At 67.6% G+C, this 55,555-nt stretch carries 53 protein-coding genes, 1 tRNA gene and 1 pseudogene (2 of these 55 only partly in view); 27 read left to right on the top strand and 28 right to left on the bottom strand.

Annotated elements, in window-relative coordinates:
- From D9R14_RS08745 to D9R14_RS08730, 4 genes are all read left to right on the top strand, one after another.
- Positions 1-578: the 3' portion of a nitroreductase gene (locus D9R14_RS08745; protein WP_121622933.1), read on the top strand. The gene continues 178 nt to the left of window position 1, outside the view; only the last 578 of its 756 coding nucleotides appear in the window; its start codon lies off the left edge, out of view; it ends in the stop codon at positions 576-578.
- Positions 565-2,106, top strand: a complete 1,542-nt coding sequence (locus D9R14_RS08740; RefSeq protein WP_121622932.1) for a class I adenylate-forming enzyme family protein — start codon at positions 565-567, stop codon at positions 2,104-2,106. Before D9R14_RS08745 ends, D9R14_RS08740 begins: the two co-directional genes overlap by 14 nt.
- Before the next feature lie 73 nt (positions 2,107-2,179).
- A complete protein-coding gene (locus D9R14_RS08735; protein ID WP_121622931.1) occupies positions 2,180-2,569 on the top strand; it encodes a nuclear transport factor 2 family protein in 390 nt (129 codons plus the stop codon).
- A 16-nt stretch (positions 2,570-2,585) separates the two neighbouring features.
- A complete protein-coding gene (locus D9R14_RS08730) occupies positions 2,586-3,155 on the top strand; it encodes a gamma carbonic anhydrase family protein (protein ID WP_210210824.1) in 570 nt (189 codons plus the stop codon).
- Positions 3,156-3,395: 240 nt separating this feature from the next.
- Here the strand turns inward: D9R14_RS08730 and D9R14_RS08725 are convergent.
- From D9R14_RS08725 to D9R14_RS08710, 3 genes and pseudogenes are all read right to left on the bottom strand, one after another.
- Positions 3,396-3,770, bottom strand: a pseudogene (locus D9R14_RS08725) (hypothetical protein); the annotation flags it as partial.
- A gap of 564 nt (positions 3,771-4,334) precedes the next feature.
- On the bottom strand, positions 4,335-6,227 hold the full coding sequence (locus D9R14_RS08715; RefSeq protein ID WP_170168557.1) for a thiamine pyrophosphate-binding protein: 1,893 nt from the start codon (positions 6,225-6,227) through the stop codon (positions 4,335-4,337).
- Between the two features lie 370 nt (positions 6,228-6,597).
- On the bottom strand, positions 6,598-7,263 hold the full coding sequence (locus tag D9R14_RS08710) for a TetR/AcrR family transcriptional regulator (protein ID WP_121622929.1): 666 nt from the start codon (positions 7,261-7,263) through the stop codon (positions 6,598-6,600).
- A 169-nt stretch (positions 7,264-7,432) separates the two neighbouring features.
- Here D9R14_RS08710 and D9R14_RS08705 point away from each other — a divergent pair, with 169 nt between their 5' ends.
- The 10 genes from D9R14_RS08705 to D9R14_RS08660 all read left to right on the top strand — a co-directional run bounded on the left by D9R14_RS08705 (position 7,433) and on the right by D9R14_RS08660 (position 18,693).
- Positions 7,433-9,466 carry an AMP-binding protein gene (locus D9R14_RS08705; RefSeq protein ID WP_121622928.1) on the top strand — a complete coding sequence of 678 codons (2,034 nt, stop codon included), beginning with the start codon at positions 7,433-7,435 and terminating at the stop codon, positions 9,464-9,466.
- Positions 9,463-10,269 carry an ABC transporter ATP-binding protein gene (locus tag D9R14_RS08700; protein WP_121622927.1) on the top strand — a complete coding sequence of 269 codons (807 nt, stop codon included), beginning with the start codon at positions 9,463-9,465 and terminating at the stop codon, positions 10,267-10,269. Before D9R14_RS08705 ends, D9R14_RS08700 begins: the two co-directional genes overlap by 4 nt.
- A complete protein-coding gene (locus D9R14_RS08695) occupies positions 10,269-11,180 on the top strand; it encodes a branched-chain amino acid ABC transporter permease (protein ID WP_121622926.1) in 912 nt (303 codons plus the stop codon). Before D9R14_RS08700 ends, D9R14_RS08695 begins: the two co-directional genes overlap by 1 nt.
- 1 nt (position 11,181) lies before the next feature.
- On the top strand, positions 11,182-12,243 hold the full coding sequence (locus tag D9R14_RS08690; RefSeq protein WP_121622925.1) for a branched-chain amino acid ABC transporter permease: 1,062 nt from the start codon (positions 11,182-11,184) through the stop codon (positions 12,241-12,243).
- 43 nt (positions 12,244-12,286) lie between these two features.
- The gene (locus D9R14_RS08685; protein ID WP_121622924.1) at positions 12,287-13,603 is read left to right on the top strand and encodes an ABC transporter substrate-binding protein; all 1,317 of its coding nucleotides are present in this window, start codon (positions 12,287-12,289) and stop codon (positions 13,601-13,603) included.
- Positions 13,604-13,676: 73 nt separating this feature from the next.
- On the top strand, positions 13,677-14,537 hold the full coding sequence (locus D9R14_RS08680; protein WP_121622923.1) for an ABC transporter ATP-binding protein: 861 nt from the start codon (positions 13,677-13,679) through the stop codon (positions 14,535-14,537).
- A 65-nt stretch (positions 14,538-14,602) separates the two neighbouring features.
- Entirely contained in the window at positions 14,603-15,826 is a 1,224-nt protein-coding gene (locus D9R14_RS08675; protein WP_170168556.1) for a phenylacetate--CoA ligase family protein, read from the top strand.
- Positions 15,827-15,905: 79 nt separating this feature from the next.
- A complete protein-coding gene (locus tag D9R14_RS08670; RefSeq protein WP_121622921.1) occupies positions 15,906-16,667 on the top strand; it encodes an SDR family NAD(P)-dependent oxidoreductase in 762 nt (253 codons plus the stop codon).
- The gene (locus D9R14_RS08665) at positions 16,664-17,488 is read left to right on the top strand and encodes an enoyl-CoA hydratase/isomerase family protein (RefSeq protein WP_121622920.1); all 825 of its coding nucleotides are present in this window, start codon (positions 16,664-16,666) and stop codon (positions 17,486-17,488) included. Before D9R14_RS08670 ends, D9R14_RS08665 begins: the two co-directional genes overlap by 4 nt.
- A complete protein-coding gene (locus D9R14_RS08660; protein WP_121622919.1) occupies positions 17,488-18,693 on the top strand; it encodes an acetyl-CoA C-acyltransferase family protein in 1,206 nt (401 codons plus the stop codon). The genes D9R14_RS08665 and D9R14_RS08660 overlap by 1 nt, the downstream gene beginning before the upstream one ends.
- 274 nt (positions 18,694-18,967) lie before the next feature.
- On the opposite strand, the gene D9R14_RS08655 is transcribed toward D9R14_RS08660, so the two are convergent.
- From D9R14_RS08655 to D9R14_RS22885, 3 genes are all read right to left on the bottom strand, one after another.
- A complete protein-coding gene (locus D9R14_RS08655) occupies positions 18,968-19,357 on the bottom strand; it encodes a hypothetical protein (protein ID WP_121622918.1) in 390 nt (129 codons plus the stop codon).
- 44 nt (positions 19,358-19,401) lie between these two features.
- Positions 19,402-19,635 (bottom strand): hypothetical protein, encoded by a 234-nt coding sequence (locus tag D9R14_RS08650; RefSeq protein WP_170168555.1) that lies wholly within the window; start codon positions 19,633-19,635, stop codon positions 19,402-19,404.
- 76 nt (positions 19,636-19,711) lie between these two features.
- Positions 19,712-20,185 (bottom strand): hypothetical protein, encoded by a 474-nt coding sequence (locus D9R14_RS22885; RefSeq protein ID WP_147452990.1) that lies wholly within the window; start codon positions 20,183-20,185, stop codon positions 19,712-19,714.
- Between the two features lie 15 nt (positions 20,186-20,200).
- On the opposite strand from D9R14_RS22885, the gene D9R14_RS08645 reads away from it, so the two are divergent.
- Positions 20,201-20,419, top strand: a complete 219-nt coding sequence (locus tag D9R14_RS08645; RefSeq protein WP_342634778.1) for a helix-turn-helix domain-containing protein — start codon at positions 20,201-20,203, stop codon at positions 20,417-20,419.
- 38 nt (positions 20,420-20,457) lie between these two features.
- Here the strand turns inward: D9R14_RS08645 and D9R14_RS08640 are convergent.
- A tRNA-Ser gene (locus D9R14_RS08640) sits at positions 20,458-20,547 on the bottom strand.
- Between the two features lie 356 nt (positions 20,548-20,903).
- Positions 20,904-23,312 (bottom strand): thiamine pyrophosphate-binding protein, encoded by a 2,409-nt coding sequence (locus tag D9R14_RS08635; RefSeq protein WP_121622916.1) that lies wholly within the window; start codon positions 23,310-23,312, stop codon positions 20,904-20,906.
- Between the two features lie 169 nt (positions 23,313-23,481).
- Here D9R14_RS08635 and D9R14_RS08630 point away from each other — a divergent pair, with 169 nt between their 5' ends.
- Both D9R14_RS08630 and D9R14_RS08625 read left to right on the top strand, forming a co-directional pair.
- Positions 23,482-23,943: an Lrp/AsnC family transcriptional regulator gene (locus D9R14_RS08630; protein ID WP_121622915.1), complete on the top strand. Its 462-nt coding sequence runs from the start codon at positions 23,482-23,484 to the stop codon at positions 23,941-23,943.
- 20 nt (positions 23,944-23,963) lie between these two features.
- The gene (locus tag D9R14_RS08625) at positions 23,964-24,800 is read left to right on the top strand and encodes a DUF72 domain-containing protein (RefSeq protein WP_184759462.1); all 837 of its coding nucleotides are present in this window, start codon (positions 23,964-23,966) and stop codon (positions 24,798-24,800) included.
- 25 nt (positions 24,801-24,825) lie between these two features.
- On the opposite strand, the gene D9R14_RS08620 is transcribed toward D9R14_RS08625, so the two are convergent.
- Positions 24,826-25,752, bottom strand: coding sequence for a polyprenyl synthetase family protein (locus D9R14_RS08620; RefSeq protein ID WP_184759460.1), 927 nt, complete (start codon positions 25,750-25,752; stop codon positions 24,826-24,828).
- Between the two features lie 195 nt (positions 25,753-25,947).
- Here D9R14_RS08620 and mtgA point away from each other — a divergent pair, with 195 nt between their 5' ends.
- The 4 genes from mtgA (at position 25,948) to D9R14_RS08600 (ending at position 28,820) form a co-directional block, all read left to right on the top strand.
- Positions 25,948-26,619, top strand: coding sequence for a monofunctional biosynthetic peptidoglycan transglycosylase (gene mtgA / locus D9R14_RS08615; RefSeq protein WP_121622913.1), 672 nt, complete (start codon positions 25,948-25,950; stop codon positions 26,617-26,619).
- Positions 26,620-26,790: 171 nt separating this feature from the next.
- Positions 26,791-27,411: a septation protein A gene (locus D9R14_RS08610; RefSeq protein WP_121622912.1), complete on the top strand. Its 621-nt coding sequence runs from the start codon at positions 26,791-26,793 to the stop codon at positions 27,409-27,411.
- Positions 27,412-27,484: 73 nt separating this feature from the next.
- On the top strand, positions 27,485-27,931 hold the full coding sequence (locus D9R14_RS08605; RefSeq protein WP_121622911.1) for an RrF2 family transcriptional regulator: 447 nt from the start codon (positions 27,485-27,487) through the stop codon (positions 27,929-27,931).
- A gap of 142 nt (positions 27,932-28,073) precedes the next feature.
- Positions 28,074-28,820 (top strand): SDR family oxidoreductase, encoded by a 747-nt coding sequence (locus D9R14_RS08600; protein WP_121622910.1) that lies wholly within the window; start codon positions 28,074-28,076, stop codon positions 28,818-28,820.
- Between the two features lie 9 nt (positions 28,821-28,829).
- Here D9R14_RS08600 and D9R14_RS08595 read toward each other — a convergent pair whose 3' ends face one another.
- Together D9R14_RS08595 and D9R14_RS08590 are read right to left on the bottom strand one after the other, a co-directional pair.
- Positions 28,830-29,627, bottom strand: coding sequence for an SDR family NAD(P)-dependent oxidoreductase (locus tag D9R14_RS08595; RefSeq protein ID WP_121622909.1), 798 nt, complete (start codon positions 29,625-29,627; stop codon positions 28,830-28,832).
- A 19-nt stretch (positions 29,628-29,646) separates the two neighbouring features.
- On the bottom strand, positions 29,647-30,348 hold the full coding sequence (locus D9R14_RS08590; RefSeq protein WP_121622908.1) for a glutathione S-transferase family protein: 702 nt from the start codon (positions 30,346-30,348) through the stop codon (positions 29,647-29,649).
- A gap of 266 nt (positions 30,349-30,614) precedes the next feature.
- Between D9R14_RS08590 and D9R14_RS08585 the strand changes: the two genes are divergently transcribed.
- Positions 30,615-31,226, top strand: coding sequence for a TetR/AcrR family transcriptional regulator (locus D9R14_RS08585; RefSeq protein WP_121622907.1), 612 nt, complete (start codon positions 30,615-30,617; stop codon positions 31,224-31,226).
- Between the two features lie 10 nt (positions 31,227-31,236).
- Here the strand turns inward: D9R14_RS08585 and D9R14_RS08580 are convergent, their stop codons facing one another.
- Complete coding sequence (locus tag D9R14_RS08580; RefSeq protein WP_245420650.1) at positions 31,237-31,626, bottom strand: gamma-butyrobetaine hydroxylase family protein; 390 nt, start codon at positions 31,624-31,626, stop codon at positions 31,237-31,239.
- A gap of 212 nt (positions 31,627-31,838) precedes the next feature.
- On the opposite strand from D9R14_RS08580, the gene moaA reads away from it, so the two are divergent.
- Complete coding sequence (gene moaA, locus D9R14_RS08575; protein ID WP_121622948.1) at positions 31,839-32,879, top strand: GTP 3',8-cyclase MoaA; 1,041 nt, start codon at positions 31,839-31,841, stop codon at positions 32,877-32,879.
- Between the two features lie 340 nt (positions 32,880-33,219).
- Entirely contained in the window at positions 33,220-34,155 is a 936-nt protein-coding gene (locus tag D9R14_RS08570; protein WP_170168554.1) for a DMT family transporter, read from the top strand.
- Between the two features lie 21 nt (positions 34,156-34,176).
- Here the strand turns inward: D9R14_RS08570 and D9R14_RS08565 are convergent, their stop codons facing one another.
- The 11 genes from D9R14_RS08565 to D9R14_RS08515 all read right to left on the bottom strand — a co-directional run bounded on the left by D9R14_RS08565 (position 34,177) and on the right by D9R14_RS08515 (position 45,339).
- Positions 34,177-36,165, bottom strand: a complete 1,989-nt coding sequence (locus D9R14_RS08565; RefSeq protein ID WP_121622904.1) for a MacB family efflux pump subunit — start codon at positions 36,163-36,165, stop codon at positions 34,177-34,179.
- On the bottom strand, positions 36,162-37,295 hold the full coding sequence (locus D9R14_RS08560; RefSeq protein WP_245420648.1) for an efflux RND transporter periplasmic adaptor subunit: 1,134 nt from the start codon (positions 37,293-37,295) through the stop codon (positions 36,162-36,164). The genes D9R14_RS08565 and D9R14_RS08560 overlap by 4 nt, the downstream gene beginning before the upstream one ends.
- A gap of 364 nt (positions 37,296-37,659) precedes the next feature.
- Positions 37,660-37,851 carry a hypothetical protein gene (locus D9R14_RS08555; RefSeq protein ID WP_121622902.1) on the bottom strand — a complete coding sequence of 64 codons (192 nt, stop codon included), beginning with the start codon at positions 37,849-37,851 and terminating at the stop codon, positions 37,660-37,662.
- 102 nt (positions 37,852-37,953) lie between these two features.
- Positions 37,954-39,003, bottom strand: a complete 1,050-nt coding sequence (locus D9R14_RS08550; protein ID WP_121622901.1) for a sulfate/molybdate ABC transporter ATP-binding protein — start codon at positions 39,001-39,003, stop codon at positions 37,954-37,956.
- Positions 39,000-39,914 (bottom strand): sulfate ABC transporter permease subunit CysW, encoded by a 915-nt coding sequence (cysW, locus tag D9R14_RS08545; protein ID WP_121622900.1) that lies wholly within the window; start codon positions 39,912-39,914, stop codon positions 39,000-39,002. The genes D9R14_RS08550 and cysW overlap by 4 nt, the downstream gene beginning before the upstream one ends.
- Positions 39,911-40,768 (bottom strand): sulfate ABC transporter permease subunit CysT, encoded by an 858-nt coding sequence (gene cysT / locus D9R14_RS08540; protein WP_121622899.1) that lies wholly within the window; start codon positions 40,766-40,768, stop codon positions 39,911-39,913. Before cysT ends, cysW begins: the two co-directional genes overlap by 4 nt.
- A 160-nt stretch (positions 40,769-40,928) precedes the next feature.
- Positions 40,929-41,942 carry a sulfate ABC transporter substrate-binding protein gene (locus D9R14_RS08535; protein WP_121622898.1) on the bottom strand — a complete coding sequence of 338 codons (1,014 nt, stop codon included), beginning with the start codon at positions 41,940-41,942 and terminating at the stop codon, positions 40,929-40,931.
- Between the two features lie 184 nt (positions 41,943-42,126).
- On the bottom strand, positions 42,127-42,837 hold the full coding sequence (locus tag D9R14_RS08530) for a phosphoadenylyl-sulfate reductase (RefSeq protein ID WP_121622897.1): 711 nt from the start codon (positions 42,835-42,837) through the stop codon (positions 42,127-42,129).
- Positions 42,834-43,349: a DUF934 domain-containing protein gene (locus D9R14_RS08525; protein WP_121622896.1), complete on the bottom strand. Its 516-nt coding sequence runs from the start codon at positions 43,347-43,349 to the stop codon at positions 42,834-42,836. The genes D9R14_RS08530 and D9R14_RS08525 overlap by 4 nt, the downstream gene beginning before the upstream one ends.
- Complete coding sequence (locus tag D9R14_RS08520; RefSeq protein ID WP_121622895.1) at positions 43,336-44,988, bottom strand: nitrite/sulfite reductase; 1,653 nt, start codon at positions 44,986-44,988, stop codon at positions 43,336-43,338. Before D9R14_RS08520 ends, D9R14_RS08525 begins: the two co-directional genes overlap by 14 nt.
- A 27-nt stretch (positions 44,989-45,015) precedes the next feature.
- On the bottom strand, positions 45,016-45,339 hold the full coding sequence (locus D9R14_RS08515) for a DUF2849 domain-containing protein (protein WP_121622894.1): 324 nt from the start codon (positions 45,337-45,339) through the stop codon (positions 45,016-45,018).
- A 235-nt stretch (positions 45,340-45,574) separates the two neighbouring features.
- Here D9R14_RS08515 and D9R14_RS08510 point away from each other — a divergent pair, with 235 nt between their 5' ends.
- The 3 genes from D9R14_RS08510 to D9R14_RS08500 all read left to right on the top strand — a co-directional run bounded on the left by D9R14_RS08510 (position 45,575) and on the right by D9R14_RS08500 (position 50,247).
- Positions 45,575-46,381, top strand: a complete 807-nt coding sequence (locus D9R14_RS08510; RefSeq protein ID WP_121622893.1) for an enoyl-CoA hydratase/isomerase family protein — start codon at positions 45,575-45,577, stop codon at positions 46,379-46,381.
- A gap of 421 nt (positions 46,382-46,802) precedes the next feature.
- Positions 46,803-49,355 (top strand): circularly permuted type 2 ATP-grasp protein, encoded by a 2,553-nt coding sequence (locus tag D9R14_RS08505; RefSeq protein WP_121622892.1) that lies wholly within the window; start codon positions 46,803-46,805, stop codon positions 49,353-49,355.
- A gap of 7 nt (positions 49,356-49,362) precedes the next feature.
- Positions 49,363-50,247 carry a transglutaminase family protein gene (locus tag D9R14_RS08500; protein WP_121622891.1) on the top strand — a complete coding sequence of 295 codons (885 nt, stop codon included), beginning with the start codon at positions 49,363-49,365 and terminating at the stop codon, positions 50,245-50,247.
- A 504-nt stretch (positions 50,248-50,751) separates the two neighbouring features.
- Here the strand turns inward: D9R14_RS08500 and D9R14_RS08495 are convergent.
- The 5 genes from D9R14_RS08495 to D9R14_RS08475 all read right to left on the bottom strand — a co-directional run.
- The gene (locus D9R14_RS08495; protein WP_121622890.1) at positions 50,752-52,077 is read right to left on the bottom strand and encodes a TRAP transporter large permease; all 1,326 of its coding nucleotides are present in this window, start codon (positions 52,075-52,077) and stop codon (positions 50,752-50,754) included.
- Positions 52,074-52,580 carry a TRAP transporter small permease subunit gene (locus D9R14_RS08490; RefSeq protein WP_121622889.1) on the bottom strand — a complete coding sequence of 169 codons (507 nt, stop codon included), beginning with the start codon at positions 52,578-52,580 and terminating at the stop codon, positions 52,074-52,076. Before D9R14_RS08490 ends, D9R14_RS08495 begins: the two co-directional genes overlap by 4 nt.
- 278 nt (positions 52,581-52,858) lie before the next feature.
- Positions 52,859-53,878: a TRAP transporter substrate-binding protein gene (locus D9R14_RS08485; protein WP_121622888.1), complete on the bottom strand. Its 1,020-nt coding sequence runs from the start codon at positions 53,876-53,878 to the stop codon at positions 52,859-52,861.
- A gap of 134 nt (positions 53,879-54,012) precedes the next feature.
- Positions 54,013-55,536 carry a malonate--CoA ligase gene (locus D9R14_RS08480; protein ID WP_121622887.1) on the bottom strand — a complete coding sequence of 508 codons (1,524 nt, stop codon included), beginning with the start codon at positions 55,534-55,536 and terminating at the stop codon, positions 54,013-54,015.
- Between the two features lie 12 nt (positions 55,537-55,548).
- Positions 55,549-55,555 carry the end of a malonyl-CoA decarboxylase gene (locus D9R14_RS08475; protein ID WP_121622886.1) on the bottom strand. 1,364 nt of this gene lie beyond the right edge of the window, so 7 of the gene's 1,371 nt are visible here — the last part of the coding sequence; its start codon lies off the right edge, out of view; it ends in the stop codon at positions 55,549-55,551.

Here is a 55,555-nt window from a genome sequence, read left to right as displayed (position 1 = left end):
GGGACGCTTTGGTGGAGCGAGTAAGGGCCATGCGGGCGGCCGAGCCCGAGCGCGAACGTGGGCCCCAGCCGTTCGGCGAGTATGTCTACAATCCGGAGCCTCTGGAGGAGCCCTATCGCGGACGCCGCAAGGCGGTAGGCTGGAGCCTTTACAGCCTGCTCGGCGTCGCGCAGGGCGATCGTGCTGCGAGCTGGGTCGCGGCGGGGCGCAATTTCGAATTCTTTGGTGCGCCAGTGGGACTGATGTTCACGCTCGACCGCACCCTCGGCATGGGCAGCTGGCTCGACCTCGGCATCTTCCTGCAGTCGGTCATGCTGGCGGCGCGCGGGGAAGGCCTCGACACCTGCTGCCAGGCGGCGTGGCGCCACTATCACGACGTCGTCCGGCAGATCGCGCCCATTTCGGACCAGGAGATCGTCGTCTGCGGCATGTCGCTCGGCTATGCCGACGCGGCCGCGGTCGCCAACACCCTGCGCTCGGAGCGCGAGCCGGTGGCGGCGTTCGCCCGCTTCATCACCACCGCACCTTCAGCGCAACCCCACGTGACACCCGCGGAGCAATGCGATGCGACTTCCTGACTTTCTGGACAAGACCGCGCTCGCCACGCCCACTGCTCCTGCAATCTGGTTCGAGGGGAAGACGTTTGACTATGCCTGGCTGCGCAGCATGAGCCTGCGACTCGCGAAGGCGCTGGCCCACAAGAGGCTTGCGCAGGGTGCCTGCGTCGCAAGTTGGCTGCCGAACCATCCGATGTCCCTCGTTGTGCAGTTCGGCGTGCACCGCTTGCCGCTGCGGTCCCTGCCGCTCAATCCGCGCGCCACGGCCCGCGAATGCATCGACATCATGACGACGTTCGAGCCGGAGTGGCTGTTCATCCACCCGTCCTTCGCCGCCGCGTTGGGCGATATCCGTGCTAGCGTTCCGAGCCTGAGAGGCATCGTCGTGGTGGATGGGGCGCCCGACGACGATCACACGATGGAAGCCTTCCTGAAGGATGTCGGCGATACGCCCATCGACACCAATATTGGCGGCGAGGACGTGGTCACCCTGCTCACCACCGGCGGCTCGACTGGCGTGCCAAAGGGCGTAATGCGGGTCAGCCGCAACTGGTCCACCCTGATCACCAATTATCGCCTCGCCCTGTCCATGGATGCCCCACCGGTGAATCTCGCGGTCACGCCCCTGACCCATGTCGCTGGCGATGTCGCGCTCGCGGTGGTCGCACAGGGTGGACTGAATGTCATCCTGTCCAAGCCGAGGCCGAGAGACATCCTGAAGGCCATCGGTGAGCATCAGGTGACGCACATGTTCGTGCCGCCGACGCTTCTCTACATGATGCTCGCAGAACCGGACGTGCACACGTTCGACTTCGGTTCGCTGCATTATCTCATGTACGGCGCAGCCCCCATTTCGGTGGACAAGCTACAGGAGGCTTGGTCGGTCTTCGGTCCGGTCATGACGCAGCTTTACGGCCTCATGGAAGCCACCAGCACGGTTTCCATCATGACTCCGCGGGAGCATGCTGCCGCCCTGTCGGCGGCGCCGGGACGGTTCGGCAGCATCGGCCGCGGGAGCGCGATGACACTCGTCGATGTGGTGAACGACGCCGGCGAGCCGGTTGGTCCGGGCGAAACCGGGGAGGTGGTGTGCCGGGGGCCGAATCTGTTCAAGGGCTATGTCGCCAATGAGGAGGCAACCACGAAGGTGCTGCGCGACGGCTGGTTCCGGACCGGTGATCTCGGCGTGAAGGATGAGGGGGGCTATGTCCGCCTCGTCGATCGCAGCAAGGACATCATCATCACCGGCGGCATCAACGTCTTCCCCGGCGAAATCGAGCAGGTGATCTGGCGCCATCCGGCCGTCCAGGACTGTGCCGTCATCGGCGTGCCGGACGACAAGTGGGGCGAAGCTGTCACCGCCGTGCTGGAGCTCAAGCCGGGCGAAAGCATCCAGGAGGATGAGGTGATCGCCATGTGTAAGGAGAGCCTCGGCAGCATCAAGGCGCCAAAGGCAGTGGTCGTCTGGCCTGAGCTTCCGCGGAGCACGGTCGGAAAAGTATTGAAGAAAGACATTCGTGCTTATTATTGGGGCGATCGGAGCATATGATCTGAAATTGTTGCTTCAGAACGCGAGGTGGCCCCCGCGTAGATAAGATCAGCTGCAAGACAGGAGAAGAAAGATGAGCGCTCCCCATCCGGAGGCACAGGTTGATGCCGTGCGCAAGGTCATTGAGCGTTATCTCGATGCCGTGCGGACCTGGAACGAAGGCGAGTTTCGTGCGACCTTCGATCCGCATGCGAACATCGCTCACTATTATGTCAAAGGCGATGAAATCCGCACCATCACGCTGGATGAATTCGTCAAGGTTATCGGCTCCCTGCACCAAAAATACGACAATGCCGAGGAGAAAGCGAAGGAAATCGATGTCCGGATCGTAGACCACATCGCCAGCGTTCGTGTTCCCTTCGCTTTCGTGATGGGTGACAAGGCAATGGAAGGGCAGGATCTTTTCAATCTCGCCTGCTGCAAGGGCGAGTGGAAAATCATGCACAAGTCGTATTATCTCTGAGCGGGTGGACAGAGCGATGACCCGTGAAACTGCTGCCTCGCCCTTCTACCGGCTGGGTTCGCTCGTTCCCCGTGCCGCGCCGTCGGCCTGGGTGGCGCCCTCGGCAAGTGTGATCGGAGATGTGGACATCGGCGCGCACTCTGGCATCTGGTTCAACTGCGTTCTCCGCGGTGACGCCAATAAGATCCGGATCGGGGAACGCACCAACATACAGGATGGCACCGTCATCCATGTGGACCCGGGCCCCTTCGCCGCGCTGGTTGGCGATGACGTGACCATCGGCCATTCATGCCTGATACATGGCTGCACACTTGAGGACGGCGCGTTCGTCGGCATGGCTTCGACCATCCTCAATGGCGCGGTGGTGGAAGGCGGTGGGGTTCTCGGCGCCGGCTCGCTTCTCACTTCGGGCAAGCGCGTGAAGCGGGGTGAACTCTGGACCGGCGCCCCGGCCCAGCTCCGCCGGACGTTGAGTGAGGAGGATATCCAAGAATTTATGTCGGTAGCTGCTCATTACTGCCGGAATGCGAAGCGATTTCTGGATGAAATCGAGCCTGTGGCGCACGAAATTTTAATAAGCGGGTAAAACAAGAAAATTCGCGGTATCGGGCAAGCGTTCAACTATTTCAAAGCCAAGGAGGCAGCAAGGGCAACTCCCGTGCTTTGCGCCTCTCGTTCTGAGGTCCGCTTCGCGGCCACTGGCCGCATAGAGTATCTTAAAGCTCTCCTATGTGGGTGGTATAAGAAGCGAACCTTCTGTGGGCACGTTTCGCCGACGACTAAAGCTGCCATATGTATAAAACTTCCATCCCTGTCTCGAAAATCAAAATACCGATGGCGAGAGTGAGCGCGCGGCGAACTGAGCGCGACCGGAAATGCGTCCGTCTTCGTTCAAAAGTCCTTGTTCGATGATCCCCGCCGCATCGGCGAAGGGCACCGCGTTGGGAAAATCGAGGTAGCTGCCGGGCACGATCAGCGCGAGAAACAGGCCAGGAGCGGTTGGGTCTGGCACTACCTCCGCGACCTTGGCGATAGCGAAGTAGCCACGCGTCTCCACCAACTTTCCAGGTTCGCAATAGACGATCCAATCGCCGACGCAGGCCTCCACGCGGCCCAGATAATTGCGCGGGAACTGATACCGCTCCGCCGGGCTGTCGTCGTAGATCGAATCGGTTCTGTGGATGAAGACGCCGAATCCCATGGCCTTACCTTAACGCTTCCCCCTGCCCGGAGGCAGGGGACGTGCCGGAATGGGAGCGAGCCCAGCCGTGTGCCCGTATGGCTCGCGCAACGAGGATCAGCTGAGTTTGGCCGGAGGCTGTCGCGGTCGTTTCCGAGTATGGTGCCGGCCTGCGTCATTCTCAGCGCTATCCGCAACAGCGTGACGCCTATGAAGTTCTTTCAAGCCGCAGCCGCCTGACAAGCGCGAGAACGCCGCCGATGACGAGGGCGTGCACGGCGACAACCAGGCCCAGCGCCGCATAATGAAAGCTGGCGCCGACGGGCCCAATCGCGAAAATCGTCGATAGACTGAGCGGCAGGAATACGAACAGCGCCGTTCCTAGTCCGGGATTGTAGCAGCGCAAGCGCAGGGGCAGCGCCGATGTGGGTGCGCGAATTGCGTCTGGGGGATGCTTTGCTGAATGCAGGAAGCCGACACTCAGTCGTTCGGCATAAAACGAGATAGCTGGCAGCTGCTTTCAAAAGGTCGAATGTGGGGGCGACCGGACTTTCCCGGCCGCCTCCGCCAACGACAGCGCTTGGCTCATTCCGGTACGATGTAACTCGACTGCTCAGCCAGATCGCGGAGCTTTGCCTCGTCATTTCCCGTCAACTCGGCGATGAAAGACAGAGGAATATGCGTCCCATTGTCTTCCGCAGCCTTTCGGATGCGCAAGGCGTTGAGCGCCGACACGGCGAAGTGCTGACGTATTTCGGGGCCGATCTCGCTGAGGCCGCGAGAATACATATCTCCGGACTTCAGCCGCAGCCAGGCTTGCGAATACTCCACGCCGTCGCAGTCGGCGATCACATTGACCACCGCCGGCTTGCCGGAGGCGAAGGCTCGCCTGAGGGCCGGTTCGAGATCTTCCGAGCGCTCGACAAACTCGCCATGGGCCCCGAGCGCCTGGAACGCGAGGTCCCAGCGGTTGTTCTTGCCCACCGACCAGTCGATGTTGGGGTGGATGTCCTCTCCCATCAGCGAATTGCCGCCCCAGGAACTGTTGTTGAGGACGATGACCACACATGGAAAGCCGTAGTGGATCATGGTCTCGATATCGGGCGCGGCAATGCCCATTCCGCCGTCGCCCACCAGCGTGACGACCTGCTTGCCGGGGCGCGCGACCGCCGCGCCTATGGACATGCCGATACCCTGGCCGAGCGCCACGCGCGGGCCCGCATCGAGGATCTGGCCAGCAAATCGCGCGCGCAAAGCGTCCGTGAGGTAGAGCGAGCCCGAATAGCTATCGTAAATCACGGTCGCGTCGTCGTCGATCATTTTGGCGATGACATCCGTCAGCTCGTAGGTGTGGATCGGCGTGTGGTTGGCGAATTTCTTCCTCAGCTCGGCCCGTTTCTCGATGCTGCGGCGCTGAGCGCCATGCAGCTTCGCGATCCAGTCCGTCCGATCGACGGTACGGCTGCCCAGTTCCTCGGCGCAGATGGCGAGCAGCGATTGAAGGACGAGCTTGCTCGACCCCGCAATCATGACCTCCGACGGCAGCGGGTACCACAGCTCGCCCGCCACCTCGTTGACCTGGGCATACTTGACCGCTTTGCGTGGCCAGTCGGGAGCCTCGAACCAGGACTCCAATTCGCCCGCCCGCATGCCCACCAGCAGGATCAGATCAGCCTCGCGCAAGAGTGCTCCTCTGGTGGAGCTCGGCAAGGCGAGGGGGCTGAGCTCCGAGACGGCACCGCGCGCGGTACGTCGCGTATTGGTCGGAACCTGCAACAGCGTGGCGAGAGCAAGGAGCTCGTCGGCCGCGTCCGACCAATAGACGCCGTCGCCGGCGACGATGACTGGGCGCTTTGACGCCAGCAGCAGCTCTGCCAGCTTCTCGATCTCTTTGGGATCGCCGCTGCTGAGCGGCAGCCGGGGCTGACCGTGCTCCGGGATGTATTTGCGCTGCCCCTCCGGGCCAAAGCGCCACTGGTTGTTGACGGGGATCTCGAGGCAGATCGGGCCGGGCGGATACCCGCAGGTCTCGCGCAGGGCCTTCTGGGTCCAGAAGGAATTGAGCTCCCAGTCCACCAGGCGCTTGGTCCATTTCGTTACCGGACGGAAGCACTCGGCGGCATATCCCTCCTGCAGAATATCGAGGTGATCGCCGGCGGTGCCGTGCTGCCCCACCAGCAGCAGCATGGGGCTGAGGGCGCCGATGCCCTGGGACAGCGGCGCCAGATAGTTCGACATCCCGCCCGAGGAAGAGGCATAGCAAACGCCGGTCTTTCTCTTGATCCGGCCATAGGCGTCAGCAGCAAATCCTGCCGACTGCTCATGGCGGAAATGGATGTTCTTGATTCCGAGGCGAAACGCCTCCTCCAGGACGTTGTTGATATAGCCGTGGATGCCGAACATGTGCTCGACTCCATTCTCGACCAGCGTCCGGGCAACCGCACGTCCACCCGTCAGCCTGGGCTCGTTTTCGGCCATTCGATCCTCCCTCATAAGTTCGCAGTCCGGCGAACGGCCCGCACAGAACGGGAGCGCCGAAAATAACGACTGTTATGCGATAATTAGGCGAGAGGCTGAAGTCAAGCGCGTTCGACCCGGCCGAGCCGGCATGCCCCGCGAGGAGTAAGGCCTTATGTCGGCGCCTCGAATGAGGGAATGGCATGCCAGCATGCGCCTTTGTAGGTCCTCATGCGTGCCCGGTGGAGATGCCGATAGCGCAAAACGCCTGTTAGGCCCCGGTGGGACCTGCGTGAATGCCGGCAAGGTCGTCACATGATGCAAGACAATATGTTGAAATATATGCTTTATTTCGATGTAGGCGTCAGAAATAGCATCGACAGCCCGGTTCCTACGCCTTGGCAGCAACCGAACGGACACTCCGGACTTTGCTTGGGGTGCGCTCACCATCCTGCCGCGCCCCGACCTTGGGCCCGCGCAACACAAGCAAGACGAGGTTATCGGCAATGCTCTCGATGCCATGCCGTCCCGGCTTATACCATTCCAACGTCCAATTCATCGCTCCGAACAACAATAACGACAGGGTATGCGGATTGATATCCGGATGAATGGCCCCCCGCTTCTGGCAACTCTTCAATATATCGGTCCAATAAAGTTCATACTTGTGGCGCTCACCGAGCGTGGGCGCGCGCACCTCCACGGGAACGTGCGCAAAAATACGGGTGTTGGCGGAGGGAAAGCTGTCTTCGCCCAGGAGGCATTCGATGTGTTTTTGAATTCCTGCCTTCAGGATCGCTTCGCAAGGCGCATTCTCGCCCAAAGCCTCGATGGCTCCGCGAACTTCCGAGAACACCCTTTTGTGCCCTTGATCGAGAATCTCGCGAACAATGTCCTCCTTGGATGAAAAGTGGTAATATAAACTTCCGGTTGTCATGCCAATCGCTTTTGCAATTCCACGCAGTGTTACGGCTGCGTAGCCCTCAGTTCGAAATAGACGGGCGGCACAACTTAGTATCTGCTCTCTCGTTCCCGTTTCATCGTTATGTATACGTGCCAAGCTCGAACCTCACTCCAGTCACCGATCCAAATGCAGGCCGCAATGGTGTTTTGGGATCATGGAGCACTTGACGTCGGATTTCCAGCCCACTAAGTTTGAAAATAACGGTTGTTAGGTATGTCGAAAAATCGAACGTCGGGCCAACTGGCGATTTGGGGGATGGAGCGCAATGCCAGCAGTGACTGAGGAGGCTCGCCTCCCGGATCTTTCGGTGCGCGGCGCGGCCTCGGATGCCCGCGCCGCGCCGCGGGATCAGGCGACCGGGAGCGAGTCTGACGATACCTTTCCAAAGGTTCTTCTGCGCAGGGCCAAGGGTCACGCAAGTGATCCCGCCGTGCGCGAGAAGGAATTCGGCATCTGGCAGTCCTACAGCTGGAGCGAGGTCGCCGAGGAGGCGGAACTGCTCGCCTGCGGGCTCGCGAGCCTGGGTCTGGAGCGCGGCGATCGGGTCGCCCTGCTCGGCGCGAACCGCCCCCAGTTCTACTGGGCGACATATGCCATCCAGTCAGTCGGGGCGATTCCCGTTCCCATCTACCAGGATTCCATCGCCGAGGAGGCTGTGCACATCCTTGATCATTCCGGGGCCAGCTTCGTGCTCGCGGAGGACCAGGAACAGATCGACAAGGTTCTCTCCGTCCGGGATCACCTTCCTCGCCTCAGCGGCCTAATCTTCAAGGATCCGCGCGGGCTTCGCAGCTATGCCGAGCCGGGCCTCAGAAGCATGGAGGAAGTACGCGCGCTGGGGATCGCAAAGCGTGCCGCGGATCCCTCATTCTTCGCGCGCGCCGTCGCCGAGGGGAGCGGCGGCGACGTAGCGATCATCTGCTACACCTCCGGCACCACCGGGAAGCCGAAGGGAGTCGTCCTGACCTTCGACAACCTTATCGCCACGGCGAGCACCATGGCCGCGTTCGAGGGCCTGACGGGCAGCGACAGCGTACTTGCTTATCTGCCGATGGCGTGGATCGGGGACCACTTCTTTTCCTACGCCCAGTCCGCGCTCGTCGGCTTCCCCGTCAACTGTCCGGAGAGTGGGGCAACCCTGATGACCGATCTGCGCGAGGTCGGACCGACCTATTTTTTCGCCCCGCCGCGGATATTCGAATCCATCCTCACCGATGTGACTATCCGCATGGAGAATGCCGGCTGGATCAAGCGCAGGCTGTTCGCCTTCTTCATGGCGGTGGCCCGGAGCACCGGCGTGCGGCTGCTGGAGGGCCGGCCCGTGTCGGCGGGCCAGCGGCTGCTCTACGGGATCGGACGGCTCGTCGTTTATGCACCGCTTCTCAACACGCTGGGGCTTCGTCGCCTGCGCGTGGCCTATACCGCGGGCGAGGCCCTGGGCCCGGAGATATTCGACTTTTACCGCTCGCTCGGCGTCAACCTCAAGCAGGTCTACGGCCAGACGGAATCGAGCGTCTATGTCTGCGTTCACGCCAACGACGACGTGCGTTCGGACACCGTCGGCCGTCCTGCCCCCGGAGTCGAAGTTCGATTTTCCGAGCAGGGAGAGCTGCTCTATCGCAGCCCCGGCGTGTTCAAGGAATATTACCGCACCGAAGATGCGACCGGCGACGCGAAGGATGAAGGAGGCTGGGTACGCTCGGGCGATGCCGGCATCGTCACCGACGACGGCCACATCAAGATCATCGATCGCGCCAAGGACGTGGGGCGGCTGTTGTCGGGCAGCTTGTTCGCGCCGAAATACATCGAGAACAAGCTGAAGTTTTTCCCGTCCATCAAGGAGGCCGTGGCCTTCGGTGACGGGCGGCAGAACGTGTGTGCCTTCATTAACATCGAACTGGAAGCGGTCGGCAATTGGGCCGAGAGGCGGGGCATCAGCTTCACCAGCTATGCCGATCTTGCCGGCAGGATGGAAGTGTACGATCTCGTTTCCGGACAGATAGAGGAGGCGAATCGCAGCCTCGCGCGCGAGCTGCAGCTCGCCGGCGCTCAGATCCACCGCTTCCTGATCTTGCCAAAGGAACTGGACGCTGACGATGGCGAGCTTACGCGCACGCGAAAGGTCCGCCGCCGCGTCATCGCCGAGCGCTATGGGGCACTGATCGAGGCGATGTACGGGGATGACGACAGCGTAGACTTCGAGACGCGTGCCACCTTCGAAGACGGTCGGGTCGGGATCGTGCGGGCGCATGTTCCCATTCGACAGGCGCGGACCTTCGCTCCGGAGCCGGTGCGATGACGCCCGCCAGCGCAGCTGCGCACGCAGCCCCTGCAACAGGCACGATCCTGAAGCTCGACGATGTCAGCCTCTCCTTTGGAGGGATCAAGGCGGTACAGGGCGTGACCTTCGATATCCGGCCATCCGAGATCCGCGCCATCATCGGTCCCAACGGCGCCGGCAAAAGCTCGGTGCTGAACATCATCAATGGCTTCTACCGGCCTCAGAGAGGGACGATCACCTTCAAGGGCCGCGCTCGGAGCTATATGAGCCCTTATGAGGCGGCGCGCGGCGGCGTCGCCCGGACGTTCCAGAACATCGCCCTCTTCAAAGGCATGACCACGCTAGACAACATCCTCTCGGGCCGGCTCCTCAAGGTTCGCAGCTCGGTGTTCGAGCAGGCCCTTCAGGTCGGTCGCGCCGTGCGGGAAGAACTCGACCAGCGCCAGCACGTCGAGCGCATCCTCGACTTCCTAGAGATCGAGCACATCCGCAAGACGCCGGTCGGGCAGCTGCCCTATGGGCTGCAAAAGCGGGTCGAACTCGGGCGCGCCCTCGCCATGGAGCCCGATCTGCTCCTTCTGGACGAGCCAATGGCGGGCATGAATCTCGAGGAGAAGGAGGACATGTGCCGCTTCATCCTCGACGTGCGCGAGGAGTTCGGCGCCGCGATCGCACTGATCGAGCACGACATCGGGGTGGTGATGGACCTCTCTGACCGGATCGCGGTCCTCGAATATGGGCGCCTGATTGCCGATGGCGCTCCCGAGCAGGTCCGCAATGATCCCGCCGTGATCGCCGCCTATCTGGGAGCCAAGCGCTGATGCCTACGCCCTTTTTCGTCCTGGAGGTGGCACTCAGCGGGTTGCTCGCGGGGCTCCTCTATTCGCTGGTCGCCCTCGGTTTCGTGTTGATTTACAAGGCCTCCGGCGTCTTCAACTTCGCCCAGGGCGCGCTCGTCCTCCTCGCCGCGCTCGTCTTCGTCCGGGCGACCGAGATCTTCGATGCGATGGGCCCCGCGACCGTCGGATTCTGGGCCGCCTTGCTGGCGACCATGGCGGTCATGGTTCTCGTCGCCGCCGCCATCGAACGATTCCTTCTGCGGCCGCTGGTCAACCAGCCGCCCATCACCCTCTTCATGGCGACCATCGGCCTGACCTTCCTCATCGAGGGGATCAGCCAGATGATCTGGGGATCGCGGGTCTATACGCTGGATCTGGGAATCCCGGACGAGCCGTGGATCATCCATGGACTGTACATCGGCAAGATCGACCTCTTCGCCGCGGCGGTGGCGATCGCCATGGTGATCGCGCTCGCGGTCTTCTTTCAGTTCACCCGCATCGGGCGGGCGCTGCGGGCGGTGTCGGACGATCACCAGGCGGCGCTGTCCATCGGCATTCCTCTGAATTTCATCTGGGTGGTGGTCTGGAGCCTTGCGGGAATGGCCGCGCTCTTTGCGGGGCTGGTGTGGGGCGCCAAGCTCGGCGTGCAGTTCTCGATCTCCGTCGTCGCCCTGAAGGCACTTCCGGTCCTCATCCTCGGCGGCTTCACGTCCATCCCCGGCGTGATCGTCGGCGGGATTTTGATCGGCGTGTCGGAGAAGCTTGCCGAGGTTTTCGTCGGGCCGGTCGTGGGGGGCGCGATCGAATCCTGGTTTGCCTACGTGCTGGCACTTGCGGTGCTGCTCGTGCGCCCCCAGGGCCTCTTCGGCGAAAAGATCATCGAGCGGGTGTGAGATGTTTTATCGAGACAGTGGCCTCATCAAGACCACCTATAAGGCCGACCGGGCCATCTTCCCGGTGGACCAGGACCGTTGGGCGATCGTAGCGCTGGTCGGGCTCGCCTTCCTCGTTCCCGCTGTAGCGAGTGAATACTGGCTGAGCTCAATCCTTATCCCGTTCTTCATCTTCAGTGTCGCAGCAATCGGCCTGAACATCCTCGTCGGCTATGCCGGACTTCTGTCGCTCGGCACCGGAGGGTTTATGGCGGTGGGCGCGTTCGCTGCCTACAATTTCGCGATCCGGATACCTGAGCTCAACATCATCGTGGTGCTGATTCTGGCGGGCCTGGTATCGGCCGGCGTTGGCATCATCTTCGGCCTGCCATCGCTGCGCATCAAGGGTTTCTACCTCGCGGTCGCCACCCTGGCGTCGCAGTTCTTCATCGAATGGCTGTTTGTGCGGGTTCCGTGGTTCACCAACTACAGCACATCCGGTGTCATCTCGGCGCCTGCGGTGCAGATCTTCGGCTATGATATGAGTGGCGCGGCACAGCGCTATCTCATCGTCCTCGCGATGACGGTCGCCGTTGCCGTTACAGCGAAGAACATGGTCCGCAGCGCCATCGGCCGCTCCTGGATGGCGATCCGCGACATGGATGTCGCGGCGGAGATCATTGGCGTCCGCCCGCTGCGCACCAAGCTCGTCGCATTCGCCGTGAGTTCGTTCTATTGCGGCCTGGCGGGTGCCATGTGGGTGTTCTTCTACATCGGAACCGTCGAGCCGCAGGCATTCGACCTCAACAGGTCGTTCCAGATCCTATTCATGGTCATCATCGGCGGACTTGGCACGATCGTCGGATGCTTCTTCGGCGCGGCCTTCGTCATCCTGCTTCCGATCCTGCTCGACAACCTGTTCGCTCTGCTGGGAACTGGCGGCCACGCAGACCTGCTCAGCCATGCCCAGATGGCGATCTACGGCGCGCTTATCATCATTTTATTGATCAAAGAACCGCATGGCATGGCCAAGATGTGGCAGATATTTCGACAGCGCATGCGGATCTGGCCCTTTCCTTACTAGCAGTTCAATAACAGAAAAAATGGGATACGGAGGAGACATAACGATGTTTTGGAAGCTGGCTTCACGACTTTCACTTGCCGCAGGCATCGCGGGAGCGACGCTGGCGCCCGCAGGGGCGCAGACTGCGAAGGAGCAGTTCATCCCCATCACGCTCTATCGCACCGGGCCCATGGGCTCCTTCGGCACGCCGCCCATGGTCGCCTACATGGACTACATGGCGATGCTCAACGAGCGCGACGGAGGCATCAACGGCGTCAAGCTGGTTTGGGAGGAATGCGAGACCGCCTATCAGCCCGACCGCATGGTGGAATGCTACGAGCGCCTGAAGGGGCGCGGCGCGACAGTGTGGAACCCCTACGGTACCGGCCTCGCTTATGCCGTTCTCGAGAAGTCGCAGGCGGACAAGATTCCGCTGATTATGCTGGGGAACGGCAGGACCGACGCAGCCGACGGCAGGTACTTTCCCTACGCCTTTCCCCTGGTCACGAACTTCTGGAGCCAGGCCACCGCAATGGTGAAGTATATTGGCGAGCGCCAGGGCGGAATGGACAAGCTTAAGGGGCTGAAAATCGTCGATCTCTACCACGACTCCCCCTACGGCAAGGAGACCATCGGCGTCTATGACCGGCTTGCAAAAACATACGGCTTCGAGGTCAAGCACATGCCGGTACCGAGCCCAGGCATCGACCAGAAGTCCGTCTGGCTTCAGATCCGCCAGTATGCGCCGGACTGGATCGTGATGCAGGGCGCAGGTCTGATGACGCAGACCGCCATCAAGGAAGCTGCAGCGATCGGGTTTCCTCGAGACCGCCTGGTGGGCAATTATTGGAGCGGCGCCGAGGAGGATACGGTGCCTGCGGGGGCGGCTGCGAAGAATTACATCAGCGCGGCCATGAATGGCTCGGGCACGGATTTTCCGGTGATCCAGGACATCCTCAAATACGTCTATGACCGGGGCAAGGGCAGCGGCGAGCGTCGCGACGTCGGCACCACCCGCTACAATCGCGGCGTGGTCATCGGGTTGATCACCATGGAGGCGATCCGGGTCGCCCAGGCGAAGTTCGGCGAAGGCAAGCCAATCACCGGCGAGCAGATGCAGTGGGGGCTGGAGCATCTGAACTTCACGCCCGAGCGGATTGCGCAACTGGGCGCCACCGGCCTGCTGCCGCCCTTCAGCACATCGTGCCTCGACCATGAAGGCGGCGCACCGATCCGCTTCCAGCAATGGGACGGCCAGAAGTGGGTTTCCGTCAGCGACTGGGTAGCGACCGACCAGAAGATGGTCCGCCCGCTGATCGAGGCATCGGCAGCAGCCTACGGCAAGGAGAAGGGGATCTCCCCGAGGTCCTGCGACAATTGAGCGATGGCGGCCCGGCCCACCTCAGGCGGGCCGGGCCGCCTCGGTTCATGCCGATCGATGACGATACAGGAGGATGGGACCGGTGGTGCCGATATCAACTCAGGGGCAGGGAGATCGATCGGAGCGCGGCGCGCCTGCGCTGCTGGAGGTCGCCAACGTCGAGGTGATCTACAGTCATGTCATTCTGGTCCTGAAAGGGGTCAGTCTCGAGGTCGGGAAGGGCGCCATCGTCGCGCTCCTGGGCGCCAACGGTGCCGGCAAGACGACCACGCTGAAGGCCATATCGAACCTGCTGAAGTCGGAGCGCGGGGAAGTGACGCGCGGGTCGATCAAGCTCGAAGGGCGTTCGACCACGGACGTCACCCCGCACGACCTCGTCCGCCAAGGCTGCATCCAGGTGATGGAGGGCCGGCGCTGCTTCCAGCACCTGACGATCGAGGAAAACCTGCTGACGGGTGCATTCGCGCGCTCGAACATCGGCAAGAGCGTGCGCGAGGATCTCGATCGCATCTATCAGTACTTCCCGCGCCTGAAGGAGCGGCGGAAATCCCAGGCCGGGTATACTTCCGGGGGCGAGCAGCAAATGTGCGCGCTCGGCCGCGCGCTGATGTCAAATCCCCGCCTTGTGCTGCTCGACGAGCCATCGATGGGCCTGGCCCCGCAGGTGGTCGAGGAAATCTTCGACATCGTGGGAAACCTCAATCGCTCCACCGGCGTCACGTTCCTGGTGGCCGAGCAGAACACCAACATCGCCCTGCGCTATGCAAGCCACGGCTATGTGCTGGAGAGCGGACGCGTGGTTTTGGACGGGACGTCGGACCAGCTCCTGGCCAATGACGACGTCAAGGAATTCTACATGGGCCTGTCCGGCGAGACTCGGAAGAGCTTCAAGGACGGCAAGCACTATCGTCGCCGCAAACGCTGGCTCGCCTGAACGACCTCCTGCGATCCGCGATCCCACTGTGGACGCAGCGCCTTCCACGCAGCTTGGAGCACGCCGTGTCGACGCATTTCGATCTTCTGGAGACACGCAGCCCGGACGAGCGCGCGCGTGCGTTCTTCTCGGAACTTCCGAATGCTGTCCGGGCGGCGCAGAAACTCCCTGCCTATGCAGAGGGTCTTGGCGGCGTCGACCCGGAGTCGGTCTGCACCCCGCAGGCTCTGGAAGCCCTGCCCCTGCTCAGGAAAAGCGAGCTTCCGGCGCTCCAGGCCGCCCGGCCTCCGTTTGGGGGATTGAGTGCGCTTCCACCTTCGGCGTTCGCCCGGCTCTTCCAATCGCCCGGTCCGATCTTCGAGCCGGAAACGGATGACCGAGATCCGTGGGGGACCGGTCGGGCCTTTCATGCGGCAGGGGTTGGCGCCGGCGACATCGTCCTCAACACCCTGAGCTATCATCTTACCCCGGGAGGGTTCTTCTTCGATGCCGGGGCCCGTCGGGTGGGCGCTGCGGTCATCCCCGCCGGCCCCGGAAATACGGAGCAGCAGGTGCAGCTTGTCGCGGCTTACCGGCCAACGGTCTTCGCCGGGACGCCCGACTTCCTCAACATCGTGCTCGACCGTGCCATCGCCCAGGATATCGATGTGTCGTCGATCCGAAGAGCGCTGCTGACGGGCTCGGCATTGACGCCTCAGCTCCGAGACAGGTTCGACGGCTACGGCATCGACATCTTCCAATCCTATGCGACGGCCGACGTGGGCCTGATCGCCTATGAGAGCACCAGCCGGGACGGGCTGATCACGTCCGAGCATGTTCATGTCGAGATCATCGATCCCGGGACAGGCCGCCCCGCACCGGAAGGCAGTCGGGGAGAGGTCGTTGTCACCAAGCTCGATCCCGAGCGCCCGCTCATCCGGCTGGCGCTGGGCGACCTGAGCGCCTGGATTCCCGGATTGAGTTCCTGCGGACGCACGGGCCGGCGGATCGAGGGATGGCTCGGGCGATGCGATCTCGCCACCAAGGTCAAAGGTCTCTTTCTGCGACCGGAACAGTTGGTCACCGTGAAGCAGCGGCATGATTTCATTCGGGAGATCACGGCGCTGGTGCACATCGCTGGGGGTAGGGAAGCCATTACGTTGAATTTGTATGGCGATGCCATTTCGCGGCCCGCGTCCGATGCCGCTCGCGAAACGTTTCGATCGATCACCAGACTCGATTGTGGCGTGTGTACTTTTGATATCAAAGAATACATCAATAAATCTAATCTTATAGAAGATATCAGGTAGTAGATTATAAGCTTCAGATCTACATGAGTATGATGTCGCCTGGAAGCGGGCGGTGGCGCTGTCAAGCAACGGAGACATTATGCATCTCAAGAATATCGGTGCGATCGTGACCGGCGGAGCCTCCGGCTTGGGCGGCGCAACGGCAGCACGCCTTGCCAAGGCCGGCGCGAGAGTGGTGCTCTTCGACCGAGACCTAGAAGGAGCCAGCGCACACGCAAAGGCCATCGGCGGCCACGCGATCGGCGTGGACGTGACCGACGAGGCCGCAATCTCGGCGGCCCTCGAGGACGCGGAGAGGCTGGCCGGAACGGTTCGCGTGCTGGTCAATTGCGCCGGCATCGCGCCCCCGGCCAAGGTGATCGACCGGCACGGGCGCGTGCAGCCGCTCGCCGACTTCCGGCGGATCATCGAGATCAATCTGATCGGCACCTTCAATGTCGTGTCGAAGTTCGCCGGACAGCTTCATGCCTGCGAGCCGCTGGGTGAGGAGCGCGGCGTGATCGTCAACACCGCCTCAGTCGCCGCCTTCGAGGGGCAGGTCGGCCAGTCCGCCTACGCCGCCTCCAAGAGTGCGGTGGCAGGCATGACGCTGCCGCTGGCGCGCGAGTTCGCGCAATACGGCATCCGCGTGCTGACCATTGCGCCCGGCATCTTCTTGACTCCCATGCTGGAGAGCCTGCCGGAGGAGGTGCAGCAGTCGCTGGGGCGCCAGGTGCCCTTTCCGAGCCGCCTCGGGCATCCCGACGAATATGCGCAACTGGTGGAATCCATCATCGCCAATCCAATGCTGAACGGCGAGGTCATCCGCCTGGACGGCGCGATCCGGATGGGGCCGAGATGAGTACCGCCGCCGAGACCTTGGAGGCGACCGCAGCCACCCCGCTGGACGTCGGAATCCGGGAACACATCGCCACCCTGACCCTCAATCGGCCTGCCGTGGGCAACACCATCGACCTGCCCCTGGCGCGCGCGCTGCTCGCAGCCGTGATCCGCTGCGACCACGACGCCGCGATCCGATGCGTCGTGCTGACCGGGAACGGGCGCCTGTTCTGCGGCGGTGGAGATATCGGCGGCTTCGCAGCAGCCGGCGAAGCGGCATCCAGCTACATCAGCGAAGTTGCCGGCATCCTCCACATGGCGATTTCACGACTGATGCGCATGCCGAAGCCGCTGCTGGTGCTGGTCAATGGACCGGCGGCGGGAGCCGGAGCCAGCCTCGCAATCTGCGGCGATGTGGTTCTCGCCGCGCGCTCCGCCCATTTCACGGCCGCGTACGGCAACGTGGGCCTGACCTCGGATGGGGGGATGTCTTGGCTCCTGCCGCGGCTGGTGGGCCTCAGGAAGGCCCAAGAGATCATCCTGACCAACCGGCGCATTCAGGCCGAGGAGGCCGAGCGGATCGGCCTCGTGACCCGCGTCGTGGACGATGCCGAGATCGACGCGGAGGGCCGCGCCCAGGCGCTGCGCTTGTGCGCGGCGGCGACCGGCGCCATCGGCGCGGCGCGTGCCCTGCTCCTGGAGAGCTATGGCGCCGGCCTCGAGACCCAGCTGGAGCGCGAGGCGCGCAGCATGGCGGCAGCGGCCGGCGGCGCGGAATTCCGCGAGGGCATCGCAGCCTTTCTGGCGCGCCGCAAGCCTGAGTTCGAGAAGGAGGTCAGCTGATGGGACACGCCCATTTCACGCGTCGGACCGTGGTGATCACGTCGGGCGTGCGCACGGCGATCGGCACTTTCGGCGGCGCGCTCGCCGGTCTCGCGCCGACCGACCTTGGAGCTTTGGTCGTGAGGGAGGCGCTGACGCGCGCCCGCGTCGCGCCGGGCGATGTGGAGCACGTGGTGTTCGGCAACGTCATCGTCACCGAGTCGCGCGACGCCTATCTGGGCCGAACTGCGGCCATGGGCGGCGGCATTCCGAAGGAGGTTCCCGCCATGACGCTGAACCGGCTGTGCGGGAGCGGCGTGCAGGCCATCATCTCTGCCGCCCAGTCGATCATGCTCGGCGACGCGGACATTGCCGTGGCCGGCGGCGCGGAGTGCATGAGCCGCGCGCCGCACCTCCTCAGCGCAGCACGGTTCGGCCAGAGGATGGGCGATGTTGCCGCCGCCGACCACCTCACGGGCATCCTTACCGACCCGTTCGGCAACGGCATCATGGGCATAACGGCCGAGAACGTGGCCGATCGCTATCAGGTCGGCCGCGAGGAGCAGGATGCCCTTGCCCTGGAAAGCCAGCGGCGGGCTGCCGCCGCCATCGATGCCGGCCGCTTCCGGGATCAGATACTCCCCGTCGAGGTGCGAAAGGAAAAGGAGTCTGTCCTCTTCGACACGGACGAGCATCTGAAGCGCGACACCAAGCCCGAGGAGCTCGCCGCCCTGAGGCCCGTTTTCAGGAAGGGCGGATCGGTGACAGCCGGCAACTCGTCCGGCGTCAATGACGGTGCGGCCGCTCTCGTGCTGGTGGAGGAAGAAAAGGCACAGCGCGACGGCCTCCCGATTCTTGCGCGGATCGCGGGATATGCGCATGCTGGCGTCGACCCGTCAGAGATGGGCATCGGCCCGGTTCCGGCGGTGCGCCGCCTTCTCGACCGAACCGGACTTCGGGTCGAGGATTTCGACGTGATCGAATCGAACGAGGCCTTCGCTGCCCAAGCCTGCGCAGTGTCGCGCGCACTCGGCTTCGATCCAGCGAAGGTCAACCCCAATGGCGGCGCTGTGGCGCTGGGCCATCCCGTTGGGGCGACCGGCGCGATCCTCACCGTCAAGGCGCTCTACGAGCTTCACCGCATCGGCGGGTGTCGGGCCCTGGTCACCATGTGCATCGGCGGCGGTCAGGGCATCGCCCTCGCGCTGGAGATCCCTGCCGGCTGACGGCATACAGAACAAAGATGCCGATCGCGGGGTGCTTCCGGAAGCAGCGCCACGCCGCATGGGCCTATGGCGCTGTTCCTGGGTTCATAAAGCGGACGAGTTCGGCCGGCATCTGTTGCGCCTGGGCAAAAAGGCCGCTGGCGGCCAGAAAGATCGCCAGAGCGGCAACGGCAACATTTTTCATGCTTCGGCCTCTGGCGGCCTTCTGAAGCAATGGGCGCCGCCATGGCCTGGCGCTCGCCTTGGCCATGGCGGCATTGTCGTTGCGGGGTGCTCAGGCCCCAGCCGGCTGCTGGCTTGTGGGTGTGGCCGGCAGCTCGATGCCCCAGCGTGAGGCGGCATATTGGGCCTCGAGGCTCTCCGGCTTGGCGAAGATCCAGCCCTTGTCGAGCAGGCTCTTCGCGGTCAGCTCGTTCCCCTTCATGCCGAGATAGGCTAGGAATGCCGCCTGGACGCCAAGGCCGATGAAGGCGCCCATGGGGTTTTGCTCCGTGGCGCTGTTCGAGAGGATCGAGCTGGCGATGTTCACCGCCACCATGAGCGCGCCCAGCAGATAGAGCCGGCGCAGGAACAGCGGGATGCCGAGGAAGGCGGAGAACAGGAACAGGACCCAGCTCCAGCCGACCTTCACCTGCCTCAGCTCGCCCGTACGCGGATTTTTCATAACGACCTTCATGTGATCCCCCAGCGTGTGGAAATGAATGCGGGTCAGCGAGCGGGCGACCGTGGCAGGATGCCGTCCTTGAGTAGGACGCCCGTTGATCCATCGGAGAGCGTCACGGGCACCAGTTCGGCCGGGCCTTCCCCCTGCGGCGTGACGATGGCGATGGGGGCGGTCCATGTGACCGTCTCGCCCTGGGCCACCTGGCGGCAGTCGCCGGCGGCGATGAAGGCGTCGCGGACCTGCCGGCGGCTTGGCCCCGGCCTTTGCGAGAGAACCACCGTCATCTGCTGCGGGGTGCGGCAGAACAGGGTGGCGGAGATGACGGGACAGGCGGCACCTTCCCTACAGTCTGTATCAGCGATCGCAGGACCAGTTGCCGGCACGGTCGCCGCGACAGGGGGCCGAGCCTTTCTCAGACGGGGCAGCGCGGTCGATTTCCAGGCGTTCGGCCTTGGCTTGATCAAGTTCGGCCTGGGCCTGGCTCATGCCGGCGATCCACGAGAGGGCGGCCTGCGGGTTGAGAGGATTGCGAAGGAGCGCCCCTGCCGGCTGGCCATCTGCCCCTGAAGCCGGCTGATGGTGCGATTGATCTCGGCAAGGCGGTTCTCCAACGGCCGGATCTGTGTCTGGCTGGCCGTCTCTTGCCGTGGCGGCCGGCACGACGGCCCCCGTCCAGATACCCTGCGCCTCCAAGGCGCTGAGGGCATCCGGCAGCACATATTTCTGCTCGAAGATGCGATCCTTGTAGCCGAATTCGACGCTGCGCTGGGCAGCGGAAGGCACAGGAGAAAGGGCAATCAGACCAAGTGCGGCGAGGAGGGGTGCCATGAACATTTTGTTCACATGGACCTGTTTGCAGCCAATCTTCGAGCCCGTGCCGCGGCGCTCAACCCATCCAACGCCGAAGCCGCCCGCCGGGCTGGTCTGAACGAGCGCCGCTATTTCCACTATGTGAGCGAGGCGAGGGAGCCGGACTTGGCGACGCTGGTGAAGATATCGAAGGCGCTGGGCACCACACCCGACGCGCTGCTCGGCGCGAAGCGCGAATCTGACGATCTTTGAACCTAAGCGTTTGATTTTAAATCATAAAATCGGATATCTGGCGGAGAGGGGGGGATTCGAACCCCCGATACGGTTGCCCGTATGCCGCATTTCGAGTGCGGTGCATTCGACCACTCTGCCACCTCTCCGCAGAGGCGCGGGGCGCGGGGCCCGAGCGTGTGGTGCGCCGCTTCTAGCGGAGAGCGCCGCCGCCGACAAGTGCGCATCGGGGGTCTCGCTGGCAGGGTGAATCTCCCCGATGCTCCGTATCGCCCGACGCCGGGGCTGCCCGGCGCCGATCCGGGACGCGGCGGGCGCCTGGGCCGGGACCGGCGGGGAATTCGGCGCTGGTCCACCTCTCGTCCCGCCCTGGTCCCGCCCCGGTCCTGCCGGTCCCGCCTGGTCCCGCCCGCGGTTTCCCGGTTGGTCCTCCCTGGTCCCGGCGCAGGCGGGCGCCGCCGGTCCGGCGCCTGTCCCGGCCGGAGCACGGCGCGCCCGGCTCGGCTTACACCGCCCTGAGGTGCCGCAGCGGGCGGCCCGGTGCCAAGGCCTGGGCGGCAGCGAGGATGGCGGCGGTGTCCACGCCATAGTGGCGGTAGAGGTCCGGCAGGCTGCCGGACTGGCCGAAATGCTCCACCCCGAGCGCCCGCATGCGGTGGCCGCAGACGGCGCCGAGCCAGCCGAGGCTCGCCGGGTGCCCGTCCACCACGCTGACGATGCCGCAATGGCGCGGCAGCGGCTCCAGCAGCCGCTCGATATGGCTGCGGGCGGAGGCGAGGCCGCGCTCGCGGGCGCGGCCGGCGGCGGTCCAGCCGGCGTTCAGCCGGTCGGAGGAGGTGACCATCAAAAGCCCCACGTCGCGCCGGTCCTCGGCCAGCAGCGCCACGGCGGCGATGGCCTCCGGCGCCAGCGCGCCCTGCACCGCGATCACCACCTCGGCATTGGGGCCGGGCGGGCGCAGCCAATAGGCGCCGTCCACCATGTGGCGGCGCTGCTCCTCGGTGAACTGGCGCTGCGGCTGCTCCAGCGGCCGGGTGGAGAGGCGGAAATAGACCGAGCCGCCGGTCTCGTCGCGCAGCCAGTTGCGCTCGTCCTCTTCGCCGTCGCCGTCGCGCTGCACATAGTCGAAGGCGAACTGCATCAGCACCGCCAGCTCGTCCACGAAGCACGGCTCGAACGCGGCGAGCCCGTCCTGCGCCATGCCGATGAGCGGGGTCGAGATGGACTGGTGCGCGCCGCCCTCCGGCGCCAGCGTGATGCCGGACGGGGTCGCCACGACGATGAAGCGGGCGTCCTGGTAGCAGGCATAGTTCAGCGCATCGAGCCCGCGGCAGATGAAGGGGTCGTAGAGCGTGCCCACCGGCACGAGCCGGGCGCCGAACAGCGAGTGGGAAAGCCCCAGCGCCGACAGCAGCAGGAACAGGTTCATCTCGGCGATGCCGAGCTCCATGTGCTGGCCCTTGGGCGAGAACTGCCAGGAGAAGGTGGAGGGGATCTTCTCGCGCTTGAACACGTCGGACAGCTCGCGCCGCGCGAACAGGCCGCGCCGGTTCACCCACGGCCCGAGATTGGTGGAGACCGTCACGTCGGGCGAGGTGGTGACGATGCGGTCGGCCAGCGCGCCGTCGCCCTTCGCCAGCTCCTGGAGGATGAGGCCGAAGCCCGCCTGGGTGGAGATCGTCGCGTTGGGCGGCGGCGCGATCGCCGGCACCGGCAGGGCCGGGGAGGAGAAGCGCCGGCGCCCCTCGCGGGCGAACGGCACCTTCTCGAGGAAGCGCTCCATCTGCGCGGGCGGCACCGCGAGGCCCTCGAACGGGTCGAACTCGTGGCCCGGCCGCACGTTCATGGCGGCGCGGAACTCCTCCATCTGGGAGGCGGTCATGAGGCCGGCGTGGTTGTCCTTGTGGCCGGCGAGCGGCAGGCCGTAGCCCTTCACGGTGTAGCAGAGGAAGCAGACCGGCCGGTCATGGGTGATGGAGGTGAAGGCGTCGATCAGTGTCGAGATGTCGTGGCCGCCCAGATTGGTCATCAGCGCGGACAGCTCGGCATCCGAGCGGCGCGCGATGAGGGCGGACACCTCGCCCTGGTCGCCGAGGTCGTCCATCAGGCGCTTGCGCCAGGCGGCGCCGCCCTGGAAGGTGAGGGCGGAATAGTCCGGGTTCGGGCACTCGTCGATCCAGCGCTTCAGCGCCTGCCCGCCCGGCTCGCGGAACGCGGCCTCCTGGAGCGCGCCGTACTTGACGATCACCACCTGCCAGCCCATGGCCTCGAAGATGCCGACGAAGCGCTCATAGAGGCCTTCGTGCACCACGCCGTCGAGGCTCTGGCGGTTGTAGTCCACCACCCACCAGGTGTTGCGCACGTCGTGCTTCCAGCCCTCCAGCAGGGCCTCGAACACGTTGCCCTCGTCCAGCTCGGCGTCGCCGACCAGCGCGATCATGCGGCCCTTCTTGCGGCCGTTCGCGAGGCCGTGGGCGTGGACGTAGTCCTGCGCCAGCGAGGCGAACAGGGTCTGGGCGACGCCGAGGCCGACCGAGCCGGTGGAGAAGTCCACGTCGTCCTCGTCCTTGGTGCGCGAGGGATAGGACTGCGCGCCCTTGTAGCCGCGGAAATTCTCCAGCTTCTCGCGGCTCTGGAAGCCGAGCAGGTACTGGATGGCGTGGAACACCGGGCTCGCATGGGGCTTCACCGCCACGCGGTCCTCGGGGCGCAGCACGTGGAAATAGAGCGCCGTCATGATGGTGGCGAGCGAGGCCGAGGAGGCCTGGTGGCCGCCCACCTTGAGGCCGTCCTCGCTCTCGCGCAGGTGGTTGGCGTTGTGGATCATGTAGCTCGCCAGCCAGAGCGCCTTGCGCTCCAGGGCGGCCAGGATGTCGATGTCGCGTGCGGTCTCGCGTGCAGTTTCGCGTGCCATTGCGCTGGTCCTCGGCCCCTTCATCACGGCCCGGTCACGGGCCTTCCGGCGCGGCGCCGGTATTTGCGCAGTCTAGCGTGGATCCGGCGGTGCATTTCGCCGATTTGTGCTCGACAACGCCGCATCGGTGCACAAATCTGGCGTATCAGAAGCGAAAGACGATCAGATCATGCGCCTCGATCCCGCCGACCGAAAGATCCTTGCCGCCCTCCAGCGCGATGGGCGGGCCAGCATCACCGATGTGGCGACCGAGGTGGGGCTCTCGCCCTCGGCGTGCCTCAGGCGGGTGAAGGCGCTGGAGGAGGCGGGGCTGATCGCGCGCTACGTGGCGGTGCTCGACCAGCGCAAGGCGGGGCTGCCGGTCAGCGTCTTCGTCTCGATCCGGCTGGAGCGCCAGCGCGAGGACGCGCTCGACGCCTTCGCCGCCGCCATCCGCCCCTGGCCGGAAGTTCTGGAATGCTATCTCATGACCGGGGCGCGGGATTACCTTTTGCGGGTGGTGGCGGCCGACCTCGACGCCTATGAGCGGTTCCTCAAGCAGAAGCTGACGCGGCTGGAGGGCATCGCCTCCATCGAAAGCTCGTTCGCGCTGGAGCAGGTGAAATATTCCAACGTGCTGCCGCTGCCCTGAGGCGGCTGGAGGGAGAGGCCATGACGATCCGTGTGGGCATCGGCGGCTGGACGTTCGAGCCGTGGCGCGGGGTGTTCTACCCCGAGGGTCTGGCGCAGGCGAAGGAGCTGGGCTTCGCATCCCGGGCGCTCAAGACCATCGAGATCAACGGCACCTTCTATCGCAACCCCACGCCCAAATCCTGCGCCGACTGGGCGGCCCAGGCGCCGGAGGGCTTCGTGTTCGCGCTCAAGGCGCCGCGCTATGCCACCAATCGGCGGGTGCTGGCGGAGGCGGGGGATAGCGTCGCCCGGTTCATGTCGAGCGGCATCGCCGAGATGGGCGAGAAGCTCGGCCCCATCAACTGGCAGTTCGCGCCCACCAAGGCGTTCGACCCGGACGATTTCGCGCGGTTTCTCGACCTGCTGCCGGCGGCCCACGCAGGCGTCGCGCTGCGCCATGCGGTGGAGGTGCGCCACCCGAGCTTCGCCTGCGCCGACTTCGTCGCCCTCGCCCGCAAGCATGCGGTCGCCATCGTCTATGCGGATCACGACACCCATCCCGCCATCGCCGATATCACCGCGCCGTTCACATATGCCCGGCTGATGCGCGGGCGGGAGGAGGTGGCGACCGGCTATGACGCCGCGGCGCTGAAGCACTGGTCCGGGGCGGCCGAGGATTGGGTGCGGGGCAGGGTGCCGGAAGGGCTCCCCACGTTCGGCAAGGCCGCGGAGAAGGGCGGCAAGAGCGCGGCAAAGAGCGCGGCCAAGAGCGCAGCAAAGAGCACGGCGCGCGACGTGTTCGTCTACCTCATCAACGGCGGAAAGGTGCGGGCGCCGGCCGGGGCGATGGCGCTCCAGAAGCTGGCGGACGGCTGAGGGGCGGGCAGGGCGCCGCCGGGCCTCAGCTCTTGCGGGCGGCGACGAAGGCCGCGGCCTCGCTCAGCACGCCGCCGCGGTTGCCGAACGGGGCGAGCGCGGCCTGCGCCTCGGCCACCAGGTCCGCCAGCACGCCGCGCGCCTCGTCGAGGCCGAGGGTGGACACCAGCGTCGCCTTGCCGGCGTTCGCATCCTTGCCCACGCTCTTGCCCACCGCCTCGATGCTGCCTTCCACGTCGAGGATGTCGTCGGCGATCTGGAACGCCGCGCCGAGCGCCCGCCCATAGGCGATGAGCGCCGCGCGCGCGTCCGCATCCGCCTCGCCGAGCAGGGCGCCGGCCTCGCACGCGGCGACCAGCAGCGCGCCGGTCTTCATGGCCTGGAGGTCGCGGATCGCGCCGAGGTCGAGCGCGAGCGGCGTGCCGCCGTCGAAGCGGCCTTCCGCGGTGAGGTCGAGCATCTGCCCGCCCACCATGCCGCCGATGCCCGACGCCCGCGCCAGTGCCCGCACCAGAGCGATGCGCACCGCCGCGCTCGGGTGGGCGTCCTCGCCCGCGAGCAGGTCGAAGGCAAGGGTCAGCAGCCCGTCGCCGGCGAGGATGGCGGTCGCCTCGTCGAAGGCGCGGTGGACGGTGGGGCGCCCGCGCCGGAGGTCGTCATTGTCCATGGAGGGCAGATCGTCGTGGATCAGCGAATAGCAGTGCACGCATTCCACCGCCGCTGCCGCTGTCACCGCGTCCTGCGGCGCGATGCCGAACAGCGCCGCGCTCTCCAGCACCAGGAACGGGCGCAGCCGCTTGCCGCCGGCCAGCGCGCCATGGCGCATGGCCGCCATCAGCCGCTCGGGCCGCAGGCGCTCGCCCGTCTCGGCATCGGCGGCGAGGGCGCGGGCGAGCCGCGCCTCGGTCAGGGCTGCGGCGGCGTCGAGCAGATGCGCGAGAGGGGCTGTCACGGAAAGGCCTTGGCGAGGGGTGGGAACCGTTGGCGGGGCCGTGGGTTGAGGTAGGGAGCGCAGGCGTGGCGGCGGACCGCCGCGCCGTCGGGCGCCCGGTCAAGGTTGACGTCACCGCTCCCGGTGCCTCAACCAGGGCACGAGGTCAAGACGCCGCGTGGGACCATCCCCGCGCGCCAACGGAAAGGCCCCGATGTGATCCGCCTGCTGCTGCGCCTCGCGCTGATCGTTGTCGCCATCCCGCTGGTGCTGTCGGTGCTCTACACGGTCGTCAACCCGGTCTCGACGCTGATGATCGGGCGCTGGCTGTCCGGCGAGCGGGTGGAGCGGGTGTGGACCCCGCTCTCCGAGATGTCGCCGGCTTTGGTGCGCACGGTGATCGCCTCGGAGGATGCGAGCTTCTGCCGCCATCCCGGCGTCGACCTGGAGGAGATGCGCCAGGCGATCGAGAAGGCCGACGAGATCGAGGAGGTGCGCGGCGCCTCGACCATCTCCATGCAGGTGACGAAGAACCTGTTCCTGTGGCCGGGCCGCGACCTGATCCGCAAGGCGATCGAGATCCCGCTCGCGCTGTGGCTCGATTTGGTGCTGAGCAAAGAGCGGATGGTGGAGATCTATCTCAACATCGCCGAATGGGGGCCGGATGGGGAATTCGGCGTCGAGGCCGGGGCACAGCGCGCCTTCGGCATCCCGGCGGCGCGCGTGAACGCCTCCCAGGCGGCCTTGCTCGCCGTGATGCTGCCCAATCCGATCCGCCGCGACGCCGGCAAGCCCACCGCCAACCTCCAGCGCCTCGCCTCCCGCCTGCGCGAGCGGGTGCCGAAGGAAGGGCCGGAGCTGGTCGCCTGCCTTTCGCTGGGGAAGTGAGGCGAGGGGCGGCAAGAGCGGGTCAAGGAAAAGCGGGAGAGGGGGCGCGAACGGCGGGGCCGGCGAAGACCTCCGGCGGCGACGGCACTTGATTGTACGGCCGCCAGACGCCAAATGTGGGGCTCCTGCGGCCCCCGCCGCCGGTTCCAGCGTATGCGGAGACCTGAGGTCATGACCGAGGCGGCCGCGGCCCCGCCCCAGAAGCTCAATCCCTGGGTGAAGATCGGCCTTGAGATCGGCCCCCTGGTTCTGTTCTTCGTCGGCAATTCCTACGGCGGCATCTATTTCGCCACCGGCCTGTTCATGGTGGCCACCGCGGTGGCGCTCGCCACCATGTGGCTGCTGGCGCGGCGGATCGCGGTGATGCCGCTGGTGTCGGCGCTGGTGGTGACGGTGTTCGGCGGGCTCACCTTGTGGCTTCAGGACGACCACTTCATCAAGCTGAAGCCGACTTTGCTCAACGCCATCTTCGGCCTCGCGCTGCTCGGCGGGCTGGCGTTCAAGAAGCCACTGCTGCCTTATGTCTTCGACGGCATGGTCAACCTCACGGAGGAGGGCTGGCACAAGCTGACCGTGCGCTGGGGCATCTTCTTCCTGGTGATGGCGGCGGTGAACGAGGTGGTGTGGCGCTCGGTGTCGACCGACACCTGGGTCGCCTTCAAGACCTTCGGCTACCTGCCGCTGACCTTCGTCTTCGCCATGGCGCAGGCGCCGCTGATGGCGCGCTTCGAGGCCAAGCCGGCGGCCGAGCCGGCACCGCAGGCGGACGCACCGCCCGGCGGAACGCCTTAAGTCCCGCCAGGCCCGGTTGCGTGCGGTTGACTTGGGGCGGAGGCTTAACCATAAGCCCGCGAAAGGGCACGACATGCTGACGAAGAAGGGAAAATACGGGCTGAAGGCCGCGGTGCACCTCGCGCGGCTCGCCCCCGGCGCGTCCACCCAGGTGGCGGACATCGCCGAGACCAACCAGATCCCGAAGAAATTCCTGGACGTGATCCTCGGCGAGCTGCGCAACGCCGGCTTCCTCACCAGCAAGAAGGGCAAGCTCGGCGGCTACCGGCTCGCGCGGGCGCCCGAGGACATCATCGTCGGCGAGATGATCCGCGCCCTCGACGGCCCGCTGGCGCCGCTGCCCTGCGCCAGCCGCAACGCCTACGAGCCCTGCGAGGACTGCAACCTGTCGCGCTGCGAAGTGCGGCTTCTGATGGTGCGGGTGCGCGACGCCATCGGCACCGTGCTCGACACCTGCACCCTCGCCGAGATGCGCGATCTTTCCCAGGACGAACTTGCGTCTTTCATCGACTATATCTGAGGCGCGGCACCGCCTGGCGGACCACCGAGCGGATCGGACCAGACGTCATTCAAATCGATTCAGATTTTCCCGGAAACCGGCTAGATGTGGCGCCACGCGCTGGCCCGCTGCAGGCCGCGCGGGTCATGGGAGGATGTGGATAATGACCAAGAAGATTGCGCTGGTGACGGGAGCGGGTTCGGGCGTGGGGCGCGGTGTCGCCGTCGCGCTCGCCAAGGCGGGCTACGCGGTGGCGCTTGCCGGACGGCGCGCCGAGGCGCTGGACGAGACCGCCGCGATGGCCCCCGGCGCAGATATGCTCGCGGTGCCGACCGACGTGGCCGACCCCGATTCCGTGAAGGCGCTGTTCGACGCCACGGTGGCGAAGTTCGGCCGCCTCGACCTTCTGTTCAACAATGCCGGCACCGGCGCCCCCGGCGTGCCGATGGAGGACCTCACCTACGCCCAGTGGCGGGCGGTGGTGGACACCAATCTCACCGGCCCCTTCCTGTGCACCCAACAGGCGATCCGCGTGATGAAGGCGCAGGCGCCGCGCGGCGGGCGCATCATCAACAACGGCTCCATTTCGGCCCACGCGCCGCGTCCGTTCTCGGCGCCCTACACCGCCACCAAGCACGCCATGACCGGCCTCACCAAGTCCACCTCTCTGGACTGCCGCGTCTACGACATCGCCTGCGGCCAGATCGACATCGGCAACGCCGATACCGTGATGGCCCAGCGCATGAAGGCCGGCATCCTCCAGGCCGACGGCTCCACCAAGGTCGAGCCGGTGATCGATGTCGACCAGGTGGCGAGCGCGGTGGTCTACATGGCGAGCCTGCCGCTGGAGGCCAACGTGCAGTTCATGACCATCATGGCCACCAAGATGCCGTTCGTCGGCCGCGGCTGACGCGGCGGCTCACAAGGCGGCGTGGTCCTTGACCGCCGCGGCCAGCGCCGGCTTCATCTGAAGGAAGCGCGCGTCGAGGGCGGCGGGGTCGGTGGCGTTGAGCGCCACCATCTGCGCCCGCTGCGGGCTGAGGCGGCGCACGTCGAGGGCGTCCGCCTCCATGCCCGCGACCAGGGCGGCGGCGACCTCGTCCGCCGTCTCCTTCACGAAGCCGAGCTCGGGGCCGGCGCGCGAGGTCTTCATCATCGGCGTGTCGGTGGCGCCGGGATAGAGCGTGAGCACGTGCACGCTTTCGCCCAGAAGCTCGCGCCGCAGCGCCTCGCCGAAATGGGCGAGGCCCGCCTTCACGGCCGCATAGGTGGCATAGAAGGGCACGCCCACGAGGGCGATGCCGGACGCGACGTTCACCACCATCGCGTCGCCGGAGGCGCGCAGCGCCAGCAGCGCCGCCCGGGTGATGAGGATGGGGGCGAGCAGGTCCACCTCCACCATGGCGCGGATCTCGGCCTCGCCGGTCTCCTCCAGAGGGCCCGCGCGCACCGCGCCGGCATTGTTCACCAGCACGTCGAGCCCGCCGAGGCCCGCAAGGGCGGCATCGAGCGTCGCCGCACGCCCGGCTTCGCTCGCCACGTCCGCGGCGATGCCCTGCGCGCTTGGCCCGAGCGCGTCGAGCGCGGCGGCGAGCAGGTCCGGCCGCCGTCCGGTGACGAAGACGCGGGCGCCTTTCTCCTGGAGCTGGCGGGCGCTCGCGAGCCCGATGCCGCTGGTGCCGCCGGTGATGAGGATGCGCTTGCCCTGAAGCTGCATGGGACTACTCCTGTTCGCCTCAGGCGGCGGGATAGTTGGAGGGGAAGAGGGCGCGGCGGGTTTCTTCGTCCATTTCCTGCTTGAAGGCATGGTCGGTGCCTACGAGGCGCGCCCGCGCCACCGCCGGCCGGGCGCTGACGGCGGCATGCCAGCGGGCGATGTTGGGATAGGCGTCCAAGGGGGTATCGCTGCCCGGCAGCACCGCATGGGCGCGCTCGATCCAGCCCCAGGCGGACATGTCGAGGATGGTGTAGTCATCGCCCAGCAGGAAGGGCCGGCCCGTCAGGCGTTCCTCCAGAATGGCGTAATGGCGCTCCGCCTCGCGCCGGTAGCGGTTGACGGCATAGGCCGGCTTTTCCGGCGCCATCAGCTGGAAATGCACCGCCTGGCCCGAGAAGGGGCCGAGCCCCGAGGCGATGAAGAACAGCCAGGAGAGCATCTCAGGCCGGTCCTCGGCGCGGCCGAGGAAGCGCCCCGTCTTCTCGGCGAGGTAGAGCAGGATCGCGCTCGAATCGAACACCCGCGCCGGCGCCCCGCCGGGGCCCTCCTCGTCGACGATGGCCGGCAGCTTGCCGTTGGGATTGATCGCCAGGAACGCCGCGGCGTGCTGCTGGCCCTTGCGGGTGTCCACCGGCACCACGGTGTAGGGCAGGCCGGTCTCCTCCAGCAGCAGCGCGACCTTCATGGGATTGGGGGTGGGGTGGAAATAGAAGCGGATCATGGGGCTCCCCGGCTGATGGGCTGGCTTCGCGCGTGCTGAGGCGGCGCGCACTGGCGCTTTCCGGCGCGCGGACCTATTTTTAGATCGACCGATCTAAAATGACCGGCGCCGAGGCGGCTGGCAAGCGCGGTCGGCGCCGACGGCGGGTGCCAGGAGGGCCGCCAAGGCCCCGCGGAGCTCCGCCATTCTTGAGTTTTCAAACGTTTGCTCTAGAATTCCGGGATGATCGTGCCAGCGAACTTTTTTTTCCACGGGGCGGGCGCCTGATGGCGCGGCCCCGCGCGTTCGACGAGGCGGAGGTCCTGGAGGCCGCCGTCGATTGCTTCTGGTCGCAGGGCTATGAGGCGACCTCGGTGCGCGATCTCGCGGCGGAGATGGGGATCACCGGCGCCAGCCTCTACAACGCCTTCGGCGACAAGCGCGCGCTCTACGAGCTGGCGTTCGACCGCTATGTGCGCGCCGGCGTCCACGACCGCATCGCCCGCCTGGAGGATCTGCCGCCGCTGGAGGCGATCGAGACCTTCTTCGCCGAGGTGGTGGAGAACGCGCGGGCCGATCCCGCGCGCAAGGGCTGCTTCCTGGTGAATGCCACGCTGGAGCTGGCGCCCCACGACCCGGAGTTCCGCGGCCACGTGATGGACGTGCTCGACGCCATGCAGGCCTTCTTCCGCCGCCAGGTGGAGAAGGGCCGGGCGCTGGGCGTGGTCACGCGATCGGGCGCGGCGGACGAGGTCGCCGGCATGCTGCTCGGCCAGTTGCTGGGGCTGCGGGTGCTCTCGCGCGTCGATCCCTCGCCCGAGCGGCTCAACGGCATGCTGCGGCCGCTGTTCGCCTTGCTGCGGGCGCCGCCTCAAGGCGACGGCACCGCGCCACCCTGAGCGCCGCCGCTCAGCCGCGCGAGAGGTCCTGGCGCTCCAGCTCGGCGAGATAGGCGGCGAAGCGCGCCTCCTGCTCGCTGCCGAGGGCGTGGAGCAGCGGCCACGTATAGATTCCGGTGCCGTGGCCGTCGTCGAACTGGAGCCGCACCGCGTAATTGCCCACCGGCTCGACGGCGGCGATGCGCACGCGGCGCTTGCCGGGAACGGTGATCTTCTCGTCCGGCGCGTGGCCCTGCACCTCGGCGGACGGGCTTTCCACCCGCAGATATTCCGCCGGCAGGATGAAGGACGCGCCGTCCTCGAACGTCACGGCCAGAGCGTGCTTGCCTTCGACCACCCGCAGTTCCGTCGGCCAGGCGTCGGCGGGGCCCGAGGGCGATGTGGTTTCGATGTCCGGCACGGGTTTGCGCTCCCTTTGTTGCATGGCCGCACGCAAATGTGCCGCGACGCGCCTACCCATCGGCGCGCTGCATACGATATATAATCACGGAGCGTCGTCCGCACGCCTTCTCGGCAGCGGGCGCATGATGCGCCGAGGCCGGCCCTGAAGCCGGCCTGTGGGGCGACGCGGGAGAACGACGCGAGGAGCCAGTGGTGGACCACAAGCCAGGCGTGCTCAGGGACCTGATCGACCGACCGGCCGCCGCCGCGCAGGCTGCGCCGCTGGTGGACACGTTCGGCCGCGCCGTCACCTATCTGCGCGTCTCGGTCACCGACCGGTGCGACTTCCGCTGCGTCTATTGCATGGCGGAGCACATGACCTTCCTGCCCAAGCAGGACCTGCTCACGCTCGAAGAGCTGGACCGGCTGTGCTCGGCCTTCGTGCGCCGCGGCGTGCGCAAGCTGCGCCTCACCGGCGGCGAGCCTTTGGTGCGGCGCGACGTGATGACCCTGTTCCGCGCGCTGTCCCGCCACATGGAGAGCGGCCAGCTCGAAGAACTGACGCTCACCACCAACGGCTCCCAGCTCGCCCGCTACGCGGCCGACCTCGCCGCCTGCGGGGTGAAGCGCATCAACGTCTCCATCGACACGCTGGACCCGGACAAGTTCCGCGCCATCACCCGCTGGGGCGATCTCGGCAAGGTGATGGAGGGCATCCGCGCAGCCAAGGCGGCGGGCCTTCATGTGAAGATCAACGCGGTCGCGCTCAAGGACGTGAACGAGCACGAGATCGCCTCCATGATGGCGTGGGCGCACGGCGAGGGGCACGACCTCTCCCTCATCGAGGTGATGCCGCTCGGCGAGGTGGGCGAGGAGCGGGTCGACCAGTATCTGCCGCTCTCGCAGGTGCGCGCGCAGCTTGAGCAGCGCTTCACGCTGGCCGACATCGCCTACCGCACCGGCGGCCCGGCGCGCTATGTGGAGGTGAAGGAGACCGGCGGACGGCTCGGCTTCATCACCCCGCTGACGCACAATTTCTGCGAGGGCTGCAACCGGGTGCGCGTCACCTGCACCGGCACGCTCTATATGTGCCTCGGCCAGGAGGACGCGGCCGACTTGCGCACGCCGCTGCGCGCCACGGCGGACGACGCATTGCTCGACACCGCCATCGACGAGGCAATCTTCCGCAAGCCCAAGGGCCACGATTTCGTCATCGACCGGCAGACCCGCCAGCCGGCGGTGCGCCGCCACATGAGCATGACCGGCGGCTGAGCCGGCCGCCTCCGGGCCGACCTGACGCAGGGTCCGATTGCGGCGCGCCCATGTCGGCGCCATGCCATGAGCGCCGGGCTCGCGGCCAAGACCCACCGAACGCGCAGACCCCTTCCCGTGGCAAATCGGCTAGATCAATCAAGCTGGTGCGTCGTGCCGGCCCTTGCCGATCTTTTCACGTTTCCGCTTTAGGTTGGAGGCCATGGCGCGCCGCTCCGGCGCCCGCGTCCCGCCCCTGGCGGTGTTTCCCGAGTTCCAGCGGCCCCATGCGCTCCCGAGCGACCCATCCGATCCCGCACCCGCCATCCCGCGTCCCGCTCACGGCAGGGGAGGCTCGGCCATGAGTGCGGCATCCAACGTGCGCGGCATGGTGGCCATGATCGCGTCGATGGTGATGTTCATCACCAACGACACGCTTCTGAAGGTCGCCCTGCACGATGTGCCGCTGAGCCAGGCGCTGGCGCTGCGCTCGCTGTTCGCCGCCCTGCTGCTGCTGGCCCTGGTGGCGCAGGCGGGCCAGCTCGGGCTGGTGCTGCATGCGTTCCGGCCGCGCGTGCTGGCGCGCTCGGGCCTCGATACGCTGACCACCTTCCTCTATGTGGGCGCGCTGGCGGTGATGCCGATCGCCTCCACCACCACCATCTACCTCTCCACGCCGTTGATCACGGTGGCGCTCGCGGTGCCGCTGCTCGGCGAGCGGGTGAGCGTGTCGCAATGGTGCGCCGTCGCGGTCGGCTTCGCCGGCGCGGTGATCGTCATGCGGCCGGACCCTGAGACGTTCCAGCTGGTGGCGCTGCTGCCTTTGGTGGCGGCGCTGAGCGGCTCGCTGCGCGACATCGTCACCCGCAATATCGGCATGGAGATTCCCGGCGCGGTGGTGGGCGTGTCCACCACGCTCGTGCTCGGGCTCGCCTGCGCGCTGTGCGCGCCGTTCGAGCCGTGGCGGCTGCCCTCCGCGCTGGTGGTCGGCCAGCTCGCGGTGTCGGCGCTGACCTTCGCGCTCGGCACGCTGCTTCTGGTCTATGCCTTCCGCAACGCGCCGGTGAGCGTGGTCTCGCCGCTGCGCTACGTCCTGGTGTTCGGCGCCATCGTCTCCGGCTTCGTGGTGTTCGGGGAGCTGCCGGACGGCTGGGCCTGGATCGGCATCGTGCTGGTGGTGGGCGCTGGGCTCTATTCCATCCAGGCGGAGCATCGGCGCAGCCGCCGCGCGCGCCGCGAGGGGGCGGCCGGCGCGCCGGCGCATCCCACCGTCGCGCTCGCCGCGCCGAAGGACTGAGGCCCGCTCACTCGAACCGCGTCACTCGGAGGCGAGCGCCACCACCGGGTCGAGGCCGGCCGCCTTGCGCGCCGGCAGGTAGCCGAACACGAGGCCGGTCAGGACCGCGCAGCCGAAGGCGAGCAGCGCCGGCCCCGCCGCATAGGCGACCGTCGCGCCGAGATATTCCAGCCCCCACGTCACGCCGATGCCGAGCGCCACGCCGACGAGTCCGCCGACGCCGCACACCACCAGCGCCTCGGTGTTGAACTGCAGCATGATGTTGGAGCGCCGCGCCCCGGTCGCCATGCGGATGCCGATCTCGCGCGTGCGCTCGGTGACGCTCACCAGCATGATGTTCATCACGCCGATCCCGCCGACGATGAGCGAGATGGCGGCGACCGAGGCGAGCAGGGTGGTCAGCGTGTCCGCCGAGGCGGTGGCCATGTCCAGCATGGAGGAGGTGTTGCGGATCTGGAAATCGTCCGCCCGGTGGCGGCGTCGCAGCAGCGAGGTGATCTCGGCCTGCGTCTCGTCGATGCGGGCGGTGTCCTCCACCGCGATGGTGATGGAGTTGAGATAGCGCCGTCCGAACACGCGGATGAAGCCGGTGGAGAGCGGCATCAGCGCGATGTCGTCCTGGTCGGAGCCGAAGGCGTTGGCCCCGCGCGGCGCCAGCACGCCCAGCACCTGGAACGGCACGTTGCGCACCAGCACGTAGCGCCCCACCGGGTTCTGTCCCGGGAACAGCACCTTCGCCACCGTGGTGCCGATCACCATCACCGGCGCATAGGCGTCGTAGTCGGCCTGCGTGAACATGGCGCCGGACTGCATGGCCCAGTCGCGCGCCGCGGTGTAGCCCGGCCCCGCGCCCTGCACCATGGTGGCGTAGTCGATGTTGCCGACCCTCAGCGTGGCGGTGGTGTAGCGCTCGGGCGAGACCGCGACGACGTTGCCGATCTCCTCCGCGATGGCGGCGGCATCCTCCGCCTGGAGCGAGGCGTTGGCGCCGGTGGTGCGCACCCCCGGGGCGCCGGGGCGGACGATCAGCAGGTTCGTGCCCATGGAGGCGATGCGGCCGAGGATGTCCTGCTTGGATCCTTCGCCGATGGCCATCATGGCGATCACCGCCGCCACCCCGATCACCACGCCGAGCAGGGTCAGCGCGGTGCGGAAGGCATTGGCCGCCATGGAGCGCCAGGCCATCTTCACCGCCTCGGTGAGGTCGGAGAAGAACGGGTTGTGGGCCTTCAGGTCCAGGTGCTCGGCGCCGAAGGTGGAGGCGCGCGGGGCCGGCGCCTTCTGGCGCTCGTCGGCGACGATGCGCCCGTCCTGGATGCGCACGACGCGCTCGGCGTGGGCCGCCACCTCCTTGTCGTGGGTGATGAGGATGACGGTGCGCCCCTCGGCGTGCAGTTCGCCGAGCAGCGCCAGCATCATCTCGCCGGAATGGCTGTCGAGCGCGCCGGTGGGTTCGTCGGCCAGGATCACCGGCGCCTCGTTCATCAGCGCGCGGGCGATGGAGACGCGCTGCTGCTGGCCGCCGGAGAGCTGGGAGGGCTTGTGGCCGGCCCGCTCGCCGAGGCCGAGGCGGGCCAACAGCGCCTGCGCCCGTTCGCGACGCTCGGCCTTGGGCCGGCCGGCATAGATGGCGGGGATCTCCACATTCTCCTCCGCCGAGATGGCGGGCAGGAGATTGTAGCGCTGGAACACGAAGCCGAAGGTGCGCGAGCGCAGCGCCGCCAGCGCATCGGGCGTCAGGCTCGCCACGTCCCGGCCCAGCACCCGGTAGGTGCCGCGGGTGGGCCGGTCGAGGCAGCCGAGGATGTTCATGAGCGTCGACTTGCCGGAGCCCGACTGGCCCATTATGGCCACGTATTCGCCCGGCATGATGGTGAGCGAGACGTCGTCCAGCGCGTGCACCACGCTCTCGCCGGAAGGGTAGAGCTTGTCGACGCCGTCGAGGGCGATGAGCGGGGTGCCGCCGTCCGCCGGCGCGTCGGCCTCGAAGGCGGGCGCGGCGACACTCATCGCATCATTCCCGGCGGCGGCATCCGGAGGGTGGAGCGCGGTACGTCGGCGGTGGTCACCACCTCGTCGCCTTCCTTGAGGCCCTCGCGCACCTCCACATGGGTGCGGTTGGCAAGGCCCAGGCGCACGCGCTTCTCCACCACCGCACCGTCCTCCATCACCCGCACCATGGCGAGGCTGCGGTCCTCGCCCGAGCGACCGCGGGCCAGCGGGCGGGCGGCCGCGACCGGCACCACCAGCACGTCGCTGGCGCTGCCCAGGCGGAAGAACACCTGCGCGCTCATGGAGGTCATCAGCAGGCGCTCGGTGTTGGTCACGTCGATCAGCACGGAATAGAGCACCACGTCATTGATGGTCTCCGGCGTCGGCAGTATCTGCACCACCTTGGCGGTGAAGCGCCGGTCCGGCATGCCGAGGGTGGTGAAGTAGACCTCCATGCCCACCTTCACCTTGGGGATGTCCGCCTCCGCCACCTGCGCCTTCACCTGCATGGTGTCGAGGTCGGAGATGCGCAGGATCACCGGGGCGGTCATGTTGGCGTTCAGCGTGCCGCCCTCGCGCGCGTCGATCGATACCACGGTGCCGTCCATGGGCGCGAAGATCTTGGTGTAGCCGAGATTGGCGAGGTCGCCCTCCAGCGTCGCCTGGGTCTGCTTGATCTGCGCCTTGAGCGCGTCGACCTTGGCCTCGCCGATGCGCACGGTGGCGTCGGTGGCGTCCGCCGCGTCCTGGCTGCCGGACTTGGAGGCGAGCAGCTTCTGGGCCCGGTCGTTGCGCAGCCGGTCGAGATCGAGCTGCGCATTCTGCTGGGCGAGCTGGGCTTTCAGGTTGTCGAGCTGGGCCTCGTCGCCCAGGACGCGGGTCTGGTAGACGGTGGGGTCGATCTCGGCGAGCAGCAGGTCCTTCTTCACCTCGTCGCCGATCTCCACATGAATCTTGCGCAGCAGGCCGGAGACCTGGGTGCCCACGTCCACATAGGTCTTGGGCTGGACCACCGCGAGCGCCGTCACCTGCTGCTCGATGTCGCCGCGCACGACGCGCTGGGTCTGGAGAGCGGGGGCGGTGGCTGCCTCGCGGCCGCGGTTCCACCAATAGGCGCCGCCGAGGCCGAGCGCGCCGATGAGCGCCACGATGGCGGCGCGGCGCCAGAGAGGCCGCCTGCGGGGGGCGAAGGCGAGGCCGGCGCGCGCGCGGGATGGATCTGCGCGGGACGGGTCTGCGCGTGACGGATCGGGAGGGGGCGTCTGCAACATGGGTACCGCGCGAAAAGCGAGAGCCGAGAGGGCCAAAGTCTCGCCGCCACGCTCAAATTAGCCGTTCAGCGCCGATGACCGAAGTGAATTCGCGGTAACCTCGCGCGCGTCCCTGGCACGCATGCGGTTCGCCGCTTCCGCCAGCGCCTCGCCGCCAGCGTGGATGGCCCGGCTCGACCGGGACATGACGGTATTCTGCGGCGGCAGAAGGGCTTCGGCAGGGACGGCGGATGCCGGAGCGTCAGTCCGGCCGCGGGCGATAGGCGCCGGTCGCGGGGTCGCGTTCCAGGCGCGTCGCCGGCGCCTCGGGCGCGTCCTCGGCCGCGCGGCGGCGCGCCAGCGCCTCGTTCACGCGGCGGCTTTCGGACGCGATCACCTTCGCCAGAGCGGCGGCGCCGAGAACACCCAGAGCGGCGATGACGAGCGGCGGCACGGGACCTCTCCTCGAACCTCGATGCGACCGGCGGAACGGCCGGACACGCAAGCAGACCATGCCCCTATGGCGAAATCTGGTCCGCCCGGCGCGCCGATCCGGTCAGCCGTTCGCGGCGAAGACCTTGTAGGCGCGCGGCCTCAGGCCCACCACGGCGCCGGCCTCCAGCGCGAGGTCGAGCGGCACGGCCGCTTCCACCACCACCTTGCCGGAGCCGGCGGCGATCTCCACGTCGGCCCGGCGGGTGGGGCCGAAGGTGCGCAGCGAGAGCACGCGGCCGGAGAACGGCGCCTCGCCGGGCGGCGCGAGGTCCACATGGTGCGGCCGCGCCAGGATGCGCGCAGGGCCGTCCGGGACGCCGGCGGCGTCGAGGCCGAGCGGCTTGCCGTCATGGAACAGCACGCCGGCGCGCACCTCGCCGGGCAATGCCACGGTCTCGCCGATGAAATCGTGCACGAAGGCGGTGGCCGGCGCGTCATAGACCTCGGCGGGCGATCCCACCTGCTCGATCTTGCCGTGGCCCATCACCACCACGCGGTCGGCCAGCTCCAGCGCCTCCTCCTGGTCGTGGGTGACGAGGACGGAGGTGACGGGCAGTTCCTCGTGCAAATGGCGCAGCCAGCGGCGCAATTCCTTGCGCACCTTGGCGTCGAGCGCGCCGAACGGCTCGTCCAGCAGCAGCACGCGCGGCGAGATGGCGAGCGCGCGGGCGAGCGCCACGCGCTGGCGCTGGCCGCCGGAGAGCTGGGAGGGGTAGCGCTCGGCCAGCCAGTCGATCTGCACCAGCGAGAGCAGCGTGTTCACCTTCTCGCGGATCGCCGCCTCGGGCAGCCGGTCGGCCCCCTTGCGCACCCTCAGGCCGAAGGCGACGTTCTCGAACACGTTCATGTGCCGGAACAGGGCATAGTGCTGGAACACGAAGCCCACATTGCGCTCGCGCACCGAGCGCGCGAGCGCGTCCTCGCCGTCGAACCGCACTTCGCCGGCATCCGGCCATTCGAGCCCGGCGATGATGCGCAGAAGCGTCGTCTTGCCCGAGCCCGAGGGGCCGAGCAGCGCCACCAGTTCGCCCGAGCGGATATTGAGGCTCACATTGTCGAGCGCGGTGAACTTCTTGAAGCGCTTGGTGACGCCCGCGACCTCGATGGTCATGTGTCTTCCTCGGCGAGACGGTGTTCCAGGATGGTCTTCGCGACCAAAGTCACGAGGGCCAGGAGAGCGAGCAGCGAGGCCACCGCGAACGAGGCGGCGAACTGGTACTCGTTATAGAGGATCTCGATGTGCAGCGGCATGGTGTTGGTGAGCCCGCGCACATGGCCCGACACCACCGACACGGCGCCGAACTCGCCCATGGCGCGGGCGTTGCAGAGCAGCACCCCGTAGAGCAGCGCCCACTTCACGTTCGGCAGCGTCACCCGGAAGAAGGTGGAGAGCCCCGAGGCGCCGAGCGAGACCGCCGCCTCCTCCTCCGCCGTGCCCTGCTCCTGCATCAGCGGGATCAGCTCGCGGGCGACGAACGGGAAGGTGACGAAGATGGTGGCGAGCACGATGCCGGGCACGGCGAAGATGATCTTCACGTCCCACGCCGCGAGATATCCGGCGAACAGGCCCTGCGCGCCGAACAGCAGCACGAAGGCGAGGCCCGCCACCACCGGCGACACCGAGAACGGCAGGTCGATCAGGGTGATGAGCGTGCTCTTGCCGGGAAATTCGAACTTGGCGATCGCCCAGGCGGCCACCAGCCCGAACACGAGGTTCGCCACCACCGAGATGGCGGCCACCAGCAGCGTGAGGCGGATGGAGGCGAGCGCATCCGGGTTCGCGAGCGCCGAGACATAGGCCGCGGCGCCGCGCTTGAGCGCCTCGACGAACACCACCACCAGCGGCAGGCCGATGAACAGGCCGAGGAAGGCGAGCGCCACCAGGACCAGCGCGATGCGCACGGCGGCGGGCTCGGTGTGGACCGACTTGCCGGCGGCGCGGCGCTCGGCATCGGCGCGCGCGATGCCGGTGGGCAGGCCCTCGCTGGCGAGGACGTGGCCGGGGTGGAGGGCGTCGCTCATGCCTTGGCGCCCCGCGTCTCGGCCCAGCGCTGCAGGCGGTTGATGACGAACAGCAGCACGAACGAGGCCACCAGCATCACGCAGGCGATGGCGGTGGCGTCGGCGTAGCGGAATTCCTCCAGGCGGATGACGATCAGCAGCGGCGCGATCTCCGACACGCCCGGCAGGTTGCCGGCGATGAAGATGACCGAGCCGTATTCGCCGACCGCGCGGGCGAAGGCGAGCGCGAAGCCGGTGAGCAGCGCCGGCCAGACCGAGGGCAGCACCACGCGCCACAGCGCCTGCGGGCGCGAGGCGCCGAGGCTGGCGGCGGCCTCCTCCAGCTCGCGGTCCAGGTCGGCCAGCACCGGCTCCACGGTGCGCACCACGAACGGCAGGCCGATGAAGATGAGGGCGATGAGGATGCCCGCGGGCGTGAACGCCACCTCGATGCCGAGCGGCGCCAGCAAAGCGCCGATCCAGCCGTTCGGCGCATAGAGCGCGGTGAGCGCGATGCCGGCGACCGCCGTGGGCAGCGCGAAGGGGATGTCGATGAGCGCGTCCACCACCTTCTTGAACGGGAAGTCGTAGCGCACCAGCACCCACACGACGATGGCGCCGAACACGAGGTTCACCGCCGCCGCCGCCAGCGACAGGCCGAACGAGATCTGCAGCGCGTGCAGCGTGCGCGTGCTGGTGACGATGGCGATGAAGCGCTCCAGCGAGATTTCGCTGGTCTTGATGAACAGCGCCGAGAGCGGCAGCAGCACGATGAGGCCGAGCCAGGTCAGCGTCAGCCCCATGGTGATGCCGAACCCCGGCAGTACGCTCTGCGGGCGAAGGAAGCGGCGGCGGGGGGCGGCGATGGGGGTCATGAGCGGGTCTTGCATCGGCGTGAGAGGTGGCTGGCCCGCGCTATGGGCGCGTGCGCAGAAAGCGAGCGCGATCGCATCGCGAGCCGCCCCGGAGCGCAGAACCCCTCCCCCCTTGCGGGGAGGGGAGCCGCCTCATGCCATGCCATGATCGCACCGGCCGTCAGTTGGCATAGATCTGATCGAACACGCCGCCGTCGCCGAAGTGCGTCTTCTGCGCCTTCTGCCAGCCGCCGAACACCTGGTCGATGGTGAACAGATCGACCTTGGCGAACGTGTCCTTGTGCCGGGCGGCCACCTGCTCGTCGCGCGGACGGTAATAGTTCTTGGCGGCGATCTCCTGGCCGGCGGGGGTGTAGAGGAACTTCAGGTACGCTTCGGAGATGGCGCGCGTGCCCTTCTTCTCCACCACCTTGTCGACGACCGTCACGGGCGGCTCGGCGAGGATCGAGAGCGAAGGGGTGATGATGTCGAACTTGTCCGGGCCGAGCTCGTTCACCGAGAGATAGGCCTCGTTCTCCCACGCCAGCAGCACGTCGCCGATGCCGCGCTCGACGAAGGTGATGGTGGAGCCGCGGGCGCCGGTGTCGAGCACGGGCGCGTTCTTGAACAGCGCCTTGACGAAGTCCTTCGCCTTGGCCTCGTCGCCGCCGTTCTTCTTGAGCGCGTAGCCCCAGGCGGCGAGGTAGTTCCAGCGGGCGCCGCCGGAGGTCTTCGGGTTGGGCGTGACGATCTTGACGCCCGGCTTCACCAGGTCGTCCCAGTCCTTGATGTTCTTCGGGTTGCCCTTGCGCACCAGGAACACGATGGTCGAGGTGTAGGGCGCGGAATTCTCCGGCAGGCGCTTCTGCCAGTCCTTGGCGATGAGGCCCTTTTCGGCGATGGCGTCGATGTCGTAGGCGAGCGCCAGCGTCACCACGTCCGCCTCCAGGCCGTCGATCACCGAGCGCGCCTGCTTGCCCGAGCCGCCGTGCGACTGGTTGACCTTCAGCGTGTCGCCGGGGTGGGACTTCGCCCATTCGGCGGCGAATGCCTTGTTCACGTCCACATAAAGCTCGCGCGTGGGGTCGTAGGAGACGTTGAGCAGCGTCGTGTCGGCGGCCAAAGCGGTGCCGGCGGCCAGCGTGAGCGCGACGCCCGCGAACAGGGCGCTGAAGGGGGCGGAACGGTGGGTCATGGAACCTCCTGCGGAGCCTGCAACAGCCCCCAAAGTCATCCGATCGCGCAAACGATGGCACCCGTTTTCCGGAGGGTCAACGCATTTTTCTACAATATCGATAGATTTAAGTATGATAATGCCCGGACACAAAAAACCGGCGGACGGAACGGCCATCCGCCGGTCTGGAAACCGTTGCCGTGCTTCAGATTCCCTCGGCGATATGGATGCCGCACTCGGTTTTGGCGCGTCCGCGCCAGCGCCCGGCGCGCGGGTCCTCGCCGGGCATGACGCGGGTGGTGCAGGGCATGCAGCCGACCGAGGCGAAGCCGAAGGCCTCCAGCGGGTGCTTCGGCAGATCGTGGGCCGCCATGTAGCCTTCGAGGTCGGGCCGCGCCATGGCGGCGAGCGGGTTGAACTTCACCCGCGCGCCGTCCGCCTCCACCACCGGGATGTCGGTGCGCGTCGCCGCCTGGTAGCGCTTGCGGCCGTTGATCCAGGCGCCGTAGGGCGCGAGCGCGCGGGCCAGCGGCTCCACCTTGCGCAAGGCGCAGCAGGCGTCGGGATCGTCGGCCCACAGCGCGCTCTCGGGATCGCGCGCGGCAAGCTCCCGCGCCTCCGGCTGGAACGTGACGATGCCGGTGAGGCCGAGCCGGTCTGCCAGCGCGTCGCGGTAGGCGAGGGTCTCCGGGAACAGGTGGCCGGTGTCGAGGAACAGCACCGGCGTCGCCCGGTCCACCTGCGCAATCAGGTGCAGCAGCACCGCGGATTCCGTGCCGAAGGACGACACCGCCGCGACGCGTCCGGGGAATGCGTCCAGCGCCGCGGCGATGATCTCGGTCGGCGCCGCTGCCCGCAGCCGCGCGTCGAGCGCGGCGGCGTCGAGGCGCGGGCCGGCCGGATCGAATGCGTTCACTCGGCCGCCTCCAGCGTGCGGGCCGGCGCCGCCGACCTCAGGTCGCGCACCGTCGGGCGTCCATCGGCGGTGGGCTGATAGAACACCGAATAGCGCGCCAGCGCCGCCTTGAACGCGGCGGCGTCCGCGCCCTTCTCCAGCGCGAAGGCGTCGAAGCCCGAGCGCGCCATGAACAGCACCTGGTCCTGGAGCACGTTGCCGGTGGCGCGCACCTCGCCCCGGAAGCCATAGCGCTCGCGCAGCAGGCGCGCCTGGCTGAAGGCGCGGCCGTCGCGGAACTTGGGGAAGGCGAGCGCCACCAAAGCGAGGCGCGGCAGATGCGGCACGATGAGGCTGACGTCGGAGCTGTTCGGCCAGGCGACGCCCAGCGGGCCGCGATGGGCGGCGAGCGCCGGGTCGCCGGAGAGGAGCCGCGCGGCGGAGACGATCACCGCGCCGTCCGGCAGCGGTGCGTCGTCGGCGACGGTGACGAAGGGATCGGCCGTGACGGCGCCGGACTTAACGAGAGGCATAGGCGCGCTCCTTGAACGGGTCGAGGCCGAGGCGCTCGACGGCGGCGATGAAGGTCTCGGACGGGGACGTGCGCAGTTCGAGATAGGTGTCGACGATGCGCTCCACCGCGTCGACGATCTCGCTCTCCGGGATGGCCGGGCCGATCAGCTCGCCGAGGCGGGCCTTGAAGTTGCCCTTGCCGCCGAGGACGATCTGGAAGAATTCCTCGTCCTTCTTGTCCACCCCCAGGATGCCGATATGGCCGATATGGTGGTGGCCGCAGGCATTGATGCAGCCCGAGATGTTGAGGTGCAGCCGGCCGATCTCGGCGGCCCGCGCGCCATCCGCGAAACGCTCTGAGATGGCCTGCGCGATGGGGATGGAGCGGGTGTTGGCGAGCGAGCAATAATCGAGCCCGGGGCAGGAGATGATGTCGCTCACGAGGCCCACATTGGGGGTCGCGACGCCGATGGCGTCGAGCCGCCGCCACAGCTCCGGCAGGTCCTTCTGGCGCACGTGGGGGAAGGTGAGGTTCTGCTCGTGGGCGACCCGCACCTCGCCATAGGCGTAAAGCTCGGCAAGCTCCGCGATGGCGTCCATCTGGTCCGCCGTGGCATCGCCCGGCGGCCCGCCGATCGGCTTCAGCGACAAGGTGACGATGGCATGCCCGGGCGCCTTGTGGGGCGCCACCACATTGGCGTGCCAGAGGGCGAAGCCAGGGTCCTGGAGCGCCGCGGCGAGCGCGGCGGGGCCGTCCTCCAGCGCGTCGAACGCCGGGGTCGCGAAATGCGCGCGCACCTGGTCGATGGCCTCTTCGTCGAGCCGCAGGGTCCCCTCGCGGATCGCCTCCCACTCCGCCTCGACGCGGCGGGTGAATTCCTCAAGCCCGATCTCGTGCACCTGGATCTTGATGCGGGCCTTGTAGATGTTGTCGCGCCGGCCTTCGAGATTGTAGGTCCGCAGCACCGCTTCGAGATAGGAGAGCAGGTGCTGCTTCGGCAGGAAGTCGCGGATGGTCTTGCCGATGAAGGGCGAGCGGCCGAGCCCGCCGCCGACGATCACCTCGAAGCCGGTCTCGCCGTCCCGCCGATGCAGCCGCAGGCCGATGTCGTGCACCTTGATGGCGGCGCGGTCGTGCGTCGCCGCCGTGATGGCGATCTTGAACTTGCGCGGCAGGAAGGTGAATTCCGGGTGCAGCGTCGACCACTGGCGGATGATCTCCGCATAGAGGCGCGGGTCCTCGATCTCGTCCGGGGCGGCGCCGGCCCAGGGGTCGGTGGTGGTGTTGCGGATGCAGTTGCCCGAGGTCTGGATGCCGTGGATGCCCACCTTGGCGAGGTCGGCCATGGCGTCCGGCAGTTCCGCGAGCTTGATCCAGTTGAACTGGATGTTCTGGCGCGTGGTGAAGTGGCCATAGCCGCGGTCGTACTTGCGCGCCACGGCGGCAAGCGCGCGCAATTGGGTGGCCGACAGCGTGCCGTACGGGATGCACACCCGCAGCATGTAGGCATGAAGCTGGAGATAGACGCCGTTCATGAGGCGGAGCGGCTTGAACTCCTCCTCGTTCAGCGCGCCGGAGAGGCGCCGCGCCACCTGGCCGCGGAAGTCCTCGACCCGCTCGGCGAGGAAGGCGCGGTCGAACTCGTCATGCACATACATGGGGGAACCCGATCGGTTGCCGTGCGCTCAGAGCGCGGCGGGCTGGAAGGGCTGCGCGACGGTGGGGCCCGTGGCGCGGATGCGCTCGCGCAAAGTCGCGGGCTTCGGAACGCCGCCGTCGGAGAGCGCCACGGTGGCCGGATAGGCGCCCACGGCGGTGTCCTCGTCCGCATGGGCGATGTCGAGCAGGCGGTGGGCCGCGTCGGCGGTGGTCGCGACCTCCGCCTCGGCGAGGCGCTCGGTCCAGCGCCCGTCGCGGGCGAGCCAGACGGCCGCGCCGTCCGCGAGGCGATTGGCCGTCACCACGGTGGGGCCGGTGATCTTCAGCTTGCGCTGGAGAGGAGAGGTCATGCTGGCGGGCTCCCCGCTTCCGGCTGTTAACCACAGTTTGGAAGCGTTAAAACATCGTCGTGTCGTGGAATTTAAAATAAATCGCATCCATAATCTGCGCAATAAGAAAAATAACGCGATAAGTCGATGTGAATAGGGTGCCTCGGGACCTGCCGCACCTTGTGGCGCGGGCGCCCCTCGGGCAGCCTGCATGCCCGGCCTGCAGCGGTCGCAACGAATGGTCCAAGGAGCGCCCATGTCCGATCGTCCGGCCGCCGATGCCGCCCCCCTCCTGTTCTCGGTCGAGGACGGCATCGCCCGCATCCGCTTCAACCGCCCGGCGGTGCTGAACGCCATCGATGAGGCGACGATCCTGGCCTTCCAGGATGCGGTGGACCGGACGGCGAAGGATCGCTCGGTGCGCGCGGTGGTGCTGTCCGGGGAGGGGCGGGCCTTCCTCGCCGGCGGCGACGTCGCCCGCTTCCATGCCGCCGGGCGCGAGGCGCCGAAGGTGGTGGCGGGCATCATCGACCCGTTCCACCATGCGATCGTGGGGCTCGCCTCCCTGCATGCGCCGGTGATCGCCAGCGTGCACGGCGCGGTGGCGGGCGCCGGGCTCTCCGTGATGCTCGCCGCCGACCTCGCCATCGCCGCGGACGATGCCCGCTTCACCCTGGCCTATGCCCGCATCGGCACCACGCCGGACGGCTCCGGCACCTTCTCGCTGCCGCGCATCGTCGGCCTGCGCAAGGCGCTGGAACTGGCGCTGCTCAGCGACGTGGTCGATGCCCCGGAGGCGCTGCGGCTCGGGCTCGTGAACAAGGTGGTGGCCGCCGCCGATCTTGGCGCCGAGACCGATGCGCTCGCCCGCCGCCTCGCCGCGGGGCCGACGCTGGCCTTCGGCCGCATCAAGCACCTGATGCGGGCCTCGTTCTCCCACACCTTGTCCGACCAGCTTCACGCCGAGCGCGATGCCTTCATCGCCAGCGCGGGCACCCGCGACTTCGCCGAGGGCGTCGCGGCCTTCGTGGAGAAGCGCGCGCCGACATTCACTGGGGAATGACGGTGGTAATACACATTCTGAATATGGTTATTGACCGATCTCACGATAAATCTATAAGATCAGTCAACTTAATCATCCGGAATGTGCTCCATGACGTCGCGACTGTCGCCGCTCGTTCGTGACGGCATCCTCTTCGCCCTGTCCTATGCGGTGATCCTGGCCGCGATCCTGTTCGGCTGACCGGGCAGGCGCCTGGGCGATGGCGCACCGGGCCGCCGCCGGTCCGGTCCGTCGCCGCGTGCCGCCATGTGTGGCCCGCGCGCATCGTTGAGAATTATTCTTTCTTCCGCGGAACGCCCGCGCAGCGGCGCGAACCCTGCCGCCGCCTGTCCCCGGCCGGGAAGCGCGGCCGTGCGCGTGTCCGCCCGCCATCTGCGGTTTGCCGGTCGCGCGGGGTGCATCTCCTTCGCCTTTGGGCATAATGGCAGGCCCGGCCGGGGGAGCGCCGCGGGGGAAGGGGTTTTGCGTGTCGGGGGCCGAGCAGCGCAGCGACGTGTTCGAGAAGGCTGCGGTCGAGAGCGTGCTCGGCGGCTACGAAACCTTGCCCGGCATCCGCGACGAGATGATGGATGCGGACGGCAAGCCGCGCGCCCATTGGGTGCCCTTCCTCGCCGCTCTGGCCGAACTCGGGCCGCAGGAGTTGCGGCGCCGGTTCTCCGCCGCTGACCGCTACCTGAAGGAATCCGGCGTCTTCTACCGGGTCTATGACGACGCCGGCGGCGACGAGCGCCCCTGGTCGCTCAGCCACCTGCCGCTGGTGCTCGGCTCGGCCGACTGGGAAACCCTGTCGCAGGGCCTGATCCAGCGCGCCGAACTCCTGGAACTGGTGCTGCGGGACCTTTACGGCCCCGCCCGCCTGGTCAGCGACGGCGACATTCCCGCCGCCGCGGTGGCAGGCAGCCCGGAATTCCTGCGCCCCTTGGTGGGCGTGAAGCCGGTGGGCGGACGGTATCTGCGGCTCTATGCGGCCGACGTGGGCCGCGGCCCGGACGGGCGCTGGTGGGTGCTCTCCGACCGCACCCAGGCGCCGTCGGGCGCGGGCTATGCGCTGGAGAACAGGCTCGCCCTCACCCGCGCCTTGCCGGACGTGTCGCGCGCCCTGCGCATGCACCGGGTCGCCGCCTTCTTCCAGGCGCTGCGCACGTCGCTGCTGAAGCTCGACCGCACCGGGGAGGGTCGCATCGGCCTGCTCACGCCCGGCCCGCTCAACGAGACCTATTTCGAGCACGCGCTGCTCGCCCGCTATCTCGGCTTCCTGCTGGTCGAGGGCGAGGACCTCACGGTCCGCGGCGACACGCTGCATGTGCGCACGGTGGCGGGCCTGCGGCGGATCGACGTGCTGCTGCGCCGCCTCGATTCCGACTTCGCCGACCCGCTGGAGCTGAACGCCCGCTCGCGGCTCGGTGTGCCGGGCCTGGTCCAGGCGGTGCGCGCGGGCGGCGTCTCGCTCGCCAATGCGCTCGGCTCGGGCCTGGTGGAGGCGCCGGCGCTGCTCGCCTTCCTGCCGCGCCTCGCCCAGCGCCTCATCGGCGGGCCGCTGAAGCTGCCGCACGTGGCCACCTGGTGGTGCGGCCAGGAGGCCGAGCGCGCCCAGGTGGTGGAGCATCTGGACGAACTGGTGCTCGCCTCGGCGTTCGGGCGGTCTGTGCCGGGACTGCTGGAGGGCGGCTCGGTGATCGGCGCCGACCTCACCCCGGCCGCCCGCCGCCGGCTCGCCACCGTGCTCGCCCGGCGCGGCGCCGACGTGGTGGGCCAGGACATCGCCCGGCTCTCCACCACGCCGGTCTGGACCGGCGAGAAGCTCACCCCGCGCCCCTTCATGCTGCGCGTGTTCCTGTGCGCCACCGAGCGCGGGTGGGAGGTGATGCCGGGCGGCTTCTGCCGCATCTCCTCGGCGCCCGATTCGCGCGCGGTGTCGCTGCAGAAGGGCGACCGCTCGGCGGACGTGTGGGTGCTGTCGGACCAGGCGGTGTCCGACACCACGCTGCTCCCCAGCCCCGACAACGTGAAGGTGCGCCGCTCCTCCGGCACGCTGCCGAGCCGCGCCGCCGACAACCTGTTCTGGCTCGGCCGCTACGTGGAGCGCGCCGAGGCGACGCTGCGCCTCGCGCGGGTTCTGGTGAGCCGCCTCGCCGAGAGCGGCGAGGTGGGAACGGGCCCGCTGGTCTCGCGCCTGCTCGGCCTGCTCGGCGCCTGGGGCGCCATGCCGCGCGACCTCGCGCGGGTGACGCCGGCGCGCTACGCCATCGCCGTGCTCACCCGCCACGACGTGCCCGGCGCGCTTCCCCAATTGGTGCTCGCCGCGCGCTCGGCCGCCTCCGTGATCCGCGACCGCTTCTCGCCCGACGCCTGGCGCGCGCTGGTGGACCTCGAAGCCTGCGTGAACCTGCCGGTGCCCACCGCGCCCTCCGAGGCGGACGCCCACGAGCGGGCCGACGCGGCGCTGCGCATCATCGCGGCCTTCTACGGCCTCGCCTCGGAGAACATGAACCGGCTCACCGGCTGGCGCTTCCTGGAACTCGGCCGGCGCACCGAGCGCGCCATCGGCACGCTGCGCTTCGCCCAGACCTTCGGCGAGCAGGGCGCCCCTCAGGGCTCGCTCGACGCGCTGCTCCAGGTGGCCGACAGCCGCATCACCTACCGCACGCGCTACGTGATGATGGAGGCGCGCGGGCCGGTGCTCGACCTCGTTTTGCTCGATCCCGACAATCCGCGCTCGGTGGCGTTCCAGGTGGAGCGCATGGCGGCGCACCTCAAGGTGCTGCCGGGCCGCGACATGGATGCCCCGCCGCCGCGCTGGGAGCGCCTCGTCGCGCGCATGCAGGCCGAGCTTGCCGCCGCGACGGCGGAGAGCTTCGATGCCGCCTGGTTCCAGTCCATGGAGGACCTCCTCATGGAGCTGTCGGACGAGATTTCCGCCCACTATTTCCTCCAGGGCCATTCCCCGGAGATGACGCTCTCCCTGGCGCTGTGAGGCGGGCATGCTCTACGACATCCGCCAGACCACCACCTACACCTACACCGTGCCCGTGCGGGTGGCGCGGCAGGTGCTGCGCATGACGCCGGTGGATCGCGCCGGCCACCAGCACGTGATCGCCCACATGCTGGAAATCCTGCCCGATCCCGCCGAGCGCGAGCAGGGCACCGACTTTTTCGGCAACGGCGTGACCTGGGTGACGCTCGACGCGCCGCACGACCACCTTCAGATCTCCACCCGCAGCCGGGTCGAGGTGCTCTCCACCGCCTTGCCGGAGGCGGCGGCGACGCCCACGGTGGAGGCGGTGCGGACCGAGGCGCTGGAGATCCCCGATTTGTCCGCCCGCGCGCCCTGCCACGGCCTGTTCGCCTCGCGCGCGGTGCCGCTCGACGGCGAGATCACGGACTGGACCGCGTCGAGCTTCTCCGGCGACCGGCCGGTGCTGGAGGCGGGCATCGAGCTGATGCACCGGATCAAGGACGGCTTCGTCTACGAGCCCGGCTCCACCATCGTCACCACGGCGCCGCACGAGGCGTTCGCGGCGCGGCGCGGCGTGTGCCAGGACTTCGCGCAGGTGATGATCGCCGGCCTCAGGGGCATCGGCCTGCCGGCGCGCTATGTGTCGGGCTATCTGCGCACCGTGCCGCCGGAAGGCCAGGCGCGCCTCGAAGGCGCGGACGCGACCCATGCCTGGGTGGAGCTGTGGTGCGGGCGGCAGGCGGGCTGGATCGGCCTCGACCCCACCAACGCCATCCCCGCCGGCGACGACCACATCATCCTCGGCATCGGCCGCGACTATGCGGATGTCTCCCCCGTGGACGGGGTGGTCGTCGCCTCCGGCGACCACGTGCTTTCGGTGGGCGTCGACGTGATTCCGGTGGAGCGGTAGGGGCGACCTCCCGCCGTCGCTAAGCGGCTTTTGCCCGCGGCCACCCCATCCGCCACCGTCGCCCTCCGGCTTGACCGGAGGGCCCATCCTGCGGCCGGGCGGGACGCGGGGAGGGGGCATGGATCTCCGCTCAAGCCGGAGCCTGACGGCGGCTGAGGGCGTTATCCCTGGTGCCTCACCACTGTCATCCCCCGGCTTGTCCGGGGGATCCACCCAGCGGCTCGCTCGGCGCTTCATTTTCCGGGCGCCATGCCGGCGGCTCGGTGGATCCCCCGGACAAGCCGGGGCATGACAGTGCGCTTCTCAAAGACCTGGCGCGCATTGCCGGCACCGCCTTCCAGGCAGATCGGCCGCCGCCCCGCCCACCGCCGTCGCCCTCCTACCCACCGTCGCCCTCCGGCTTGACCGGAGGGCCCATCTCGCGGCCGGGCGGGACGCGGCGAGGGGTTATGGATGCTCCGCTCAAGCCGGAGCATGACGGCGGCTGTGGGCGGCACCCCGGGCTTACATCGCCGGTCCCATCACCGCATCCGGCAGCCAGGTGGCGATCCCCGGGAAGATACACAGGATGACGATGCCGATGACCATGGCGATGACGTAGGGCAGCGAGCCCCACAGCACCTGCTGGGTCGGCACCTGGGGCGCGATGGCGTTCACCACGAACAGATTGAGGCCCACCGGCGGGGTGATGAGGCCGATCTCCATGTTGATGGTGAGGATCACCGCGAACCAATAGGGGTCGAAGCCCGAGGAGACGACGATCGGGAACAGGAGCGGCGCCGACATCACGATGATCGCCACCGGCGGCAGGAACATGCCGGCCACCAGCAGGAACGCGTTGATGATGCCCATCAGCACCCAGCGGTTCACCTCCAGGCTGGCGATGGTGGAGGCCACCGTCTGGGTGATGAACAGCGACGACAGCGCGAAGGCGAACAGCTCCGCCGAGGCCATGATCATCATGATCATGATGCTCTCGCGCATGGTGGACGAGAAGATGTCGATGATCGGCTTCGGCCGGAACAGCCGGTACATGATGATGACCACGCCGAGCGTCAGGAAGGCGCCCGCGCCCGCCGCCTCCGAGGGCGTCGCGACGCCGCCGTAGAGCACGTAGAGCGTGCCGACGATGATGATGATGAAGGGCGTCACCCGCGGCAGCGCAGCGAGCTTCTGGCCGAAGGTGAAGCGGGTGCCCATGTCGTCGAAGCGGAAGCCCTTGCGCTTGCAGTCGATCAGCGCCCACGTCATGAACATGGCGGTGAGCATCAGCCCCGGCATCACGCCCGCCAGGAACAGGCGGCCGATGGAGGTCTCGGTGGCGATGCCGTAGACGATCATCGTCACCGAGGGCGGGATGAGGATGCCGAGCGTGCCGCCGGCGCAGATGGAGCCGGTGGCCACCGAGGCGGGGTAGCCGCGCTTCAGCATCTCCGGAATGCCCATCTTGCCGATGGCGGCGCAGGTGGCCGGGCTCGACCCGGTCATGCCGGAGAAGATGGCGCAGGCGCCGATGTTCGACAGGACGAGGCCGCCGGGCACCCGGTTCAGCCAGCGGTCCAGCGCTTCGTAGAGGTCCTTGCCGGCCGGCGTCGCCGCCACCGCCGCGCCCATCAGCACGAACATGGGGATCGAGACGTAAGCGAGGTTGCCGATGCCGGCGAACATGGTCTCGGCCAGCACCTCGAATACGCCGATGCCGTTCGCCACCAGCAGGCCGGCGATGGCGGCGAGCCCGAGCGCGAAGGCGATGGGCATGCCGGTGGCGAGCAGGAGCAGCAGCGTCCCGACGATGAGGAAGCCGGCGGTGGTGGGGGAGAGCGCGCTCATGGATGGGCTCCGAAGCCGTCCACGCCCTTCAGGCGGCGCAGGATCTCGGCGATGTATTGCAGCGTGAGCAGGCCGAAGCCGATGGGCAGCGGCAGCAGCGGCACCCACAGGATGATCGCGGCGGCCGACGAGGTGCGCCACTCGTTCACATAGGCCTCGTGGAAGAAGATGTAGCTCGCGACCGTCATGGCGATCGCGAACAGGAGGCCGAGCGCGGCGCCGATCAGCCCCAGGACGCGGCGCACCGGCGGGCGGGCCATGATCTCGATCACGTCCACCCCCACATGGCCGCGGGTGAGCAGCACATAGGGCGCGCCGAGGAAGATGGCCGCGGTGGCGGAGAAGATGACGAAGTCGGTCTGCCAGATGGTGGGCGCCCGGAACACGTAGCGCAGGAAGATCATCTGGCAGATGATCAGCATGGCCGCCAGCAGCATCACGCCGGAAGCGACGCCGGCGATCTTGGACAGCGTGTCCACGGTCTTGAGGTAGAGGCGGAGCATCGGTTCTGCTTTCGCAAAGGGGGCGTCGGTCGTCGGGATGCGGGTGCGCGCGCACGCGCTCCCCAAGCGGGGAAGCCAGTCGAAGGCGAGGGCGCGCGTGCGGCGCCCCGCACCGCCGGCACCCCCTCGGCCTGTCCGGGGGATGAGGGCGGAACCGGGCACGGCCCTTCGGCACCCCGGCGCGCCATCGGTCGCTCCGGCCGCCGGGTGGATGCCCCGGACAAGCCGGGGCATGACGGCCGGAGTGACCTGTGAGGACGAGAACAGCCCTCAGGCCGTCACTGGACGGCGAGCGCCTTCTTGATGAGCTCGTCGCCGCCCTTCACCTTCTCGGCGAAGTTCTTGTAGGCGCTGGCCTGCGCCACCTTCAGCCAGGCGTCGTAGTCGGAGGCCGACATCTCGATCACCTCGACGCCCGCCTTCTTGTAGGTGTCGATCAGCTTCTGGTCGCCCTTGCGCACTTCCTGGGCGAACCAGTCCTGCGCCTTCTTGCCGGCGGCGAGGATCGCCTTCTGCTGCTCGGGCTTCAGGCGGTTGAACACCTGCTTCGACATCAGCACCGGCTCGTACATGAACCACAGCGCGTTGGCGCCGGGCGCGGTGAGGCACTTGGCCTGCTCGTAGAGGCGGAACGAGACGAAGCTCTCGGACGAGGTGTTGGCCGCGTCCAGCACGCCGGTCTGCATGCCGCTATAGACCTCCGACGAGGGCATGGAGGCGATCGAGGCGCCGGCCGCCGAGAGCATCTGCTCGAAGGCGGGGCCGGCGGCGCGCGTCACCTGGCCCTTGATGCTGTCCGGGCCGGTGATGCAGCCCTTCTTGGAGGCGAAGCCGCCGGAGAGCCAGGCGTCGGCGATGACGATGGCGCCCTGGTCGTCGACGATCTTCTTGATGTCCTTCATGAAGTCGGAATCGTTCAGGCGGTCGGCGCGATCGAAGTTGCGCACCAGGCCCGGCATCAGCGTCGCCGAGAATTGCGGCACGCGGCCGGAGGCGTAGTCCAGCGGGAACGACGACAGGTCGAGCTGGCCCTTGGTGAGCGCGCCCCACTGCTCGTTGGGCTTGTAGAGCGAGGCGCCCGGGAACACCTGGATCTTCAGGCCGACATTCGCCGCTTCCACATCGCGGGCGATCATCTGCACCATCTCGTCGCGCGGGTCGCCCTTGCCGCCCGGAAACTGGTGCGAGGCCTTCAGCGTGATGTCCTGCGCGAAGGCGGGGGTCGCGAGCGCGACGGCGGCGCCGGCGATGGCGGCGAGCGCGAGCCTGCGCGCGCCCGGATTGCGGTGCGTCTTCATTGGGTCTTCCTCCCTGCGGCCGCGCCCTGGGCGGCCGGTTAGACGTTGCTCCCTGGGCCGCCGGGGTTGGCCCCGGTCGGCATCCCTCCCTTGGCGGGGAGGGCCTGCTTGTGCAGTGCTTGTCTTACGTTACGCTACGCTACGTTACGATAGGTGTCCTTGTAGGTCTCGCGCAGGATGTTCTTCTGCACCTTGCCCATGGTGTTGCGGGGCAGCTCGGCGACGAAGAACACGCGCTTCGGCAGCTTGAACTTGGCGAGCCGGTTCTCCAGCGCGGCATGGACGTCGGCCTCGGTGAGGCGCGCATCCTTGGTGCGCACCACCACGGCCGTCACGCCCTCGCCGAAGTCCGGATGCGCCAGCCCGATCACCGCGCTCTCCAGCACGCCGGGGATGGCGTCGATCTCGCCTTCCACTTCCTTCGGGTAGACGTTGAAGCCGCCGGTGATGACGAGGTCCTTGCCGCGGCCGACAATGTGCACGTAGCCGGCGCCGTCCACCTTGCCGAGGTCGCCGGTGATGAAGAAGCCGTCGTGGAACTCGCTCGCGGTCTTCTCCGGCATGCGCCAGTAGCCCTTGAACACGTTCGGGCCCTTCACCTCGATCATGCCGATGGCGTCGGCGCCGAGCACCGCGCCGGTCTCCGGATCGGTGACGCGGATGTCCACGCCCGGCAGGGGGAAGCCCACCGTGCCGGCGATCCGCTCGCCGTCATAGGGGTTGGAGGTGTTCATGCCGGTCTCGGTCATGCCGTAGCGTTCGAGGATCGCCTTGCCGGTGCGCTCAGCGAAGGCGCGGTGGGTCTCGGCGAGCAGCGGCGCGGAGCCGGAGACGAACAGGCGCATGTGCGCCGTCGCTTCCCTGGTGAGGCCGGGCTGGTCCAGGAGGCGGGTGTAGAAGGTGGGCACGCCCATGAGGCTGGTGGCGCCCTTGCCCATGAGCGTCAGCGCTTCCCTGGCGTCGAACTTGGGGCAGAAGATCATCGAGGCGCCGGCGAGTAGCACCACGTTGGAGGCCACGAACAGGCCGTGGGTGTGGAACAGCGGCAGGGCGTGGATCAGCACGTCGTCGGCCGTGAAGCGCCAGTAGTCCTTCAGCGTCAGCGCGTTCGACAGGAGGTTGTCGTGCGTGAGCATGGCGCCCTTGGCGCGGCCCGTGGTGCCGGAGGTGTAGAGGATGGCGGCGAGGTCTTCCGGGCCGCGCGCCACGTCGTCGAACGTCGCGGGCAAGGCGGCGGCGGCTTTCGTGAGCGAGCCCTTGCCGTCCGTGCCCAGCGTCTCCACCGCCGCGACGCCCAGCTTCAGCGCCAGCGCCTTGGCATCGGCGGCGATCTCGGGGCGGCAGACGAACACGGTCGGCTCGGCGTCGGAGAGGAAGTATTCCACCTCGTTGAGCGTGTAGGCGGTGTTCAGCGGCAGGTAGACCGCGCCCGCGCGCACCGCGGCGAGATAGAGCGCGAAGGCCGGCCAGGACTTCTCCACCTGCACCGCCACCCGGTCGCCCGGCTTCACGCCGCGCGCGACGAGGAGGTTGGCGAGCTGCGCCGACAGCGCGAGCGCGTCGCCATAGGTCTCCGCTCCGCCGGCGGGATGCATGGCGAGGGGCTTGGCGGGGTCAGGGATGGCGGCGCGGATGGTGCCGAAAAGGTGGTTGCTCATGTTCTTCTTGTCTCAGGGC

Source organism: Xanthobacter tagetidis, assembly GCF_003667445.1.
Lineage (GTDB): Bacteria > Pseudomonadota > Alphaproteobacteria > Rhizobiales > Xanthobacteraceae > Xanthobacter > Xanthobacter tagetidis.
Note: the sequence above shows the minus strand (reverse complement) of the source record. Positions and strands in the feature narration are given on the sequence as shown.

What these genes read in the sequence shown, in the direction of transcription:
- D9R14_RS08740 (WP_121622932.1), top strand. Translation starts at nt 565, where the DNA reads ATGCGACTTCCTGACTTTCTGGACAAGACCGCGCTCGCCACGCCCACT.
- D9R14_RS08735 (WP_121622931.1), top strand. Translation starts at nt 2,180, where the DNA reads ATGAGCGCTCCCCATCCGGAGGCACAGGTTGATGCCGTGCGCAAGGTC.
- D9R14_RS08730 (WP_210210824.1), top strand. Translation starts at nt 2,586, where the DNA reads ATGACCCGTGAAACTGCTGCCTCGCCCTTCTACCGGCTGGGTTCGCTC.
- D9R14_RS08715 (WP_170168557.1), bottom strand. Translation starts at nt 6,227, where the DNA reads ATGGCCGAAAACGAGCCCAGGCTGACGGGTGGACGTGCGGTTGCCCGG.
- D9R14_RS08705 (WP_121622928.1), top strand. Translation starts at nt 7,433, where the DNA reads ATGCCAGCAGTGACTGAGGAGGCTCGCCTCCCGGATCTTTCGGTGCGC.
- D9R14_RS08700 (WP_121622927.1), top strand. Translation starts at nt 9,463, where the DNA reads ATGACGCCCGCCAGCGCAGCTGCGCACGCAGCCCCTGCAACAGGCACG.
- D9R14_RS08695 (WP_121622926.1), top strand. Translation starts at nt 10,269, where the DNA reads ATGCCTACGCCCTTTTTCGTCCTGGAGGTGGCACTCAGCGGGTTGCTC.
- D9R14_RS08690 (WP_121622925.1), top strand. Translation starts at nt 11,182, where the DNA reads ATGTTTTATCGAGACAGTGGCCTCATCAAGACCACCTATAAGGCCGAC.
- D9R14_RS08685 (WP_121622924.1), top strand. Translation starts at nt 12,287, where the DNA reads ATGTTTTGGAAGCTGGCTTCACGACTTTCACTTGCCGCAGGCATCGCG.
- D9R14_RS08680 (WP_121622923.1), top strand. Translation starts at nt 13,677, where the DNA reads ATGGGACCGGTGGTGCCGATATCAACTCAGGGGCAGGGAGATCGATCG.
- D9R14_RS08670 (WP_121622921.1), top strand. Translation starts at nt 15,906, where the DNA reads ATGCATCTCAAGAATATCGGTGCGATCGTGACCGGCGGAGCCTCCGGC.
- D9R14_RS08665 (WP_121622920.1), top strand. Translation starts at nt 16,664, where the DNA reads ATGAGTACCGCCGCCGAGACCTTGGAGGCGACCGCAGCCACCCCGCTG.
- D9R14_RS08660 (WP_121622919.1), top strand. Translation starts at nt 17,488, where the DNA reads ATGGGACACGCCCATTTCACGCGTCGGACCGTGGTGATCACGTCGGGC.
- D9R14_RS08655 (WP_121622918.1), bottom strand. Translation starts at nt 19,357, where the DNA reads ATGAAAAATCCGCGTACGGGCGAGCTGAGGCAGGTGAAGGTCGGCTGG.
- D9R14_RS22885 (WP_147452990.1), bottom strand. Translation starts at nt 20,185, where the DNA reads ATGGCACCCCTCCTCGCCGCACTTGGTCTGATTGCCCTTTCTCCTGTG.
- D9R14_RS08645 (WP_342634778.1), top strand. Translation starts at nt 20,201, where the DNA reads ATGGACCTGTTTGCAGCCAATCTTCGAGCCCGTGCCGCGGCGCTCAAC.
- D9R14_RS08635 (WP_121622916.1), bottom strand. Translation starts at nt 23,312, where the DNA reads ATGGCACGCGAAACTGCACGCGAGACCGCACGCGACATCGACATCCTG.
- D9R14_RS08630 (WP_121622915.1), top strand. Translation starts at nt 23,482, where the DNA reads ATGCGCCTCGATCCCGCCGACCGAAAGATCCTTGCCGCCCTCCAGCGC.
- D9R14_RS08625 (WP_184759462.1), top strand. Translation starts at nt 23,964, where the DNA reads ATGACGATCCGTGTGGGCATCGGCGGCTGGACGTTCGAGCCGTGGCGC.
- D9R14_RS08610 (WP_121622912.1), top strand. Translation starts at nt 26,791, where the DNA reads ATGACCGAGGCGGCCGCGGCCCCGCCCCAGAAGCTCAATCCCTGGGTG.
- D9R14_RS08605 (WP_121622911.1), top strand. Translation starts at nt 27,485, where the DNA reads ATGCTGACGAAGAAGGGAAAATACGGGCTGAAGGCCGCGGTGCACCTC.
- D9R14_RS08600 (WP_121622910.1), top strand. Translation starts at nt 28,074, where the DNA reads ATGACCAAGAAGATTGCGCTGGTGACGGGAGCGGGTTCGGGCGTGGGG.
- D9R14_RS08595 (WP_121622909.1), bottom strand. Translation starts at nt 29,627, where the DNA reads ATGCAGCTTCAGGGCAAGCGCATCCTCATCACCGGCGGCACCAGCGGC.
- D9R14_RS08590 (WP_121622908.1), bottom strand. Translation starts at nt 30,348, where the DNA reads ATGATCCGCTTCTATTTCCACCCCACCCCCAATCCCATGAAGGTCGCG.
- D9R14_RS08585 (WP_121622907.1), top strand. Translation starts at nt 30,615, where the DNA reads ATGGCGCGGCCCCGCGCGTTCGACGAGGCGGAGGTCCTGGAGGCCGCC.
- D9R14_RS08570 (WP_170168554.1), top strand. Translation starts at nt 33,220, where the DNA reads ATGAGTGCGGCATCCAACGTGCGCGGCATGGTGGCCATGATCGCGTCG.
- D9R14_RS08565 (WP_121622904.1), bottom strand. Translation starts at nt 36,165, where the DNA reads ATGAGTGTCGCCGCGCCCGCCTTCGAGGCCGACGCGCCGGCGGACGGC.
- D9R14_RS08550 (WP_121622901.1), bottom strand. Translation starts at nt 39,003, where the DNA reads ATGACCATCGAGGTCGCGGGCGTCACCAAGCGCTTCAAGAAGTTCACC.
- cysW (WP_121622900.1), bottom strand. Translation starts at nt 39,914, where the DNA reads ATGAGCGACGCCCTCCACCCCGGCCACGTCCTCGCCAGCGAGGGCCTG.
- cysT (WP_121622899.1), bottom strand. Translation starts at nt 40,768, where the DNA reads ATGACCCCCATCGCCGCCCCCCGCCGCCGCTTCCTTCGCCCGCAGAGC.
- D9R14_RS08535 (WP_121622898.1), bottom strand. Translation starts at nt 41,942, where the DNA reads ATGACCCACCGTTCCGCCCCCTTCAGCGCCCTGTTCGCGGGCGTCGCG.
- D9R14_RS08525 (WP_121622896.1), bottom strand. Translation starts at nt 43,349, where the DNA reads ATGCCTCTCGTTAAGTCCGGCGCCGTCACGGCCGATCCCTTCGTCACC.
- D9R14_RS08520 (WP_121622895.1), bottom strand. Translation starts at nt 44,988, where the DNA reads ATGTATGTGCATGACGAGTTCGACCGCGCCTTCCTCGCCGAGCGGGTC.
- D9R14_RS08515 (WP_121622894.1), bottom strand. Translation starts at nt 45,339, where the DNA reads ATGACCTCTCCTCTCCAGCGCAAGCTGAAGATCACCGGCCCCACCGTG.
- D9R14_RS08510 (WP_121622893.1), top strand. Translation starts at nt 45,575, where the DNA reads ATGTCCGATCGTCCGGCCGCCGATGCCGCCCCCCTCCTGTTCTCGGTC.
- D9R14_RS08505 (WP_121622892.1), top strand. Translation starts at nt 46,803, where the DNA reads ATGGCAGGCCCGGCCGGGGGAGCGCCGCGGGGGAAGGGGTTTTGCGTG.
- D9R14_RS08500 (WP_121622891.1), top strand. Translation starts at nt 49,363, where the DNA reads ATGCTCTACGACATCCGCCAGACCACCACCTACACCTACACCGTGCCC.
- D9R14_RS08495 (WP_121622890.1), bottom strand. Translation starts at nt 52,077, where the DNA reads ATGAGCGCGCTCTCCCCCACCACCGCCGGCTTCCTCATCGTCGGGACG.
- D9R14_RS08490 (WP_121622889.1), bottom strand. Translation starts at nt 52,580, where the DNA reads ATGCTCCGCCTCTACCTCAAGACCGTGGACACGCTGTCCAAGATCGCC.
- D9R14_RS08485 (WP_121622888.1), bottom strand. Translation starts at nt 53,878, where the DNA reads ATGAAGACGCACCGCAATCCGGGCGCGCGCAGGCTCGCGCTCGCCGCC.
- D9R14_RS08480 (WP_121622887.1), bottom strand. Translation starts at nt 55,536, where the DNA reads ATGAGCAACCACCTTTTCGGCACCATCCGCGCCGCCATCCCTGACCCC.